Below are 56461 nucleotides of genomic sequence, written 5' to 3' on the forward strand. Positions count from 1 at the left end.
CGGCTTGCCCGCCGCCCAGAACGTGATGGAACGCTGGCAGGCCAAGGAGGTTTGGCGTCACAAGGACACCGGCGCCTTTGTCATTGCCGAAGAGATCGACCGCGACACCATCCGCATCTTTGACCCGTCCGACCGCTCCGAGATCGGTGAGGCCGAGGACAAGGCCTATAAACAGCTCAAACCCAACAGCGGTGTGCGCGGCATGATCGCCGCCGCCCTCGTGAAATTCCAACTGACCGACGCAGATGCTCGCGTCCGCGTGACGGCTCTCGACGCGATTTCCCGCGACCCCGAGGCCAGCCACCTTCCAGCACTCCGCGATGTCATCGCAACAGAATCCGACCCAGACATCGCTACGCGCATGACCCGTCTCGAACGCCTGCTGACAATCCAGTTCGGCGCCGACGACGCCGAACGGATCGCCGCCATCGCGCATTTTGAAGGTGACTTGGGCGTGGACGCCCGCGCGGCACTCAACCCCCTCGTCACCACGCGCGTGCAGGCGGCCCAAGAGCGCCCGGACACGCCCGACGTGCTGGGACCGATCACACCGGGGTCGGATGCCCTGTCCCGAATGGACGCCTACGCGCTTTTGGTCGCAGAAAACCTCGCACCCCCGCTCATTCCCCCCGGCGAAGTCCGCGCCGCCCTGATCCGCAACATCGACGGCGACACGGTGGCGGGTGTGCAGGTCGCAACCCTGTCCACCGACGCGGCCCGCAACAGCGCCTTTGCCACATTGGTAGAACAAGGCCTCGCCGAACCCGCCGCAACGGTTCAGGAAATCGACACAGCACTCGATGCCTTCCAGTTCTTCGAGGTCTACATCGGCGCCCCGCCCACAGTTGCGCGCGCCGCGCACGATGTTCTCCGCGGGATTGAGGCATCGGTGGCGCTCAACCAAACCGCCGACCTGGCGCTCGACGCCGTCTCGCTCGCGTCGATCTACTTCCTCGCCGCCATCGGCCTCGCCATCACCTTTGGCGTCATGGGTGTTATCAACATGGCCCACGGCGAGTTTATCATGATGGGGGCCTACACCGGCTACGTCGTGCAACTCTTTGTGCCCGACCACACCCTGTCGATCTTGCTGGCCATCCCGCTGGCCTTCATGGTCACCTTCGCGGCAGGTGTTGCGATGGAACGGCTGGTGATCCGCTGGCTCTACCACCGCCCGCTCGAAACCCTGCTGGCCACCTTTGGTGTGTCCATCGCCCTGCAACAATTGGCCAAGAACATCTTCGGCACCCAGGCCCGCCCCCTCACGGCACCGGGCTGGCTCGACGGGTCGATGGTGATCAACGATATCGTCTCGATCAGCTATATCCGCATCGCCATCTTCATCCTTGCGCTGGTGTTCCTCGCCCTGTTCCTGATTGTCATGAACCGCACACGCCTCGGCCTCGAAGTCCGCGCGGTGACGCAAAACCCCCGCATGGCCGCCTCCATGGGCATCAACCCCGACCGCATCAACATGCTCACCTTCGGCTTCGGCTCCGGCATCGCCGGCATCGCAGGCGTCGCCATCGGCCTCTACGCCAAGGTGACGTCGGAAATGGGCGCGGATTACATCGTGCAATCCTTCATGACCGTTGTGGTCGGCGGGGTGGGCAACATCTGGGGCACGCTGCTGGGGGCTACACTGGTCGGCACCATGCAAAAGGGGATCGAATGGTTGAACCCCTCCAACACCCTCGCCGCCCAGACCTACATGATCCTGTTCATCATCCTCTTCATCCAATTCAGGCCACGGGGCATCATCGCCCTCAAAGGCCGCGCAGCGGAGGCATAGACGATGACCGATACAACTTCATTGTTCCCCAAATATGCAAAATCCCGCCCCGTCATCACGCGCCACCCCTCGGTGCTGATCTTCATCGCCTGCCTCGCGCTCTTCACACTCGGCGTCACCATCCTGTCCGAAGGATTCGGCATCGGCGTGATCTCCACCTCCTTTGTCAAAACCCTGGGAAAGACTCTGTGCCTGTGCCTCGTGGCCCTCGCGATGGACCTAGTCTGGGGCTATTGCGGCATCCTCAGCCTCGGTCACATGGCGTTCTTTGGCATCGGCGGCTACGCAATCGGCATGTGGCTGATGTACGCCCGCACCGAAATCATCGTCGTCCAAAGCCTCGCCGCTGCCCCCCTGCCGCCCACACCCCAAGAGATTTCCGACGGCATCGCCACACAGATCTTTGGCGTGGTCGGCGCATCCGAATTTCCACCGATCTGGGCGTTGGCCCACTCCCTGCCGCTGCAACTGGCGGCGGTGGTGGTGGTGCCGGGCCTGCTGGCGCTGATCTTTGGCTGGCTCGCGTTCCGCAGCCGGGTCACGGGGGTCTACCTGTCGATCCTGACCCAGGCCATGACGCTCGCCCTTTCGCTCTACCTCTTCCAGAACGACAGCGGGTTGCGGGGCAACAACGGCCTGTCGGGCCTGCAAAACCTGCCAGGCCTCGACGCAGTGCCGCAATCCGTGGTCTCGATCTGGTTTCTCTGGGCCTCCGCGCTGGCGCTGGGTCTCGGGTATCTGCTGTGCGCCTGGGTCGTGTCCGGCAAATTCGGCTCCGTTATACGCGCTATACGCGATGACGAGGCGCGTGTGCGGTTCCTGGGTTACTCGGTCGAGGCCTACAAACTCACCGTCTTCACCCTTACCGCGGTGATCGCGGCGGTCGCCGGCGCGTTATACTACCCGCAGGCGGGCATCATTAACCCGGCCGAGATTGCACCCATCGCCTCGATCTACCTCGCCGTGTGGGTCGCCATTGGCGGACGCGGGCGTCTCTATGGCGCGGTGATCGGCGCGGCCTTCGTGTCGCTTGTGTCCACATGGTTCACCGGCGGGCAAGCGCCTGACGTCAATCTGGGCTTCTACACGATATCATGGGTCGACTGGTGGACCGTGCTGCTGGGCCTGTCCTTTGTCGCCGTCACGCTGTTTGCGCCCAAGGGCATCGGCGGCTTGATGGACCTTGTCCCCGCGGGTACACCCGACCGCCACGGCGCCGCTCTGGGTCCTGATGACAGCGCCCTACGCGAAAAGGAGGCCGACAAATGAACACGCTTTTGGAAGTGTCTGGCGTCTCCAAATCCTTTGACGGATTCAAGGCCATCAACAACCTGTCTTTTCAAATCGGCGAGCCCGAGATGCGCGCCGTGATCGGTCCGAATGGCGCGGGCAAGACGACGTTCATGGACATCATCACGGGCAAAACCCGGCCCGACGAAGGCCGCGCAATCTTTGGTGAGAAATCCATGTCGCTCCTGTCGATGACCGAAAGCCAGATCGCGCAGGCGGGCATTGGCCGCAAATTCCAGCGCCCCACCGTGTTCGAGGACCAGAGCGTCGCGGACAACCTGATGATGGCCCTCAAGAAAGACCGCAGCCCCTGGGCCGTCTTGCGCTTCCGCCCCGCCCGCGACGATCACGCCGCTGTGGCGCGCCTGGCGGACGAGATCGGGCTGACGGACCAGTTGGACCGCAAGTCGGGCGAGTTGAGCCATGGCCAGAAACAGTGGCTCGAGATCGGCATGTTGCTGGCGCAGGATCCCCGCCTCTTGCTGGTGGACGAACCGGCGGCGGGCATGACGCCTGCGGAACGCGAGCACACCACCGACATCCTCGTGCAGGCGGCCAAGACGCGCGCCGTCGTGGTGGTGGAACACGATATGGAATTTGTCCGGCGGCTGAATTGCAAAGTCACCGTACTGCATGAAGGGTCGGTGCTGGCCGAGGGTTCGCTCGACCACGTGACCGCAGATGAAAGGGTGATCGAGGTGTACCTTGGCCGATAGTGTTCTCGAAATCCGCGACCTGACGCTGCACTACGGCGGCAGCCAGATCCTCAACGGCGTGAACGTCTCTGCCCAGCGGGGCGAGGTCACCTGCGTCATGGGCACCAACGGCGTGGGCAAGACCAGCCTGCTCAAGGCCATTTCCGGCACGCACCCGCGCTCGGGCGGCAGCTATGTGCTGGACGGCACAGACATCGGGCGCGCCACGGCACATAGCCTTGCGCAAAAAGGCGTGGCCTATGTCCCGCAGGGGCGCGAGATCTTTCCTTTTCTCACGGTGCGCGAAAATCTGGAAATCGGTTTTGCCTGCCTGCCGCGCGGATCGCGCTCGGTGCCGGATGACATCTTTGACCTGTTTCCGATCCTCAAGGACTTTTTGCACCGGCGCGGCGGCGACCTGTCGGGTGGTCAGCAACAACAACTGGCGATTGCCCGCGCGCTGGTGACCCGTCCCAAACTGCTGTTGCTGGATGAACCGACCGAGGGCATCCAGCCGAACATCATCCAGCAGATCGGGCGCGTCATCGGCCAGCTGCGCGAACGCGGTGACATGGCGATTGTGTTGGTGGAACAGTATTTCGACTTTGCCAGATCGCTGGGGGATCAATTTCTCGTTCTGGAACGCGGCGCGGAAAAGCTGCGCGGCCGGGCCGACGAGATACCACGCGACACCTTGCTGGCGGCGGTCTCGGTCTAGCGCCGCTGGACCCGCTGCGCCGTTGGACCGGACAGACCCGCCGCTGTGCGTGCGCCCTCAGTAGGGGTCAGCAAGGCGGTGCGTTGGGCCGTACCATTGGGCAAGACCACCGCACGCTGCGCGCGGAACCGCCCGTCATAGGGGCCAAAATACACGGCCCGATGCGTGGCGAAGGGCGACAGCGCCAACCGCTGATCAAAACTGTGGCCCAGTCCCGACACGCGGAACCCTGGTGCGCTGTCGATGGGCTCCAGGAACCCTTCGACGGACAGTTGTCGCAATGTGCCGCCACCCTCGCGGAACCGACCCATTTGAACCGACGTGGTGACCAGTGTGGTGCCGTCAAACGTGCCTTGGGCCACAGCAAACTGGCCTGCCGTCAGGCGCGCAGCCGCGTCGGTGACAAGCGGCGTCTGACCGATGGACCAGCCGCTCGTGGCCGACCCGACCAAGACGCCCGCCACACGGTCCTGCGTGGTCTGTGTCGCGTGGGTGAGGTTGGATTGCACCGAACCATCCGGTCGCCAGATCCCGTGCACCGACACGCGCCGCCCCACAAGGGACGCAGCCGTGGCCAGATGCACCCGCGTGCCATTCACCGCAAAACCGCTCCCGTGACGCCGCAGATGACCGACCAGCGGCGTGTCCACATCGATCCGCACTGCCTCGAAACGATCCAGCCGGGTGCGCGCAACCATGCTCAGCCCCATGCCCGGCACCAGCCGCGTTGCACTGCCCTGAGCACCGTCGAAAAAGACGCGCACCTGATCGGGCAGTTCCACGCGCAATCCGTTGACCAGCACGCTGCCCGTGCCGGTCATCAGGCCAACGATGCCGGTGCCGCCAATGCCGCCCTCAAACGGGTCCTCGCCCAATTGCGCCAACGGGATCGCCGGGGCGCAGGCAGTGAGGGCGGTGGCCCCCAGCATTGCAAATGTCTGGCGTCTGTTCAGTCGTGTCACGGCGCGTCCTGTTCCTTGCCCTCGGGCTGCTCCGCCGCGTCTTCGCGGTAGAAATATACCCCAACGCGGTATCGTTGCCGCCCTGTATCGTCGTCTTTGCCCTCGCGGTGCAGCGCGCTGCTTTGCCGGTTCAGGTCTTCGAGCATACTCTGCGCCTGATCGCGGGCCGATGCCTCGATCACGTCGATCGCATCCGGGGTCATCTGGTTGTAGAACACCGAGCGCTCGAAAAATGGCGGCGCGTCCGACAACAGGTTTTCCGCCGCCGCCGCAATGTGATCACCGACATTCGCGCCAAAGAACACCTCTTTGTCCGACGCCTCAGAGGTGCCCACAACCGCCTGCGGCTTCAGACGCAACATGTCGCCCTCTTCGACGACAACCAGTCCTGCGTTTCGCAATTCGTCCAAAACGGTGCGCGGGCGGACATCCTTGCTGAGCGACTGCACAAGGGTCTCGAAATCAGGTGCGCTGTCGGACACGCGGGGCAGGGCGCGCGGTGCGTCGCCCTCGGTGTAATCGGGGTGCGACATCCATTGGCCCACAACCGTGGCCAGCAGGGCGCTCTTGCGGCGCGCATGGGCGGCACCATCGTCCTGCTGTGAGCGAAAGGTGCGGATGTCCTTGCGGTGAACACCGGTCAACATCGCCACCCGACTGTCGGTCAACGGCTTGCCATCCAGTTGAAAGGAATCCTCCGCCACTTCGACAAACACGCGTTTGAGCAATCCGTACACCACTGGGGCCGTCAGACCACGCGCAATCATCGTACGCACCAGCGGGCGCAGTAACCCTCTGAGAACGCGTAAGAAAGCGTCTGATGGCGTGTGGTTTCCCCCAATGTTCATGGTGCCAATCTAATGTTGTGTGGAAAAAAATTCCACGCCTATCCTTGATATTTTCGGGCCATGCGTCATTTCGCCGTTTGTGGGAAATATTCCCATTTATGAAAACCGAACCGTGGCCGTGCGCGCTTCCGGGACTGAAATAGGAGATCAACATGAAACGCCGTTCCTTTATGAAGATGACTGTCGTAGGCGCGACTTTTGCGGCACTGGGTGCTTGCGCCGAGATGACCAGCGAACCGGACATCGTGGACACCGCCGTCGCCGCCGGTTCGTTCAACACGCTGGTGGCCGCCGTGCAGGCGGCTGGTCTGGTCGACACCCTGAAATCGCCCGGCCCCTTCACGGTCTTTGCGCCAACCGACGCGGCCTTTGCCAAACTGCCCGCAGGCACGGTCGAGAACCTGCTCAAGCCCGAGAACAAGGACCAGCTCACCGCCATCCTGACCTATCACGTGGTGCCGGGTCAGACCCTGGCCGCTGACCTCGCGGGCAAGCGCCTGAGCGTCGCGACCGTAAATGGCGCAAACGTGCATATCGACGGGCGCAACGGCGTCAAAGTCGAGAAATCCAACGTGATACAGGCGGACATCCTGACCTCCAACGGCGTGATCCACGTGATTGACCGGGTGCTGCTGCCCTGATGCGCGGCGGGCGGGTGCCAATTTAACCCATCCGCCCTTTTGCTTTTGCATCCTTGCGCGGCACAGGCGACAGTTGGGCGAAAATCCCCTTCTTGCCCAACTGTCCGAGCCGCCCATGACCTTTACCACCCGCCCAGAACTGTCCGGCACCTTTGGCATGGTGACCTCAACGCATTGGCTGGCCTCAGCCGTGGGGCTCAAGCTGCTCGAGGCGGGCGGCACCGCCTTTGATGCCGCAGCCGGGGTCGGCTTTGTCCTGAATGTGGTCGAGCCGCATTTGAACGGCCTCTTGGGTGATATGCCCGCAATCCTGCGCGTGGCGGGCGAGGACCCGGTTGCCCTGTGCGGGCAGGGGGTCGCGCCCGCAGGGGCAACCATCGAACATTACCGCGATGCAGGGCTGGACCTGATCCCCGGCTCCGGCCTGCTGGCTACTGTGGTGCCGGGCGCCTTTGATGCGTGGATGCTGATGCTGCGCGATCACGGGCGTTTGCCTCTGCGCGATATCCTTGCACCCGCCATTCACTACGCACGCGCGGGCCATCCCGTTCTGCCGCGCGTTGCCAATACCATCGCGGGGCAGGCCGCGTTTTTCGCCGCCGAATGGCCCACCTCTGCCGAGGTCTGGACGCCAGGCGGCAAGGCACCTGCCGCTGGAACACTCTTTGCCAACCCGCAGCTTGCGGATGTCTGGGACCAACTGGCTCAAGAGGCGGATGCGGCGCCCAATCGCGTGGCAGGGATCGACGCGGCCCGGCGTGCCTTTGCCAGCGGGTTCGTGGCCGAACGGATCGACACCTATATGTCCGACGCCTGCGTTATGGATGGCACGGGCGAGCGTCGACGCGGTGTGCTGACGGGCGATGACATGGCGCAGTGGTCCGCCAGCTACGAGCCGACCGTATCCGTGGACCACCACGGTTGGCAGGTCCACAAATGCGGGCCGTGGACCCAGGGGCCGGTGCTGTTGCAATGCCTGCAAATGCTGCGCAACGACCCGCTGGCCGAGATGGACCCGAACGGGCCAGACTTTGTCCACCTTGTGACCGAGGCGCTGAAACGCGGCTTTGCGGATCGCGAGGTCTACTACGGCGACCCGGATCACGCCGATATCCCGCTTGCGGCGCTGCTGTCTGATGCCCACGCCGACGCGCACCGGGCCGACATCACGGATCAGGCGACCCATGATCACCGTCCGGGCGTCATCTCGGGCTATGAAATCCCGCTCGCGGCCTATCACACGCGCGCGGGCCGCGTGGTCCCGCAGGACACCGGAACCGGCGGGGGCGAGCCGACGATGGCGCACCTGACCAACCGCAAGGGCGACACGGTGCACATCGACGTGGTTGATCAATGGGGCAACATGGTTTCGGCCACGCCCTCGGGCGGGTGGCTGCAATCCAACCCGGTGGTGCCGGGCCTTGGCGTGCCGCTGAACTCCCGCGCCCAGATGTTCTGGCTGACGCCGGGCCTGCCCACGTCGCTGGCACCGGGCCGCAGGCCGCGCACCACCCTGTCACCGTCCATGGCACTGCACGCGGACGGGCGCGCGCTGGCCTTTGGCACGCCTGGCGGCGATCAGCAGGACCAATGGCAGCTCGCGTTTTTCCTGCGCCACGTCCACCACGGCATGAACCTGCAAGAGGCGATAGACGCGCCGCTGTTCCACACCGGACACCTACAGGCCAGCTTTTATCCCCGTGGCATGCGCGCCGGTCACCTGATGGCCGAACCGCACTTTGCCGAGGCGACACTGGACGCCCTGCGCGCCAAGGGCCACGCCCTCGAAGTGGCAGAGCCGTGGACCGTCGGGCGTCTGACCGCCGCGCAGCATGCGCCGGACGGTCTGGTCAAGGCGGCGGCCACGCCCCGCTTGATGCAGGCCTACGCGATGGGGCGCTGAGCGTCGCGCGGCAGGCGCATCGACGCGCTAAAGCCCGCCGTGACCGCATCCAGGGTTAATGCGCCGCCGTGCCGGTTGGCGACCACCTCTGCGATGGACAGGCCAAGGCCGCTGCCGTCGCTTGGGTCCGCCTGACCGAACCGCGCGAGGATCTTGGGAAAGTCGCCCGGCGGCACGCCCTGACCGTCATCCGCCACCGTGATCCGTACCTCGTGATCCGCCGCCAGCGTTACGTCAACCGCGCTCAGGCCCGGCCCGCCATGCAGCAAGGCATTGTCGATCAGGTTCTTGATCGCCTCCTGCACCATGGTGCTGTCCAACCGCACGACCATCTGGTCCTGAGCGCCGCGCAGCGTCAGGCGCACATGCATCCGGGCCGCGCGACCTTCGAAATCTGCGATGGTGCTGCGCAGCAACTGGGCCACGTCCACCGGGCGCGTGGCATCCACCTGTGCAGCACGTGCGCGCTCCAACGTCATCAGGTTCTCGGCCAGATCGCTGGCCCGCTCGGCCGCCGTCACCAGATCCCCCGCCCGCGCCTTGGCCGCATCCAGCGACCGCGCCGTCAGGATCGCCTCGCCCAGCGCACGAACACCCGCAATGGGATTGCGCAACTGATGCGATGCGTCCGAGATAAAGGCCGACTGCGCCTCCATGGATTGACTGACCTGCCCAAACAAACGGTTCAGACGTTCCACGATGCCGCGCGTCTCAATGGGCACACGGCGGCGAATGGGGCTCAGGTCTTCGGGGTTACGGCGTGAAATCGCATCCTCAAGGTCCAGCAGCGGTTTCAAGCCCACATTCACCCCAAACCACACCATCAGCGCCGCCGTCAGCACCAACACCGAAATCAGCGCCAGCGCCCGATAACCAAGTGCTGTGACAAAACCCTGCCGCACAGCCTGATCCTGCCACAGGGTCACGGTGAACGTGCCGGAAAACCCGTCAATCTGCGTGACGTATTTCAGGCGCAACACCCGCACATCCCGCCCCTTATAGACGGCGTCGTAAAACGCATAGGCCTCGTCCTGCACAGTGTCGGCCTCGGTCGGCACCGGCGGCACGGCATAGCCTGTCACGAACACACCGTCGGGCGCATAAACGTGGTAGCGCACCAATCCACCCGCAGTGTCGGCCAGCAACGCTTCGGTCTCGGGCGAAATCAGGTCCCCATCGGCCAACGCCACATCCCGCGACACCGCCAGACCTGTGATCAACAGCGAATTGTCATAGAGGTCCTGCGCCGTCTGTCGTGCCTCGTTCATGCGCCACACGCCCGCGATCACGGCAATGACCAACAGCGGGGCCAGAATGATCGTGAACAGTCGCAGGCGCAGCGAACGACCCATCACAATTCCTCCAGCCGGTAACCCAGACCCCGCTGCGCGCGAATGTCCACTTTGTGTGGCCGCAACCGTTTGCGCAGGCGTGACACATGCACTTCGATGGCGCTGTCTTCGACATCTGCGCCGGTGCCGTAGACGTGCTCGATCAGATCGGCCTTGGACACGACGCGGCCGCGTGCGGACATCATCGTTTCAACCACAGCCAGCTCGCGCCGGGGCAGGTCAAGTGCAGCACCCGCCGCCTGCAAGGTCCGGCTCTGGGTGTCGAATACCAGCGGCCCGAAACGGTGCCCGGTTTCGATCGGCTGAGCCCGCCTGCGCGACAGCGCGCGGATGCGCGCCTCCAGCTCATCCATGTCAAACGGCTTGGTCAAATAGTCGTCGGCCCCTGCATCCAGTCCCGCAACACGGGCCTCGATCTCGGCACGCGCGGTCAGCAACAGCACGGGCCGGACGTCGCCACGCGCGCGCAGATTGCGCAAAACCGTCAACCCGTCAATCTGGGGCAGGTTCACGTCCAGAACAATCAAATCATTGGAATCGCTTTGCAAAAACGTATCGGCATCCGCCCCGTCATGGATCAGGTCGGTCGCATGTCCCCGGTCTTCGAGACGGTAGGCGATGCCCTTGGCCACGCTCATATTGTCTTCGATGATGGCAATACGCATCAGAATTTTCCGGCCCGTTAGCTTCACGCAAGCTTCGACAGTTAACTCTGTCACATGCGGCGGGGCAATCCCGTCGATTCGTGACAGCGGCCCCGTGGAGGAGGTCGCGCACATTGGGAGGAAAACAATGACTTACACGAAAACGGCCCCCGCGGCCGTCATAGGCGCCGTGGCTGCCGCCACCTTTGGCCTTGCAACAAACGCCGTGGCCGGTGGGCATGGCATCGATCTGGCGGGCAAAACCGTCGAATGGGTGATCCCGTTCTCGGAAACCGGCGGTTCGGCGAAATGGGCGAACTTCTACGCGCCACTTCTGTCCGAGGCTCTGCCGGGCCAACCCACCGTCGTGGTCAAATTCATGCCGGGTGCAGGTTCGACCAAAGGCGCCAACTGGTTCCAGGAACAATCCTATGACGACAGCGAAGGCACGCTGATCTTCGGCTCGTCCGGCTCGACGCAATTCCCCTACCTGCTGGGTGATCCGCGCGTGCGCTATGAATACAACGACTGGAATGTCGTGCTGGCCTCCGGCACAGGCGGCGTCGCCTATCTGCCGCCCGAACTGGCGGCCAAGATGGACGGCATGGACGCCTCCGGCCTCAAGGAAGAAGACTTCATCTACGGCAGCCAGGGCGCCACGCGTCTCGACCTCGTGCCGCTGCTGGCATGGGAAATGCTGGGCCTGAACGTCGAGCCGGTGTTCGGCATCAAGGGCCGTGGCGATGGCCGTCTGATGTTTGAACGTGGCGAAGCCAACATCGACTACCAGACGTCCTCGTCCTACCTCAAAGGTGTGACACCGCTGGTCGAGGCAGGCACCGCCGTGCCGATGATGTCCTGGGGTGCGCTGGATGCGGACGGCAATGTCGTGCGCGATCCGACCTTCCCCGACATGCCAACCTTCAAAGAGGTGTGCGAGGCAACAGACGGTTGTGAGACCAGCGGCGAAAAGTGGGACGCCTGGAAAGCGTTCTTTATCGCGGGTTTCCCGGCGCAAAAGATGGTGTTCCTGCCCGCAGGCGCATCCAACGATGCGATTGTGACCTACACCGCAGCTTTTGAGGCGGTCAAAGCACGCGCTGACTTTGCCGAGATTTCGGGCGCACGTCTGGGCAAATACCCCCAGATGACAGGTGACGCCGCCACTGGCGCGCTGAACAGCGCCACGTCGGTGCCAGAGGCCGCCAAGACCTTTGTCACCACGTGGCTCAAAGACCGTTACGGCGTTTCGCTGAAGTGATCTGATACAGCCCCCCGCCCGTTCGGGCGGGGGGACCTGTCGCCCAATCGGGGATTTTTTGCCATGGATTTCATGACGGTTGCCATGCCCGCGCTGGGCGATGCGGCGAGCCTTATCTTTCAGCCCATCGTTCTGGGGTATCTCGTTCTGGGTGTTGTGATGGGGCTGTGCGTCGGCGTCTTTCCCGGTCTGGGGGGGATTGCGGGCCTGTCGCTCTTGCTGCCGTTCATGTTCGGGATGGACCCGGTGCTGGGCCTTGCCCTGATGATCGGCATGGTCGCCGTGGTGCCGACCTCTGACACCTTTGCCTCCGTCCTAATGGGGATACCCGGATCATCGGCCAGTCAGGCCACCGTGCTGGATGGTTTTCCCATGGCCAAAAAGGGCGAAGCGGCGCGCGCGCTGTCTGCGGCCTTTGCCTCGTCGCTCTTTGGCGGTCTTGTCGGGGCCGCTTTTCTCACTGTCTTTATCCTCGTGGCGCGCCCCATCGTGCTGGAATTCCGCACGCCCGAATTGCTGATGATCACCATCTTTGGCCTGTCCATGGTCGGCATCCTCGCAGGTCGTGTCGCGATCAAGGGCATCGCGGCCGCAGGCCTCGGCATGATGATCGGAACCATCGGCGAGGGCGACAGCGCAGGCGCGCTGCGTATGGCGACCTATGACATGCCCTACCTCGCGGACGGGTTCAAACTGGTGATCGTGGGCCTCGGCATCTTTGCCATCCCCGAAATCGTCGCACTCCTCCGGCAGGACCGCGCCATCTCCGACCGCTCCGCGCTGGGCGGTGGCTGGCTGGTGGGGGTCAAGGACTGGTTCGCCAACATCTGGCTGTCCGTGCGCTGTTCCATTATCGGTGTCATCGTCGGTGTGATCCCCGGCCTTGGCGGGTCGGTCGTGGACTGGATCGCCTATGGTCACGCCGTCCAGACGACCAAGGACAAGTCCAAGTTCGGCAGCGGCGAGGTGCGCGGCGTGATCGGCCCCGAAAGTTCCAACAACGCCAAGGAAGGCGGCGGCCTCGTGCCCACGCTGCTCTTTGGCATTCCCGGTTCCGGTTCCATGGCGATCTTTATCGGGGCCATCGCCCTGCTGGGCTCCGGCAATATCGAGGTCGGCCCCTCGATGCTGAAAAACAACCTCGACATCACCTATGCCATCGTCTGGCTGCTGGCACTGGCGAACGTGGTGGGCACGCTGATCTGTATCGCCGCATCAGGCGGGATTGCGCGTCTCACGACCGTGCCTTTCGGCCTGCTGGCACCGTTCCTCTTTATGATCATCAGCTTTGCCGCCTTCCAGTCGGGCCAGAACCTGATGGACCTCGTGGCGCTCTTTGGCATCGGCCTTCTGGGCATCATGATGCGCCGTTTTGACTGGTCACGCCCCGCCTTCCTTATCGGGTTCGTGCTGTCGAACCCCGCCGAAACCTACGCCAATCAGGCGGTGCAGATTGCCCAGTCGCGCTTTCGCAAGGGGTTCGAGGAGGGCATCGACTATATCTTCTCCCCCATCGTGATCGTGCTGATCATCATCACTGTGATCTCTGTGGTGCTGGGCCTGCGTCAGGCCAAATCGATCATGGCCGAAGGCGAAGTGCAGGCCGGGACCAAACGCGCGCCGCTGATCTTTCTGCTGGTGATCCTGGGCTATCTGCTGGTGGCCTTCACCAATGCCGCGATGATCCCTGACTATGCCTCTGCCGACCGCGTGTTCCCGACCTTTGTGGCCGGGGTGGCGATCGTGGGCTGTGTGATCCTGCTGGTGCAGATGATGCTGCGCCCCGAAACACATCCCCTCTTTGCCGACCGCGAGGTCACGGACGCCGAGGCAAACGCCCACGGCCTCTGGCCCACACTGGCGTGGTTCGCGGCGCTCCTGGCGCTGACTGCGCTGCTGGGCTTTATCCTCGCGCTGGCGATCTTCCTCTTCACGTTCATCCGGTTCCGCGCCGGGCGTAGCTGGGGCTTTGCCGCCGGATACACCGCGCTGGGCATCGCCTTCATGTGCGGCATGGCGGGTCTGTTGAACCGCGATTTCCCGCCGGGGCTTTTGCAGGAATATGTCGATCTGCCATGGCCGCTGACATGACCCAGACGGCGATCCCCTTCCTGTTCATGCGGGGCGGCACGTCGCGCGGGCCCTACTTCAACCGCGCCGACCTGCCCGACGACCGCGAAACGCTCGCAGAAGTCCTGTGCAGCGCCGTGGGCGCGGGCAACCCGCGCAACATCGACGGGCTGGGCGGCGGCAATGCAGTGACCACCAAGGTCGCGATGCTGTCCGTGTCCGAGGACCCGGCAGCGGACATCGACTACTTCTTTGCCCAGGTCGCGGTCGAGGATCGGCAGGTCGACTTTTCACCCACCTGCGGCAACATCCTCGTGGGCGTGGGCCCCGCAGCCATCGAAATGGGGCTGGTCCCGGTCACCGGCGACGTCACGCGGGTCCGCATCCGCGCCGTCAACACCGGCGCATTGGTCGAGGCCGAGGTGCAGACCCCCGGCGGCCACGTGGTCTATGACGGCGACACCGCGATTGACGGCGTGCCGGGGTCTGCCGCACCCATTCCGCTCAACTTCATGGAAGTGGTCGGGTCGCGCACGGGCAAGCTATTTCCCACCGGCCAGCCCATCGACGTCATTGACGGGATCGAGGTCAGCTGCGTGGACGTGGCCATGCCGATGATGATGGCCCGCGCCGCCGATCTGGGCATCACCGGCTACGAAAGCCAGACCGAACTGGACGAAAACACCGCGCTGTTCGCGCGGATCGAAGCCCTGCGCCTCGAGGCGGGCAAGCGCATGGGCTTTGGCGACGTGACCAAATCCGTGGTGCCCAAGGTCGGGCTGATCGCAGCTCCGGCACAGGGCGGTGACATGGCCGCGCGCTATTTCATGCCGTGGACAACCCACCCCACATTGGCCGTGACTGGCTCGCAATGTCTTGCGGCCTGTGCGCTGGCACCCGGCACAGTGGCTGAGGGCCTCATTGACCCGCCAACCGCGTCACCCGCGACCTTCCGCATCGAACACCCCATGGGCCTGATGGACGTCCGCGTCCAGTTTGAAAACGGACCGGAGGGGTTCGACTTTGTCTCCGCCGGTGTGACCCGCACCGCGCGCCTCCTGGCGCGGGGGGACGTGATGATCCCGCGCGCCATCTGGGCGGGCTGATCAGGCGACCTGCACGCCCCGGCTCCAGACCTGCCGGGCCACGGCCACCCCGTCCAGATCGGCAAAGCGCACAATATCCGCACGCAGCCCTGGCGCCAGACGCCCCCGATCCGTCAACCCCACATGCTGCGCCGGGTTCGCGGTCACGGTTGCAATGCCCCGCGCCATGTCCCCCCACAACAGGCCAAGCTGCACCCCCGACATCAGCAAAGCCGCAGGCACGTAATCCGACGACAGAATGTCCAAGAGGTCCCGTTCCGCCAAATCCCGCGCCGCGACATTGCCCGAATGCGACCCGCCGCGCACAAGGTTCGGCGCGCCCATGATGATGGCAATGCCACTGGCCCGGCAGGCCTCGGCCGCCTCGACCGTGGTGGGGAATTCGGCCACCGCCACACCGTGCCCGGCAGAGGTCGTCACCTGATCGGCGGTGGTGTCGTCATGGCTGGCCAGCACCGCACCCAACCGCCTGCACGCCGCCACACCTGCCGCCTCATGCGCAGCACCCAGCCGGGCCTGCACGCCACGCAGGCGCGCGACATGCTCTTCAAACTCGGCGTCGTTCAGGCTGTTCTTGCCCATGACATAGGCCTTCATCTTGTCCATGTCGCGGAACTGGCGCTGGCCGGGCGTGTGGTCCATCAGGCTGACAATGCCAACCCGGTCCTCGGGCGTGAATTCCGTCAACTCATCGGCCAGCGTCTCCGAACAGATTTCCGCCCGCAGGTGCAGGAAATGGCTGATCTTGAGCACATCGCGCGCCCGCAGATCCAACAGCTCGGTCGCCAACGCGCGCGCGTATTTCTTGTAGCGCGCCTTGCCCGACGGGATCGACCCGACCCGCAGCGCGTCGAACACCGTGGTGATGCCGCACCCGGCCAATTCGCGGTCATGGGCCAGGATCGCAGGGCCATGGGGCCACGGCACCTTGGGCCGGGGCGAGATATGACGCTCCAGGTTGTCGGTGTGCAATTCGATCAGGCCGGGGATCAGATAGTCGCCGCCGCAATCCAGCGCTCCGCGCGGCACGGCAGCCCCTGTGCCAATCTCGGCGATCTTGCCATCCCGCAGCACCAGGTGGCCGGTCACCACCTCGGTGCCCAGGACCAGTCGGGCGTTGGCGAGCGTTGTGTCTTGTGTCATGTGGCTGTCATCTCGAACTGCAAAAGGGTTGGGGTATGTTTACGCGCTATGCCATCTACTACACGCCCGCTTCGGGCACGCCGCTGGCCGACTTTGGGGCGCACTGGCTGGGCTGGGACAGTGCCGCCGGGGCCACGCGCCCGCACCCGGATGTAGACGGCATCGATGTGGCCGGGGTCACGGACACGCCGCGCAAATACGGTTTTCACGGCACAATCAAACCGCCCTTTCGGCTGGCCGAGGGGCATCATGCCGATGACCTGCAAGACGCGCTGGCGCGTCTGTGCGAGACGGCGCAGCCTGTGACGCTGGATGCGCTTGTGCTGGCACGACTGGGTCGGTTTCTGGCGCTGGTGCCGGCGGGTGACACCGCCGCTTTGGGTGCCTTGGCCGCCCGCGCGGTGCAAGAGCTGGACGCCTTCCGCGCCCCGCCAACGCAGGCCGAGTTGACCAAACGCCGCGCTGCCCGGCTGTCGCCCGCACAGGACGCCCACCTCGTGCGCTGGGGCTATCCTTACGTGCTGGACCAGTTCCGCTTTCACCTGACGCTGAGCGGCAAGTTGGACAAACCCACGGCCGCAGCGGCCGAAGCCGCACTGTCGGAGCATTTGGCCCCATTGGACCTGGCACCCTACGTGATCGACGGACTGACTCTGCTGGGCGAGGATGCCGAGGGCCGGTTTCACCAGATCCATCGCTACACCCTCACCGGATAGAGGGCGGCTTGCGCGGCCCTGATGGTTTGATCCAACGGGCCGGAATTGTCGATTGTGAGGGCGTCGATACCTTCGGGTATGCCCGCACCCGCACGTGCAAGGCGCGCGGCGATCTCGGCGGCATCCTCGCGCCCCCGCGCACCCAACCGTGCGGCCAGAACGTCGGGTGACGCCGTCAGTGACAGCACGATCAGCTTGTCAAACCGCGCCTGCGCTTGTGGCAGAACGGCCCGCGATAGGTTGACCAGCAGGTCCCGCCCGCCGCGCAATTCGACATCCACAGTGGCGGGAATACCGTATTGCAACCCATGCGCGGCCCAGGACAGGGCAAAATGCCCAGCCTGCTGCATCTCGGCAAATGCCGCTTGGGTCGCGCTGTCAAAATCTTCGCCACCCGCGTCGGCGGGCCGGGTGATCACGCGCCGCACCAGCCCCAATGCGGGCACGGCTGCGGCCAGCGCGGCCATCACCGTGTCCTTGCCAACGCCCGACGGCCCGACCACCGCAATCAGGCGGCCACTCACGACGCAGCCCGCGGCGTGAACGCGCTCACGTCAACTTCGCGGTCACAGACCCGCGCCCGCGCGGCATCGTCGTGGAAAATCCCCACAATCGCCGCACCGCGCGCCTTGGCCGCGTCAATTAGGTCCAGAACCACCGCACGGTTGGTCGCATCCAGGCTCGCCGTCGGCTCATCCAGCAACAACGCCGGGTAATCATGGGCAAACCCGCGCGCGATGTTCACCCGCTGCTGTTCGCCACCCGAAAAGGTCGTGGGGCTCAGCGCCCACAGCCGCTCGGGGATGTTCAACATGGTCAGCAGATCACGTGCGCGCGCCTCGGCCTGTGCCGCATCCACACCCAGCACACGCAGCGGCTCGGCCACCACGTCCAGCGTCGGCACCCGTGGCACAACCCGCAGAAACTGGCTGACATACCCCAACGTTTCGCGGCGCAGGGCCAGAATGTCACGCGGCGGCGCGCTGGCCACGTCCACGTCACCGATCATGATGCGCCCCGCCTGCGCCGTGTAATTGCCGTAGATCATCCGCATCAGCGTGGATTTCCCCGCCCCCGATGCGCCCACCAGCGCCACGCACTCACCGGGTGCCACGGCCAGCGACGCACCCGCCATAACCGGGATCACCGCAGCGTTCTGGTTGTGCAGCACAAAGCGTTTGTCGACGTCTTCCACTCGGATCATGGTCATGTTCTCGGGGTCCAGTACATTCGGGTTTCGGGCTCAGACCTGCAGCACGCTCGACACGAGCAGCTGCGAATAGGCGTGTTGCGGATCGTCCAGCACCTGATCGGTGAGGCCGGTTTCAACAACATGCCCGTCCTTCATCACCATCAGCCGGTCGGCCAACAGACGCACAACGGCCAGGTCATGGGTGACGATGATGGCACTCAGCCCCATCTCGCGGACCAGCCCGCGCAACAGGTCCAACAGACGCGCCTGCACCGACACATCCAGCCCCCCCGTCGGCTCATCCATGAACACCAGCCGAGGGCCTGTGACGAGGTTGCGCGCAATCTGCAAACGCTGCTGCATGCCACCCGAAAACTGGCGCGGGCGGTCGTCCACACGGTCCTCGGCAATCTCGACCCGGCCCAGCCAGTCGATCGCAGTGCTGCGAATGCCTCCGTAGTGGCGCGCGCCCACCGCCATCAGCCGCTCGCCCACATTGCCGCCCGCACTGACGTTCATACGCAACCCGTCCCGCGCGTGCTGGTGGACAAACGCCCAATCGGTACGCCCCAGCATCCTGCGCTCCGGCTCCGACATCGTGACCGTGTCGCGCAACCCCTCCGCGCGCGTGTCGAACATCACGCGCCCCGTGTCGGATGGCATGTGCCCCGCCATACAGTTCAGCAACGTGGACTTGCCCGACCCGCTTTCGCCAACAATGCCCATCACTTCGCCCGGATAAAGGTCAAAGCTGACATCGGCACAGCCGACACGCGCACCGTAGAATTTGGACAGGCCCGCAACCTGCAACAAAGGATCAACGTGGGTCATAGGAAAACTCCAACCGCGTGCCGCCGGGCTCACGGATCATGAAATGCACCTTGGGGCCCTTGCCGGACGGCTCGGGCGCAAACTCGACCGCGACACCGGGCCAGTCACGCACCTGCGCAAACAGCTGATCCAGCGTGGCGCGGTCCGCAACCTTCAGTGCCGTATGGTGCAGGCCAACCGCCTCGTGCCGGTCAAACCCCGTGGCACCGCGTTGCTGCCATAGCGTCAGTTTTGCGTGCCCGTCCGTGACATAGGCCGACGGATAGTCCGGGTTGCCCCCAAACTCCGTCCACCCCAGACAGTCGACGAAAAAGGCGCGCGATCCGGCCAGATCCGACACCGTCAGCCCTAGGTGATCAATGCCCAACGTGCTCATGCTGCGTCCTCCGCCAATGCTCCGACATGCCCCGCCGCGCGGCGGGCCTGGCAGTAATCGGTGTCCGAACACATGAACATCCGCCCCCCCGCATCATCCACGATCAACTCGTCCAGATAGCTGTCCGTCGCCCCGCACAGACCACAGGGATGATCGGCCTTGGACGGCTCAAACGGATGGTCCTCAAAATCCAGACTGACCACCTGCGTATAGGGCGGCAGCGCATAGATACGCTGCTCACGACCTGCGCCAAAAAGTTGAATGGCGGCCATGCCCAGCTTGGGATTGTCAAACTTCGGAATGGGCGAGGGGTCCATCACATACCGCCCCTCGACCTGCACCGGATAGGCATAAGAGGTGGCAATCGCCCCATGCGCGCTGATGTCCTCGTACAGCTTCACATGCATCAAGCCGTAGTCCTCAAGCGCGTGCATCTTGCGCGTCTCCACCTCCGACGGCTCCAAAAACCGCAACGGCTCCGGGATCGGCACCTGATAGACGAGGATCTGATCCTCGCTCAAAGGCACTTCGGGGATGCGGTGGCGGGTCTGGATCACCGTGGCCGCTTCGGTCGCCTCCGTGGTGGCGACCCCCGCCGTGCGCTCGAAAAACCGGCGGATCGACACCGCGTTGGTCGTGTCATCCGCACCCTGATCAATCACCTTCAGCACGTCCGCCTGCGTCATCACCGCCGCCGACACCTGCACCCCGCCCGTGCCCCACCCATAGGGCATCGGCATCTCGCGGCTGGCAAAGGGCACCTGATAGCCCGGAATGGCCAACCCCTTGAGGATCGCGCGCCGGATCATCCGCTTGGTCTGCTCGTCCAGATAGGCAAAGTTGTACTCGCTCATGCCCGCACCTTCATTGTTCCAAAAATATGCAAAGACCAACGGCAGATCATTCCGCAGCCTCCCTGTGGGCATCGCGCGCCTCGGCGTCGCGGCGCAGCTTGCGGATCAACTCCAGTTCGGACTGGAAATCGACGTAATGCGGCAGCTTGATATGCTCCAGAAACCCCGTCGCCTGAATGTTGTCCGCGTGGTACAGCACAAATTCCTCGTCCTGTGCGGGCGCGCCCAGATTGTCTTCGCCCAACTCTTCCCAGCGCAGCGCCCGGTCGACCAATGCCATGGAAATCGCCTTGCGCTCGGACATGCCGAACACCAGACCATAGCCGCGGGTGAACTGCGGCGGCTCGGTCTTGGAGCCTTGAAACTGGTTCACCGTCTCGCATTCCGTCACCTCGACCTCGCCGATCTCGATGGCAAAGCCCAACTCCGGGATCTCCATCTCGACCGCACAGGTCCCAATCCGCAGCTCGGCCACAAAGGCGTGGTTGCGCGCGTATCCACGCTGCGTCGAATAGGCCATGCCAAGGATGAACCCCTCGTCGCCCCGCGTCAGCGATTGCAGGCGCAGCGCCCGCGTCGCGGGCAATTCCAGCGGCGCGCGGGTCAGGTCGGGCGGCACCTCCGGGCCTTCGGGCTCCTTCTGCACCAGGTCCTCGCGGTCGAGAAAAGACATGATATGCGGCTTGGTCACCCCGTCTGATGTGCCTTCGGGTGCATCGGGCACCTCGCCATCCGCGGCCAGTTTGAAATCCAGCAGCCGGTGCGTGTAGTCGAATGTCGGCCCCAGAACCTGCCCACCGGGCGCGTCCTTGAACGTCGCCGACACGCGCCGGTCGCAGGCCATCTCGCCGGTGTCCACCGGCACCGATCCGCCAAAACGGGGCAGGGTGGTCCGGTAGGCCCGGATCAGGAACACCGCCTCGATGAGGTCACCACGCGCCTGCTTGATCGCCAGCGCCGCAAGGTCAGGATCATATAATGACCCCTCGGCCATCACCCGGTTCACGGCCAGCTTCAACTGCCCCTTGATCTGCGCCACCGACAGCTCGGCCACGTCCGTGGGGCCACGGCGTTCCTCGGCCAGCCACGCATGCGCCGCGTCAATCGCCTTCTCGCCACCTTTTACCGCTACATACATGAGCTCACCTCTGGTTCGACGTACATTGGCTCACCTTTGTGCTGCGGGGCAGGGCGGCAATCTGCGCCCCGCTTGTGAACATGAAATCCACCCCCAGCGGGAACAGCGCTGCATTGCGCTGAAACACGCCCACATCGCCGGGCAGGCCAAGCGTCGCGCGGTCCCGGATACCCGGTCCGGTCAGGATCGCACCCTCTGGCGACAAGGCAGGCAATTCCACAATGACGGTCGCGGACCGGTCCGGATACTCTGCGGTGCCAATGGCCAGTTGCGTCAGGTCAATGTCCGCCCACGCGCCCAAAACGAACTGCGCCGCCGGTGCAGCTACAAGGGGCGCGCCGGTCTGGAACGTGATCCAGTCGCGCACCGCCTGGGTGTCAAAGGCCCCGGCCAGATGCACGCCGGTGTCCGGGTCGGCCAGCGTCAGCAACACACTGCTTGCCGCTCCAGAGAGGGGCGCAGGTGCGGCCCCGCCGGTGATGGTCTCGATCCGACCGGGGCGCGCCATGACCTGCATGATCGCGCGAAAGGCGGTGGAGCTTTGATGGGGCGGGTCGGCGAAGCCGCCCGCAAGGCTGGCCTGCTGCATCAATCCTCTCCTCTGGCGATGGTGAAAAAATCTACTTTGGTGGCGGCGGCCTTGGCCGCGCGGGTGCTGCGCTCTGCGTGGGCCTGCTGCGCCAAAGGCGCGATGATCCGTGTCGTAACATCCTCTGCTGCATCCGGGGACTGCATCAGCGCATCGGTCAAGGCGGCCTGCAGGGCATGGCCCTTGCCGCGCCCCTGCACATAGCCGTGGCCCACCTCGCCGGTGACCAGTCGCACGGAACAGCGCGTGACGGTCATTTCGCCCAGATTGAACGCCGCCCCCGCGGCCCCTGCACGACCGCGCACCATCACGGCACCGATCTCCGGCGCGCGGAGCACTTCGTATTCGGGCGCATATCCCGCACCCTGCCACAGCCGCGCCATCTCCGCCGCCGGCGCCTTGGCCAACGTGCCCAGCCAAGCCTTGCGGGCGCTCTGCGTTGTGTCTGTCATGGCCATCTATACACCTTGCGAAGTTGTCGAGATTCCTATACAACTAGACAAATCATAGGCGATCCGGACGGTTTCGTCCATCGCCTGATGCGTGAAACTTTCGTGACAGTGGACAGCCATGGCCAGAACACCGATCTGGAAATCCATCGCGGCAACGCTCTCGGGCGAAATTGCCGACGGCCGCTACCAGCCGGGGGACAAACTCCCGACCGAGGCGCAACTGGCCGCGCGCTTTGGCGTGAACCGCCACACCGTGCGCCACGCGCTGTCCGCACTGGTCACCGACGGTACGGTCCACACCCGGCGCGGCGCGGGTGCCTTTGTGGCGCAAACACCCACCGACTACCCCATCGGCAAACGCGTGCGGTTTCACCAGAATGTCGCCGCCGCAGGCCGCCGCCCGACCAAGGACGTGCGCGCCATCGAAACACGACAATCCAACGCTGCCGAAGCCGAGGCACTGGGCCTGCAGGCACACACGCTGGTGCATGTCTGTGACGGGCTCAGCCTCGCCGACGGGCAACCCATTGCGATCTTTCAGTCGATCTTTCCGGCGCAACAGTTCCCCGATCTGCCCGCCGCCCTCACCGCTTCGGGGTCGGTCACGCAGGCGCTGGCTGTCTCGGGGGTGCCCGACTACACCCGCGCCTGGACCCGCCTGACGGCCAAGGCCGCCACCGCAACCCAAGCCCTGCACCTGCGCATCCCCGAGGGCGCGCCGATCCTGCGCAGCGTCGGCGTCAACGTCGATCCCTCCGGCACACCGGTGGAATATGGCCGCACATGGTTTGCGGGCGACCGGGTGACGCTGACCCTGGGCGACGGCATCCCGGAATAGAGCGGACCGGGGGCGTCACTGTCACGTCACCGACATATCCACAGGCTAAGGCTGGCGCAGTTTCAACACCCGTGTCCCGCCCTTTACCTCCGAGCATCACCATGCCCCAGCACCTTCCCGCCCTGCGCCTGACCGGTGCCACCGTCCTGACAGACCGCTCAATGGTTGACCAACCGCTCGCCGTCGAAAACGGCCAGATCGTCGACCACGCAGTCCCCGAACTGGATCTGACCGGCTATCTGGTGATGCCGGGCATCATCGACCTGCACGGCGACGCCTTTGAACACCACATGGCCCCGCGGCCAACCGCACCGTTCCCCCTGCGCACTGGGCTGGTCGGCACGGACCGCGATGCGGCGGCCAACGGCGTGACAACCGCATGGATGGCCCAAAGCTGGAGCTGGGAAGGCGGGCACCGTGGCCCCGACTATGCCGAGGCTTTCATGGCCGCACACGCGGCCTATGCGCCTTTCATGCAGACGGACCTGCGCATCCAGATCCGCTGCGAAACGCACACCATGGACACGCAGGACCGACTGCTGGCCGCGATCGAGACCTATGGCATCGACTACGTGATCTTTAACAATCACCTCGACGAGGCGCTGGCTCTGTCCAAGGCCAAACCCGAAGACATCATGCTGTGGGCCAAAAAGGCAGGTCGCACGCCCGAGGAACATATGGCGCTGGTCCACGCGGCCAAGGCACGGGATGCCGATGTTCCACGCTATCTGTGCAACCTCGCGCACGCCTTTGACAGCGCCGGTGTGACCTATGGAAGTCACGATGACCCCGACGGGGCGACCCGCGAACGCTTTTCCATGATCGGTGCGCATGTGTGCGAGTTTCCAACCGGCATGGGTGCCGCGGTCGTGGCGCGGACTTGGAATGACCCGGTGCTGATGGGGGCACCCAACGTGGTGCGCGGCGGCAGCCAATCCGGCAACATCGCCGCCACTGACCTGATCGCCCAGGACGCCTGCGACGCGCTGGTGTCGGACTATTACTACCCCGCCTTGGCACAGGCGGCCTTTGCCCTGTCCGACAGCGGATTGCGCAGCCTGCCTGATGCCTGGGCAATGATCTCGTCCGAACCTGCACGGGTTGCGGGCCTGTCGGATCGTGGCAGCCTGACGCCGGGCCAACGTGCCGACCTGACCGTGATCCACGCAGACACCCGCCAGATCGAAGCAACAATGGCAGGCGGACGCTGGACCCACCTGTGCGGTGAGGTCGCCAACCGCGTGATGCGCATGCCGCGCGGCTTCTCCGTCGCCGCCGAGTAGGCGCTCGCAAACTGTTTCCAGCGCATTGCTTCGCAATGCGCGTCGCCCCGGCAGAGTATCCGCGTCAGCGGATGCGCGAGAGGGGCCAGCGGCAATCTAGTGCGGAACAGGAAGGTCTGGTGCTGTGAGAGAGGATTGAACTCTCGCACGCAGCGTATCCTGCAAGGATGCGCGTACGTCGAGACCGACCAGATCGACTTGGCCCAACATTGCTGCGGGTAGAGAGACGGCTGGTGCTGTGAGAGAGGATTGAACTCTCGACCTCACCCTTACCAAGGGTGTGCTCTACCACTGAGCTACCACAGCGCCGTGGCCGGGTGATTAGACGTAATCGCCCCCCCACGCAACCCCATTCTGGACGCCCAATCGCCCCTGCGATAGAGAAGGCGCATGGCAGATAAATCCGCACCCAAACCCAAGGCCAATTCTGACCGCGACGCACGCCTCAAGGCGGCGCTCAAGGCGAACATGGCCAAGCGTAAGGCACAGGCCCGCGCACGGTCGGAAACGGGCACGGCAAGCGGGACACCCAAGGAGCAGAACGATGGATAGTATTTTGGTGCGTGGCGGCAACGCTCTGAACGGGCAGATCCCGATTGCGGGGGCCAAAAACGCGTGCCTGACGCTGATGCCCGCGACCCTGCTCAGCGACGAGCCGCTGACGCTGACCAACGCGCCACGCCTTTCTGACATCCGCACCATGACGCAACTGCTGCAATCGCTGGGCGCCGAGGTCACGTCGATGCAGGACGGTCAGGTGCTGGCCATGTCCTGCCACGGCGACATTAACACCCGCGCCGAATATGACATCGTGCGCAAGATGCGCGCCTCCAACCTCGTGCTGGGGCCTTTGTTGGCGCGCGAAGGCCGGGCCGAGGTGTCGCTGCCCGGTGGCTGCGCCATTGGCGCGCGGCCCATGGACATCCACACCGATGGCCTCGCCAAAATGGGTGCAGAGATCGACCTGCGCGACGGCTACCTGCATGCCAAGGCGGACGGCGGCAAACTCAAGGGCGCGGTGATCGACTTCCCCTTTGCCTCTGTTGGAGCCACTGAAAACATCCTGATGGCGGCGACGCTGGCCAAGGGCACCACCGTCATCAACAACGCAGCCCGCGAGCCTGAGATCGTGGACCTCGCCAACTGCCTGCGCGCAATGGGCGCACAGATCGACGGCGACGGCACGTCCTCGATCACCATCCAGGGCGTCGACCGCCTGCACGGGGCCACACACCGCGTCGTCACCGACCGGATCGAACTGGGCACCTACATGCTGGCCCCCGCCATCTGCGGCGGTGAGGTCGAGCTGCTGGGCGGGCGCATCGACCTGGTCGGCGCGTTCTGCGAGAAACTGGACGCGGCCGGCATCTCGGTCGAGGAAACGGACAAAGGCCTCAAGGTCGCGCGCAAGAACGGGCGCATCCAGGCCGTGGACGTGACCACCGAACCCTTCCCCGGCTTTCCCACGGACCTACAGGCACAGATGATGGCGCTCCTGTGCACCGCCGAAGGCACCTCCGTGCTCGAAGAGAAGATCTTTGAAAACCGCTTCATGCATGCGCCCGAACTGGTGCGCATGGGCGCGGATATTGACGTGCATGGCGGCACCGCCACGGTCAAGGGCGTCGAACGGCTCAAGGGCGCGCCGGTCATGGCGACCGACCTGCGCGCCAGCGTCAGCCTGATCCTCGCCGGTCTCGCAGCCGAGGGCGAAACGCGGGTCGCCCGCGTCTACCACCTCGACCGCGGCTATGAACACGTGGTGCGCAAATTCTCCGGCGTGGGTGCGCATATCGAACGGGTGGCAGGCGAATGACAGACGACGCACGGTTCGAAGACGGACGCGAATCCCCCCTCAACCTCGGCGCGCTGGACGTCGAAGACCTCAAGGTCCTGTCGTCGCTGGCACAGGACGCGGTGTTTCCGATCACCGAAATGCAATGGGACAGCAAGGCCCGCCGCTTTGGCCTGCTGCTCAACCGCTTCCGCTGGGAGGATGCGGGCAAGGCGCGCCACGCGCCCGAACGGGTACAATCCGTGCTGGCCTTTGACCACGTGTTGCGCGTGGCGAGCCAAGGCATCGACCGCAGCGACACCGACATGATCCTGTCGCTCTTGACCGTCGAATTCGAACCGGGTGCGGACGGCGCGGGCGACATCCTGCTGACACTGGCAGGCGACGGGGCGATCCGCCTGTCCGTCGAGACCATCGAGGCCACGCTCAAGGACGTCACGCGCCCCTATATCGCGCCGTCGAAATCCGTCCCCAAACACGATGACTGACACCACCATCCGCGCCGCCACCGAACGTGATGTCGACGCATGGCGCGCCCTGCGCATGGATGGGATCATTCGCCACCCCCAGGCCTTCATCGTCTCCGCCGAAGAGGCGGCAGCCGTCCCGGTGGAGGAAGACGCCGCAAGGCTCCGCTCCGGCGGGCGTTTCATGGCGTTCATGGATGACACCGCCGTGGGCCTCATCGGTCTCAACCGCAACACCATGCCGCGCAGCCGCCACCGCGGCGAAATCGGCCCGCTCTATGTTGCACCGCAGGCGCGCGGGCAGGGGGTGGCCGACGCACTGCTGACCGCTGCCATGGAGGCTGGCCGCGCCATAGGCGTCTGGCAGATTGAACTGTCGGTCTATGTCAAAAACCGCCGCGCCATCGCGCTCTACGAACGCCACGGCTTTGCCCTGACCGGCAAAATCCCCAATGCCCTGCTGGGCGCAGAGGGTTTCGAGGACGATCTGCTGATGATCCGCATCTTTGATCGCACCTGAACCCGCACCTTGAGACTGCCCCACCGGCCCGCTATGTCCCGCCGGGAACGGAGAAATGCCCATGCCCCAGTTTCTTGACCACAGCGACCCGGATTTCGAGACGCAGTTCACCACCCTGCTGAACGCCAAGCGCGAGGACAGCCCGGACGTGGACGCCATCGTGGCCGAGATCATCGGTGATGTGCGCAACCGCGGCGACGCCGCCGTGATCGCGCTGACCGAACGGTTTGACCGCATCGCGCTGACACCCGACACCCTGCGCATCAGCGCGGACGAGGTGGCGCAGGCCGTGGCCCAAGTGGACGCCGCCGACCGGTCCGCGCTTGAGCTTGCCGCAGAACGCATCCGCGCCTACCACGCCCGCCAGATGCCCGACGATGCGCAATGGACGGACGACGCGGGCGCCACGCTGGGCTGGCGCTGGACGCCGGTCTCGGCGGCGGGGCTCTATGTGCCGGGGGGGCTGGCGAGCTACCCGTCCTCGGTGCTGATGAACGCGATCCCGGCCAAAGTTGCAGGGGTGGGGCGGCTCGCCATCACCGTGCCGACGCCCGACGGGGTGATCAACCCGCTGGTCCTGCTGGCCGCGCAGATCGCAGGCGTGGACGAAATCTACCGCATCGGCGGGGCGCAAGCGATTGCGGCGCTGGCTTACGGCACCGACACAATTGCGCCGGTGGACAAGATCACCGGCCCTGGCAACGCCTTTGTCGCCGCCGCCAAGCGGCGTGTGTTCGGCAAGGTCGGCATCGACATGATCGCAGGGCCTTCGGAAATCCTCGTGATCGCCGATGGCGACAACGACCCCGACTGGATCGCCCTCGACCTGCTCAGCCAGGCGGAACACGATGAAAGCGCGCAATCGCTGCTGATCACCACGGATGCAGGCTTTGGCCGCGCGGTGGCGGATGCGGTGAACGCCCGGCTCGAAACGCTGGAACGGCGCGCGATTGCCGGGGCCAGCTGGCGCGACTATGGCGCGATCATCACCGTGCCGGACCTTGCCACCGCCGCCACGCTGTCCGACCGCATCGCCCCCGAACACCTCGAGCTGTGCGTGGCCGACCCCGCGGCCCTGTCCGACCAGATCACACACGCAGGTGCGATTTTCCTGGGCCAATGGACGCCCGAAGCCATCGGCGACTATATCGGCGGGCCGAACCACGTGCTGCCCACGGCGCGGTCGGCGCGGTTCTCTTCGGGCCTGTCGGTGATGGATTTTGTCAAACGCACGACGCTGGCCCAGATGACGCCTGATGCCCTGCGCGCCATTGGTCCGGGGGCCGAACGTCTCGCTGCCTCCGAGAGCCTCGAGGCGCACGGCCTGTCTGTCACCGCCCGCCTGCGCAAACTCAACGACCGTTGACGCGCGGGCATTGGGCGGCCTGCCATTGTGTTGCCCGCTCCGAGACCCTAATCATGGGTCAACCGAGACCGTTTGCCGAAAGCCCGCGTGACCATGACCCGTATTGCCCGCATCACGCTGGATGATGCCAACCTGCCGCCCCCCACGCCAGAGATCGAACAAGAGCGCAAAGTCGCCATGTTCGACCTGCTGGAGGACAACACATTCGTGCTGCCCACCCGCGACGCACGCCCCGTGCCTGCGGGGCCCTATCACGTGGGCCTGTCGATCCGCGACAAACGGCTGGTGTTCGACGTGCAGACCGAGGCCGAGGAAAAGGCCGCCGAATTCCACCTGTCGCTTGGTCCCTTCCGGCAGGTGGTCAAGGACTACTTCCAGATCTGCGAAAGCTATTTCGAGGCGGTCAAGAAACTGCCCCCCAGCCAGATCGAAACCATCGACATGGCCCGCCGCGGCATCCACAACGAAGGCAGCCGCGTGCTGCAAGAGCGTCTCGAAGGCAAGGCCGAGGTCGACACCGATACCGCCCGGCGGCTCTTTACCCTGATCTGTGTCCTGCATTTTGGCGGATAAATGACGCTCCCCCTGCCGCAATCCGTGCTCTTTTGTTGCGACCACAATGCGGTCCGGTCCCCCATGGCCGAAGGGATCATGAAGAAATTCTACGGCACCGGCACATACGTCCAATCGGTGGGCGTCAAGAACGACATGGAAATCGACGGCTTCTCCATCGCGGTGTGCCAGGAGATGGACGTGGAACTGTCGCGCCACCGCTCGCGCAGCTTTGACGAAATGGAGGACTGGGGCGACGACCTCAGCTCTTTCGACCTCGTGGTCGCCCTCAGCCCCGCCAGCCAGCGCCGTGCACTGGAACTGACGCGGTTCTACCACCTCGAAGTAGAATACTGGCCCATCCTCGACCCCACCGGCCTCGGTGAAACGCGCGAGGCCAAACTGGAAAGCTACCGCGCCGCCCGCGACCAGATCATCGCCCGCCTGACAGACCGCTGGGGCCCGGCCCAAGGAACCACATGATGCACATCATTCAGCAGTATTTCGACGCGTTCAACGCCGGCGACACCGCCGCCATGCTGGACTGCCTGACCGACGATGTGGCCCATCACGTGAACGAGGGGCAGATCCGCACCGGCAAGACGGCGTTCGAGGCGTTCTGCGCCCACATGACCCGCTGCTACAGCGAAACCCTGACCGACATGGTGATCCTGTCCCACCCGGACGGCGCCCGCGCCGCCGCCGAATACATGGTCAACGGCACCTACCTCGCCACCGATGACGGCCTGCCAGAGGCGCGGGGCCAGACCTACCGCCTGCCCGCAGGGTCGTTCTTTGATCTGTCGGGCGGCAAAATTGCCCGCGTCACCACCTACTACAACCTCGCCGACTGGGTGCGGCAAGTCTCTGCATGAAGATCGAACCGCTGACCGGTGCCCGCCTCGGGGACTTGCTGGATGACGTGGCCCAACTGCGCATCGCCATCTTCCGCGACTGGCCCTACCTCTACGACGGTGACGTGGCCTACGAACGGCGCTACCTTCAGGTCTACGAGGACAGCCCCCGCGCCATCGTCCTCGGTGCCTTCGACGGCGACTGGCTGGTGGGCGCCGCAACAGGCACACCCATGTCCGAACATGCCGACGACTTTGCCGACGCCTTTGCGCAAAGCGACATGGACATCGCCAACACGTTCTACTGCGGAGAAAGCGTGCTGCTGCCCCGTTACCGTGGCCGCGGGATCGGTCACCGCTTCTTTGATGGCCGAGAGGCGTTTGCGCGCATGGGCGGGTTCAGCCACATCTGCTTTGCCTCCGTGGTCCGGCCCCAGGATCACCCCCTGCGCCCCAAGGACTACCGCCCGCTCGACGGGTTCTGGGAACGGCGCGGATACGAACGGATGCCCGGCGTCATAGCGCGTTTTCCGTGGAAAGACGTTGATCAACCGGGCGAAACCGTCAAACCGCTACAGTTCTGGTCCCGCGCCCTCTGACACTTTGGCACAACCACCCGAAACGCTCAGGCTCATTGCGCGCGTCAGGCATTGTTCTGCCCTAAGTGCACAACCGCGCGGCGCGGTCGCTGTAATCACGCCACTTGCGCCAAAACCGCTCATCCGTGCTGCGATCCGACTGACGTACGACCTGCGCCTGATGCGGGTCGGAAAAGAACCGCGCCCCGCGCCGCTGATCGTCCGCACTCAGCGACTGGTTGGCGACCGCCTGCACACAGCCACACCGCTCGCGGCTGGCCTGTTTGCGCCCCGCCGAACGGCAGGCCGAGAAAATCGGCCCCGTCGAAAACAGAACGGCGGGTGAGCGCACTGCGTTTGCGCTCGAATACCGTGTGCCACCGCTCGAACAGGCGGCAAGGGTCAGGGCGGCAACGCCCGCAATAAGGATGGTCGTCGGTTTCATGACGTGGTGCCTGTGTCTGCTCCGGCGGGTTGGCCCGCTCTGGCGCAACTATGCCGGATTTCCGAGGCAAGGGCAATTCACACCTCTGTGCCGTGTGCGCGCAGCGCGGTGTTGACGGCATCGGAGAGCGGTATTTGACCACCCCGGGTCCAAAGGCTAAGGATTTCGAAACAACACCCGAGGTCCCATGTCCCGCACCGTCCTGTTCTTACTTGCGCTAAGCGCCGTCGTGACACTCTCCGCCTGCGAAACCGCCAAAGGCGTGGGTCGGGACATCACAAGAGCCGCAGAAGCGGTCGACCGAGCGATTTAAACTTCAGCCGTACAAAGACACGTCAGGCCAGGCGTCCAGCCCGCCGCCGTAGGAGTGCAACCCAAGCAAAAGCAAGGCTTTTGCCGCGCCCGACCCTCCCCCCGGGAGGGCGCAAGACGCCCACCCAGGGTCGGGCGCTTTGAGGGATGCAAAGCTAGCATTTCAATTCACAAATGGCAGCCAAGCTTTCCCCGCTTCGATAATTCTTTGCAGCTGCGCCGGGTTTGCCAGAAGATACGCGCCGCCCATCGGGACACCCCACCGGATAGCCTGATCAATCGTAAGATCGGCTTTCCTGCCGAAATACCTCAGCACATCGCTTACCCAATTTGCAATCGCATCGATTGAACGGCGGACAATCCACCTGTCTGGGCTGTCACGTTCAACTTCTTGCTCCAGAGCGTCGATAGCAGCCCAAACGATCTCACGCCGCCCGACATGATCCGGTTCGTCGATCAATTCTGGCGGGTTGTTATGCCCACGGTGGACAAGCACTTCTTCTTTGACGACCGTTTTAGTCGAGTCGCGAAATTTCGAGATAGCAGACTTCAGCGCCAACCGAGCCTCGATCCCCCGGATCGCCTTGGCCACTTTGGCCAGCGCATCCTCGCCTTCCCAAACGACGTCCGGGATCAACGCTACCTCAATCGCCAGATCCCAATTGGTGAATTCCCCATGCCACATTTCGCTGTACCAACGCCGCCAAAAGGCCCAATCATCGTTTGCTGCCAGATAGGCTAGGAAAGTCTCGTGGTTTTCGGCAATATTCTTTGGCACGGAAACGCTGCCCCAAAGTGTCCGGTGCAATAGCTGCGAGATTGAGTGTTTCGTGTCTTCAGAAAGCGCTCTTTCTAGCGCTGTAACGTAAAGCCGGGAGTCTGAGGCTTTTTCAATAGAGCGGCTTGTCGATAGCACGGCAGCTTTTGCATTTAAGGCGGAGTCTGGTGAATAGGCGGCCGCGCGTGCCGCCGCAAAGGCAACGGTCGATGATGACCGAGTGTTTACATTCATACTGGCTTTGTCGGCTGCGAGGACAGCTGCGCGAGCTGCCCGTTGCAGTGTTTGTCTTTCCGAATTGCCTGGTGGTCCAAAAACCATGGACACGAGCAAACATCTGAAACTCGTAAGGGCCAAAAGCTCGACAAGTTCGCTCGACTCGGTGCCTACGTTCGCCAAAATGCGAAGGGCTGCCCGACCTGCAATAGGACCACGCACTCTGGGGTTTTGCGTTTCAAACCAAGCCGCCGTGGCCTCGACGTTGGAAAAATCAACCTCAGCCACACCCGCACCCCACCTGCGACACCAACCCCATTGACCACCCCCGAAATCCCCTACATATCCCAACCATGACACCGCTTTCACATATCCGCAATTTCTCCATCGTCGCCCATATCGACCACGGGAAATCGACCCTCGCTGACCGGCTGATCCAGTCCACCAACACCGTGGCAGACCGGGACATGAAGGAACAGCTGCTCGACAGCATGGATATCGAACGCGAGCGTGGCATCACCATCAAGGCCAACACCGTCCGCATCGACTACACCGCCCAGAACGGTGAGCAGTACGTGCTCAACCTGATCGACACCCCCGGCCACGTGGACTTTGCCTACGAAGTGTCCCGCTCCATGCGCGCCGTCGAAGGGTCGCTGCTGGTTGTGGACAGCACCCAAGGGGTCGAGGCGCAGACGCTGGCCAATGTCTATCAGGCCATCGACGCGGATCATGAGATCGTGCCGGTCTTCAACAAGATCGACCTGCCCGCATCGGATATCGACCGCGTCGCCGAACAGGTCGAGGACGTGATCGGCATCGACGCCTCGGGTGCCATCGCGGTGTCGGCCAAAACCGGCGAGGGCATCATGGAAACGCTCGAGGCCATCGTCACCGAACTCCCCGCGCCCACAGGCAACCCCGACGCCGATCTCAAGGCCATGCTGGTCGACAGCTGGTACGACAGCTACCTCGGCGTCATCGTCCTGATCCGCGTCATCGACGGCCGCCTGAAAAAGGGCGAAAAGATCAAGTTCCTGTCCAACAACACCATCCACCACGTGGACCGCGTCGGCGTCTTCCGTCCGCAAATGGAAATGGTGGACAGCCTCGGCCCCGGCGAAATCGGCTTCCTGACGGCAAGCATCAAACAGGTCCGCGACACCCGCGTCGGCGACACGATCACCCACGAACGCAAAGAGGTCGAGGCACTCCCCGGCTTCAAGCCTGCGCAACCGGTGGTCTTCTGCGGCCTCTTCCCCGTGGACAGCGCCGAGTTCGAAGACCTCCGCGACGCCATCGACAAACTCGCCCTCAACGATGCCTCCTTCAGCTTCGAAATGGAAACCTCCGCCGCGCTCGGCTTTGGCTTCCGCTGCGGCTTCCTCGGGCTCCTGCACCTCGAAGTGATCCGCGACCGGATCGAGCGGGAATACAACATCGAACTGATCACCACCGCACCCTCGGTCATCTACCACGTCTACATGCGCGATGGCTCGATGATCGAGCTGCACAATCCCGCCGACATGCCCGACCTCACCCATGTCGACCACCTCGAAGAGCCGCGGATCAAGGCCACGATCCTGGTCCCCGACGAATACCTCGGCGACGTGCTGAAACTCTGCCAGGACCGGCGGGGGATCCAGGAAGACCTCACCTACGCCGGCACCCGCGCCATGGTCGTCTACGACCTGCCCCTGAACGAAGTGGTGTTCGATTTCTACGACCGCCTGAAATCGGTGACCAAGGGCTATGCGTCCTTTGACTACCAACTGACGGGCTACCGCACGGACAACCTTGTGAAAATGTCGATCCTGGTAAACGACGAACCCGTGGACGCCCTGTCGATCATGGTCCACCGAGACCGCGCCGAAATGCGTGGCCGCGCGATGGTGGAAAAACTCAAAGACCTGATCCCCCGCCACATGTTCAAAATCCCGATCCAGGCGGCCATCGGCGGCAAGGTCATCGCCCGCGAAACGCTGTCGGCCATGCGCAAGGACGTGACGGCGAAATGCTACGGGGGCGACGCGACTCGGAAGCGGAAGCTGCTGGACAAGCAGAAGGCGGGTAAGAAGAAGATGCGCCAGTTCGGGAAGGTGGATATCCCGCAGGAGGCATTCATCAGCGCACTCAAAATGGACGGCTAAGCCGTCCGTTTTGGGCGCTGAGGAATGCCAGTGCGCGAAAGTCGTATCGCGCAGCGATGCGCGTAGCGGCACCCGGTTGCTTTGTTGTATGCGAAAAAAGGGCCGCGTTTCGCGGCCCTTTTCCTATTTCTCTTTGCGAACACCTTTGAACGGTTTTTTGTCGGAAGTTTTAACATCCATGAACCGCCCAGAGTCGGCGTCCCGTTTCACATAGTGTCCAGAGGGTGTCTTGGTCTGAGACCGTTTCCGAACCATTCCCTTGCGATGGCCATCGCCGGTAGGTGGGTTTGTAGCCATGATGTAGTCCTTTATTGCGTATGACAATTGGGTGAGCAGTAGTAGCACCCGTTCACTTGGCTATAGTGTTTCTTCGCTTGCTGGACGGCAGGGCCACAACTTCCAAAATCCCCAAGGTTAATCCGGTTGTGAGTTTCCGGAAGCCTCGTACAGCTCTCCTTGTGAACCTCATGGTCCCCGTTGGACTGAGCGTTCTTGTTTACATAGTATATTGCCATAATTGGCCTCGCAAAATTGTGCGACAATTGTCGCATGTGGGCGAGGACGCTTGACTCACTCGATCCGAGTTGATTCACTCAGTTTGCACACCGAACTACCGCTGCGGCCTCATTGGGTTGCGGTTCCGGAGTGAGACGCCGCATTGGTCTGACCACCTTTGCGGCGTCACCGATTCTCCAGATGTCAAAACGATAATGGTGGACATAGGGCGACGCTGTCAAGCGTCAGGGGCACATTTCGTGATGGGAAGCCCTACGCAGTGTAGAAAACTACTATATGCAGTATTTGTCAATAGTATGTGGTTACATTTCTGTAGATAACTATATCGTCCACTTGCTTCTATATGCTGTGGATATTCATTTACTTATAGATATTTTTCTTGAAACCCCGCCCTACGCCACCAAACCCATCCCGACCCGAAACCGCACATCCCAATGAACACTCGAATCCACCCACTCCCCAGCCCGCTCCACAAACCTGTACCCAGCCTCAACCCCCTTCAAAACACCACCCCACTCACCAACCCCACATTCGCGTAAGGCGTGCCTTCCCCCGTGCGCACCACCGCGACGGCCCCGACAGTACGCTCTTTGAACACCTCGTGGCTCACCAGATCGCACTGCACCCGCGCGTCGATCTCGCCGCCCACGGCGCTAGCCTCCTCCGCGCGGAACGCCGTCTCCACGCACATCTCGCTCAGCACCGTGTCCAGCACCTCCAGCATCGCGGGCACGCCCAGCGTCACCGCCAGATCCACGCAAGGCACCCCTGCGGGTACGGGCAATCCCGCGTCCGCGATCACCAGCAGGTCGCCGTGTCCCAGCGCCGCCACGATGCGCGACAGCTCTGCGTTCAAAATTCCGGATTTCTTCATGACGCCACCTCCGCGTCCGATCCTAGCCGACCGCGCCGCGCCGGGCTACCGTCGCGCGGCCTTCCACGCCGCATACTCCGCGTCGTCCATCCCCATCGGTGGGTAGCCGCCCGACAGCGGCAGCACCGGTTCGGACCGCCAGCGCGCCGTGTCCTCGATCGCCGCCACCCGGCGGGCGTGGTCCACGCAGGCGCGGTGCAGCGCCTCTTCGGGGTTCAGGCCGATGGCGCGGTGGAGCACCATTTCGTCACGCATCGGGATCACCACGCACATCGGTTTGCGGTGGTGATGCAGCCACAGGTGCCCCATCTCCTCGTGCACGAACTTCAGCTCTCGGCTGGCGTGTTTGCGGAATTCCGTGAAAGAAATCTTGCGAATTTCGGTGGGCATGGTGACGCACCCCTTGGGCCAGTGGACAAAACGTACACTTTGCTGCCGAAACCGTGCATTTCATCAAAAACGGCCCCAAATCGTGTGATCGGGGCCGTCGATGACTGTGCAGATCGGGGCCGAAACTGTACGTTTGCGACCCTAGCGTGGTGCCCTCAGCTCGCGGTTAAGCCACCGTGCGCTGCGGACACCAAACCGTCACTTATGTCCGAACGCCGCGTTGGGCATCCAGTCGGGCGACCCTTTGCCCGCGCGCATGTGCAGGCACGCGGTGCCCGTGCGCTGGAAATACGTGATGTCGACCGGATACCATCCGGCCTGCGGCACCTCGACCTGTACGGCGCGCGTTTCAAAGCACTTTTGCCGCCCGTCGAAATACCCGACGGTCTGCCCGCCGACCTTGGCGTCGAGGCCGTCATTGGTCAGGAAGTCGATGTTGTACGTGCCGGGCGCGTCGAACTTGACGTAGCCCGAAATGCCCGCCGCCACGTAGTGCGCGCGCTTGGATGTCAGGGTGGCGTCGCCGTCGCGCGTGTCGCGGTAATCAAGGCCTTTGAGCGCCGGTCCGGCCTTGGCTTTCTTGAGCGCGCGATTGGCCTGGTTGATGCTCTTGACGTCTGGCGGATAGGCGTATTTCACAGCCAGACCCGGCTTGAGCCCCGAAGGCTGCGGGTTGGCGGGTTTCAGTTTCAGCGGCGCGGCATAGGTTGCAGTGGCCAGCAAAACAGCTGTGGCGGCCATGGCGGCCGTCTTCAAAATCGTCATCATTCACTCCCCTTGGACTGGCCGCTTGGTGCGGCCTTGAATCACGGGAAGTCTAAGAGGCGCTACGGTCTGCTGACAACAGTTGACGCATCAATCGTGATCAAACCTTCACATACCTACCCGGCACGGTAGAAAAGATAGCGTTCCGGATCGACCGTGTCCGGCCCTTTGATCTGTTCCAGCCCAACGAGCGGCTGTTGCGACAGCACCAACCCACCCGGCACCATCAGCGCGGCGATCAGCGGGCTGAGGCGTCCGCCTTCCTCGACGTCTTTTTCCTTGACCCCATAGCCAAAGTCGTAGTGCGCCAGAGCCATCCGCCGGCCGTCACCAGCGAGCTGCTTCAGCATGTCCTCCGCCTCGCCCAGAAGAAAGTCCTGCTCGGGCGGAATGCAGCTGGGATGCGGCTTGAGCACGCGGTCAATGACCCAGATGCGACGGTTGGGGATCTCCTGACGCAGATGGTCATAGGTGCGCCCGTTTCCGAGTCCCATTTCCAGAACGTCGCCCTGCAGCGGGGCGATTAGATCAGCCGCCCAGTTGATGCCGTCGATTTGTGCGGTCAAACGGCGCCGCATGGATTCCAGTCTGCTCATTCTTCGTTCTCCAGTGCCCATGGCGTTGCGCCACCCAGCATCATTTCGTGCGTAAAACCTTCGACAAAAGACCAGATCGCGGGGGTGTGAACGAGGTGGTGCGTCAACAGCCCCAGCGGTTCCGCCGCGTCTTCGTCGCCACGGCATCGCGCGTTCAGATGCGCCGCGGTTTGCAGGATCAGGTGATCGGGATCCACCAGATCACGTGTGCCTTTCCAAAAGATCGGGTCGATATGGGTGTTGATCTGACGCACACCTTCGGTCGCAAGCTGCGCCGTGCGTGGGCCAAAGGTCGACAAGGTGGTGTAGCCCGCCCCGGCCAGCGCCTCGGTCACGGTTTCATTGATCCGGTTCCAGGGCGGGACAAACATGGGCCGGGCGCGGCCACCAAAGAGCGCGGTCATGCGGTCCAGACCCTGCGCCGCCTCTGCAACTGCGGATGGTCGCGGGGTTTGGAACTCGTTCTTTTTGCCCACACCCCCGCTGTGATCCGTATGGGACCAGCCGTGGACCACAGGTACAAAACACTTGGGCAAAGTGTCGGCCAGGGTCCGTGTCGCGGGTTCGGGAATGACGGCGAGGTGAACCAAAACCCCAACCGTTTCCGACAGTTGCGCCAATTGGTCGAGCTGCGGTGTCGGCTCAATCGCATCATCATCGCGCCACCACACCGGCACGGGTAAATCAGCGCGTCTACAGGCGCTCAGCGCTTCGCGCAGGGGGTGCCAATCAATTGTCATCTGTTGTGCCCTTGCAAGAGACGGTCAACGATTTCGACGGTTTGGGTCGCGCCATCCATGCCATCCGTGCGCGGTGGTCGCGCAGGCTGCGTGATCACGGTGCTCAGGGCTGTGATCAAGCCCTCCGCTGTCAGATCGCTTTGCGGTACAACGCCAATCGCGGGCAGGGCGGCCAGTGCTGCGGCGCGCAGGCCCTGTTCGACCTCTCCGCCATCGTCGAAAGGGATGAACACAGCCGGGACGCCCGTTTGCAGGATGTCCATCGCGGTGTTGTAGCCGCACATCGAGACAGAGGCCGAAGCCCCCTGCATCAGCACGCGAAAGTCGGGCCGTGGCGCTTCGACCGCCATGTTGTCGGGCGCTGTTGCAGCAACCTGTGCAACCCTGTCCTGACCGCCGCCCACGATGCACCGCCAGCGCCAATGCGGCGTCTGCCGCGCCGCCGTCAGCGCGGTTTCAAACACAGCGTCGCCCACATTTCCGCCACCTGCGCTGACCAGTATTTCACCATGTGTCTTGGCGTCCTGACCGGGGGGCGGGGGGGCGACAAACCCGGTGTAGTGCAGAACGGATGCCATCCGCTCGGTTACGGGCCAGCTGCGGTCAAGCGGGACCAGATCGGCATCGGAATGCACCAGTACCCCGTCGTAGAAATCCGCAACCAAAGTGTCCGCAAATGCGGCCTTGGACGGTTTGCTGGGCGGGGCGAGGATGTCCCGCACAGAGGCGAGAACCAGAGGGCGCGGATGCATGGTGTGGGCCTGCGCCAAAAGCTGTTGAAATTCGTCCCTTAAGATGCGGCGACCAAAGGGGAACAGTTCTGTGATCAGCACGTCCGGGGCGGCAGTGGTCAGCGCGCCCGTCAGAGCGGCCAGTCGCGTGTCCATATGTGCGGTGTCTACCAGCGCGCCGTTTTCATCCAGCAGCTTGGTAAAATCGATGCCATTGGACCGGACCGGCGGCAATTGGATCACCTCAAGTCCCGTCGTGTCAAAATGCGGCACCGGGGTGCCGCCGCTGACAATGGTGACGCTGTGACCTCGGCCCGCAAACGCGCGGCCCAGCGTCAGCGCACGAGCAAGGTGCCCTGTGCCCAACAGATGTGTCACGACGATCATCACGTTCATCAGACACGGTCCTCCAACGGTACGGGCTGCGGTTCTGCGCGCAGGTCCTGACCTGTGACATGCAGGACGAACAACCTGTTCCGCTTGATCCGAAACGGCGCGGGGCCGTCAAAGTTCCAACCGCTGGCCATCGCCATCAGAACGCGCATGATCCCGATATGGCACACCGCAACGGTGTCCCCCTGCAACGTGGCGAGCCATGGCAACAGGCGGGCGCGCACGTCATCCGGGCTTTCCCCATCTGGCGGGCGGTAGTGCCATCCCCAGTGTTCGATGTCGCGAAATCCGGCATTCGGGTCGGCGCGCAAATCAGCGCCGTGTTGACCCTCCCACTGGCCCCAATCCATCTCGATCAGTGCAGGCTCTGGCTGTGCCGCCCGTCCGGCCACCAATGCCGCTGTCTCCAACGCGCGCGATAGCGGGCTGGCGACAACGGTGGCGTCTTGCCAGCCTGCGGGCAGGCATTTGGCACCCAGATCCGCGCGGGCGGCATCATCCAACGGAATATCCGTGCGCCCCTGAATACGACCCCCCCGGTTCCAGGGCGTATGCCCGTGGCGCAGCAATGCAATCCGGGTCATGTCAGGCCTCTGAGTTCAGTGTCGATTGTGCGGGCGGCGTGGCCCAACAGGTGCCGCGCGCCGACGGTGTCGCGTGCAGCTTTGCCTGCCGCCCGTCGTGCGCCTTGGTCGCCCAGCAGGTTTGCCAGATGATCCGCCATGGCCTGTGCGCCCGCGTTGACGTCAGATTGGGGGCCAACCACCACGTCACAAACGCCGGGCCGGTTTTGGGCGACCACCGGGACGCCTGCGGCCTGCGCTTCGAGGTAGGTCAGGCCAAAGGCTTCGTTCACGCCGGGCCAGAACAGGATCGACGCTTGTTTGTAGAGGTCTGCCAACGCGGCGCTATTCAACTGCCCCAGCAGGCGCACCCGGTTGCCAAAGGGTGCCATCAGCGCCTCAACCTCATGGCGCGCCGTGCCGTCACCCGCAATGTCCAGCCGCCAATCCATCCCAGCGGGCAAAGTGCGGAGCGTCTCGGCAATCAGGCGGTAAGAGGCCAGCTTGTCCCCCTCGCGCATCATGCCGACACTCAACATGGGGCCGTCCAGCGTGCTGGCCTCCGGCAGCGCATCCTGTTGTAAAAATGGTGGCAAATGCCTGAGAACCTGTGCGGCAGGGGCATCCCGGCGCAAGGTCTCTGCGTCCCGGTGGGTCAGGTAGAATATCAGGGCGGCCGCGTCGCTTGCGTCCTCTGCGGCCTGCGCAAACTGCGCCCATGGGCCTTGCAGACGCTTGCGCGCGCGCGTGCTTTCGATCTGCACATAGGGCAGGGCCAGCGCGTCGCACACCGCAGGCCCGATCAGGTCCGGTGCCTTGTAGTAGTTGTGGTAGGTGACCCACACCCGCCAGGTCCGCGCCTGTGGTGTGGCCAGCAAGCGTGCCGTTTCCGCACGCGCCGCAGCCAATAGGGCATCCTGCGTTTCGGGCAGCCCAACACCGTCATACAACCGCAGTTCAGACGCCAGATCGACGGCGCGTCCCGTGGCCTGCATGGCAGCCATCAACGCCCGTGCCATAGTACGGTCACCAGACGGAACAGTATGGTTGGGGGCCTTGAGCGGCGCGTAGAACGCGACCGTCATGCGTTTGGCCCCTTGTGTAAAAGCGGTTTCAGCAACCCGTTCAACTGGTTGATGCCGGGCTGCATCTGAAACCCGTCCCGCAGTCGAGCAAGGGCGGCGTCTGCCATGTCGGGGCCTTTGGCCGGTGTCAGAGCAAAATCCGCCATGTGGCGGGCGAGCGTGGCGGGGTCATCCGCGCTCAGAACACCGTGGACACCGGTGTCGATGAATTCCGGGATGGCAGAGACGGGCGTGGACAGGATTGGCAGCTTTTGACTGGCGGCCTCCATCAGAACATTCGGCAGCCCGTCCCGATCCCCATCCTGCGCAATCCGGCTGGGCAGAACAAACAGGTCCGCTGCGCGCATCGCGGCGATGACCTCGGGTTGGTCACAAGCACCACGCCAGGTGATGCGGTCACCAATGCCCAGATCGACCGCCTGCTGTTTCAGCGTATCGCCCAAAGCGCCGCCACCAATATGGGTCCAGTGCCAGTTGATGTCCGGCGGCAGCAGCGCAAGTGCCGCGACCAGATTGTCAAAGCCCTTCTTTTCCACCAGACGCCCCACCGACACCATGGCAAAGGGGTCATCAGCGGCGCGCATGGGCCGTTCGGGCGGGGCCGGGAAACGGTTCAGGTCAAGCCCGTGATAGATCAACTCCACCGGCGTTCCGGCAGACAACCCCTTGAGATGATCCGCCCCAAAGGCGGTGCAGGTGGCACCAAACGCGGCACCCACCTGGGCCGGGTCCAGCTTTTCCCGCAACTCCCATTCGGGCGACGTCCAGATATCCTTGGCATGGGCGGAAAAGGACCAGGGCATGCTGCGCAGCATAGCGGTGTAGCGCGCAACAGACGCTGGCGTATGTAGGAAATGCGCATAGAGCGCTTGCGTGTCCGAGGGCAATTCGCGGGCCATCACACAGGCTTGGCCAAACCGGCGGATGCGGTTCCTGTTTCGGTCGCGCATCAGATCGCGCAGGAAATGCCGTGCGGCTGTCCAGAACCCGCGCCGCGTCATGGCGGCGGCAATGCTGCGCAGCACGCGCACAGGTTCGTCGTGCAGGTATTCGGGCAAATAGTGGACCTGCGCGCCCAACTGGTCATGCAGGGGATGTGTCTTTTTGTCGGTCGGATGGCGCAGCGACCAGATGGCGAAATCAAGTCCGGCGCGTTCCAGCGCCACAAGTTCCTGGGCGATAAAGGTCTCTGACAGGCGCGGCCAGCCTTTGACCACGACCGCGAGGCGGGGTGCTTGTGCTGTCATTCGGCGGCGTTGCTCAGGCTCTGATCCATCAGCAGGCGCGCGCGTTGGTTCACCACGTCCAAACCGTCCAGTAGACCGTTTGCACCCGCCTCGGACGGGCGTTTCTGATGTGGCAGTCCACGGATGGCTGCGATCATCGCCTCGGGTGTCAGCCCGTCGCGGAACTGATCGAGGTTGCGCACCAGACCCAGCTCTTCGGCACGGTTGGCACGGATCCATTGCTCAAGCCGCGGCTTGGTCCGTGGCACGATCACTGCGCGCTGGTCAAAAGACAGCAACTCGCAAAAGGTGTTGTAGCCCCCCATACAGATCACGCCCTGCGCCCCGGCAAAAAGCGACTCGATCCGGCTGTCGAACCCTGTGGCCGTGACGCGGCCGTTCAACGACGCCACGCGGGCCTCAAAGGCGTCGCGCGTGTCACCGGACAGGAATGGGCCATAGACCAGCACCGCATGCGGCGCGAGGTCGGGGTCGGTTTCGTAGGCTTTGAGCACCAGATCGACCATCGCCTCGCCATCGCCGCCGCCACCGGGGGTTACAAGGATGTATGGCGTGTCTGGCACGTCTGCCGGGTCGATGATGCTGCGCCGCAAATAGCCGGTCCAGACGGTACGCCCGCGCGCCGACGGCGACAGCGGTAGCCCTTCGGTCGGGTCATAGACGGACCGCATGCCATAGACCCAAAGTTCGTCGTAAAATGCTTCGGTCGCCTCAATCGCGCCTTTGCGTGCCCACTCGGTCGCCAGCACTTCGGCCTCGTCCAGCACGTCACGCAGACCCAGCACGATGCGCGTGTGGCCCTTGCGGCTGAGCTGTTCCAGGGTCGGCAACAGCTCTCCGCGAAAGCCGGTGGGTTCCTTGTCGACGATCAGCAGGTCGGGTTCGTATTGCGTGACAGTCGATTCAATCAGCCCCGCACGCAGGGCGGTTGTCGCCTCTATGTCCATGCCGGAGTTCTGGCTGACATAGCTGCCATCGGCCAGTTTCTTGACGCCGGGCAAACGCACGTGATCGACCGTATCGGGAAAGGTGAACCGCCCCGCCACCGGGCTGCCGGTCAGGATGATCGCCGACCCGACCGTGCGCGACTCTGTCAGCGCAGAGGCCAGCGCCCGGCTGCGGCGCAGGTGGCCCAGGCCAAATGTATCGTGGCTGTACAGGACAACGCGGCGGGGGCGTGTTCCGGCACAATCCGGTGTCCCAGTTACGGAGTGGCCCATCGTCGTCGTCTTTTCCCGCTATTCACCAGTGCCCTGCAATCAGGGCGCCCAGCACTCTTGTACCATCGTATACCATAATCGCGCCCCTTCCCAAGACCAACGCGTTCTGGCGGTCACCCGTGTGGCCGCTGTGTTTCGATCACAACACCACCGGACCAACGGCGATATGCCATGGAATGCAGCACGATGCAAAACACGTGTTTGCACGGAGGCGATATTTGAAATCACAATTTGCGCCGCGGGAATTGTCATCGCACCTGCCGTCGCGTAGCGTTTTCGTGATGCGGGGATGGGTGTACAAGCCGTGAAAAGACATTGGGTGTCCGGGCTTTGGGCCCTCATTTTGACCTGTATGCTGCTGGTGGCGGGTCCTCTGGCGGCCCAAGGGCTGACCAGCCTGTTGCCCGCACCCACGCAAAGCACACCCGAAACCGACGTCTCTGACCTGATGCGCTCGGCTGCGGAAAATGGTGTCAGCGTCATCGTGATCGACAGCGATGGCCGGGTCCTGACCCAGGTAGGCGATACATCAGCGTCAACACCATCCACTGATCCGGGGTCGGGTTCGACCCTCATGGCGATCCAGGATGATGCCGTGGCGTTTCGGTCCGCATTGGTGGACAGGTTCCTGAACCTGCCCGTGGCCTTCAACGAGGTGCTGTATATCCTGCGCGCGACCAGCCCGGATGGCACCATCTTTGCCTTTGTCGAAGTGCTGATCTACAGCTTGTTGCTCTTTGCCGCCGGGATGCTGTTCGAGGCACAGGTGTTTGGCAAACGCATGGTCAAAAACTTTGTCGTGGCCCGCATCCGTGAAACGCCCGAAGGGTATGGGCAAAAGATGCCATTTCTCGTCTTTCGCTTTGTTATGGGGGTGGTCGGCATCGTCGTGTCCATGGCGGTGGCCTATGTGCTGGGCTTTATCATCTTTGGCCCGCTCGAGGACCCGGCACTGCAATTCACCGCATCGCTGATCAACGCCGGCTATTTCATGGTCCGCGCAACCTCAAGCGTATGGCGCATGATCCTGTCGCCCTACCTGTCGCAATACCGCATCCCCATGTTCTCGGATCAGGACGCCCGCCGGCTGCACCTGTGGCTCAGCGGCGTAGCGGCCATGGGGTTCTTTGCCATCCTGTTCGGCGTGTGGATCGAGGAACTTGGCCTCAATCACGAAGTCTATGTGTTCCTCTTTTCGCTGCTCAGCTTTGGCGTGATGACCATCAACATCGCGCTTGTCTGGGCCAACAACGCGGCCATCACCAATGCCATTCTGAACGGCAAACGGGCGCGGGATGCCACGTGGATCCTGCGGACGCTGTCGCGGATCTGGGCGCCGATCGCCGTCGCGTATTTCCTGTTCGCCTGGGGGGAACAAAGCTATCATCTGGTGCTGGGTGATCCGCTTGGTGTGCCGCTGTTGGCGGCCGCCTGGGCGATCCTGACAGTGATCATTGTTGTCTACGGCGTGATCAACTTTTTCATCGAACGCAGTTTTGAGCGCGCGCGTTACCTGCGCGAGCGCAATGAACTGTCCGGCATGGCCCCGAATGCCACGGCGCGATCCGCCGACATGACCACCGGCCCGCGCATCATGACCTTCGAGGGTCTGGCGCAGCGCATCGCGGGCATCCTCGCCTTTGTGGCTGGCACCTATGCCTTTGTCGCAATCTGGCGGCCCGACACCAACATGATGGGCGAAACCTGGACCGACCGCGCGCTGGACGTGATTGTCATCCTGTTCATCGGCTATATCGCCTACAACGCCTTCCGTATCTGGATCGACAACAAGATCCTCGAAGAACAAGGCGATGTGGTCGAAGCGGAACTGGGCGATGAAGGCGGCGGATCATCCGCGTCGCGTCTGGCTACGCTGCTGCCGCTGTTCCGCAACTTTGTCCTGCTGGTCATTATCCTGACGATCCTGCTGATCGTGCTGATGGAACTGGGCATCAACGTGGGCCCGCTTTTTGCCGGTGCGGGCATCGTCGGTGTCGCGGTTGGTTTCGGCAGTCAAAGCCTCGTGCGGGATATCTTTTCCGGTGCGTTCTTCCTCTTCGACGATGCGTTCCGTAAGGGTGAGTATATCGACGTCGGCGGGGTCAAGGGCACGGTCGAAAACATCAGCGTGCGGTCGTTTCAACTGCGCCACCACCTTGGCGCGCTGCACACCATCCCCTTTGGCGAAATCCAAGTGCTGACCAACTATTCCCGCGACTGGGTGATCATGAAACTGCCCCTGCGCGTGACCTATGACACCGACGTGGAAAAGGTGCGCAAGCTGATCAAGAACCTCGGTGTTGCCCTGCTCGACGATCCGGTGATCGGCGACAACTTTATCCAGCCGCTGAAATCGCAGGGCGTGATCGAAATGCAGGACAGCGCCATGATCATCCGGGTCAAATTCATGACCAAACCGGGCGACCAATGGCTGGTGCGCAAAAAGGTCTACGAGGAAATCCGCGCGCTGTTCGAACGCGAGGGGATCAAGTTCGCGCACCGCGAGGTGACCGTGCGTCTGGCCGATGGGCAAAAACCCGACGAACTCACGGACGAGGACCGCAAGGCCATCACCGCCGCCGCACAGGCCTCAATCGAGGAAGAATTGCTGGAAGATGCCGCCGATTTCGGCGACGACCGCTGATCCCCCTCGACATGGCCGCAGAAAGGGCATAGGCGCGCATGCTTTGGGGCTGCTGCCCCGTCTGACAGGACCGTTCCCTTGATCGCACCGCTTCAATCCGCGCTGACCGCCCGTGGCTATACCGACCTGACCCCCGTGCAAACGGCTGTGACCGACCCCGATCTGATCGGGTCCGACCTGCTGGTCTCGGCCCAGACCGGGTCCGGCAAGACGGTGGGCTTTGGCCTGGCCCTCGGCCCCACACTGCTGGGCGACGAAGAGCTGTTCGAGCTGGCCGACGCCCCGCTGGCACTGGTGATTGCACCGACACGCGAACTGGCGATGCAGGTCAAGCGCGAGCTGGGCTGGCTTTATGGCGAAACGGGTGTGGTCATGGCCTCTTGCGTGGGGGGCATGGACATGCGCGACGAACGCCGCGCGCTGGCCCGTGGCGCGCATATCGTGGTGGCCACGCCGGGCCGCCTGCGCGATCACATCATGCGCGGATCCATCGACCTCACTGCCATTCGCGGCGTGGTGCTGGACGAGGCGGACGAGATGCTCGATCTGGGCTTTCGCGAGGACCTCGAGTTTATCTTGGGCGAATGCCCCGACACCCGCCGCACGCTGATGTTCTCGGCCACCGTGCCTGCGCAAATTGCCAAACTGGCCAAAACCTACCAAAAGGACGCGGTGCGCGTCGCCACCACGACGGGTGAAAAGCAGCACGCGGACATCACCTATCAGGCGATGATGGTGGCCAACCACGACGCCGAAAACGCGATCATCAACATCCTGCGCTATCACGAGGCGCCCAATGCCATCGTGTTCTGCAACACCCGCGCCATGGTCAACCGTGTCACCACGCGGCTGTCGAACCGGGGCTTCCCCGTGGTGGCGTTGTCGGGCGAGTTGACGCAATCCGAACGCACCAACGCGTTGCAAGCGATGCGCGATGGGCGCGCGCGGGTCTGTGTGGCGACGGATGTGGCCGCGCGGGGCATCGACCTGCCCAACCTCGATCTGGTGGTGCACGCCGAACTGCCGTCGAACCACGAAACCCTGTTGCACCGTTCGGGCCGCACGGGCCGCGCGGGCCGCAAGGGCACCAGCGCGCTGATCGTCACGGCCAAGGTCCGGTCCAAGGCGATGCGCATCCTCAAATCCGCCAAGCTGGACGCCGACTGGGTCGACGCCCCTTCGGCCGAAGCAGTGCGCGCACAGGACGAGGCGCGCCTGCTGCAGGACCCGATGTGGACCGACCCCATCACCGATGGCGAGGCGGACATGGTCGCCAAGCTAGCGAGCCAGTTCAGCACCGAACAACTGGCCGCCGCCCTTCTGCGCATCCACGGCCACCGCCACTCGGCCCCCGAACACCTCTCTGCCGTGAACGAAAAGGCGCCTAAGGCGCGTACGCCCTTTGGGCCCAGCACGTGGTTCTCCGTCACCGGTGGCCGCGATCAGGGTGTCGAAGTACGCCGCCTGCTGCCCATCATCTGCAACGCGGGCGACATCACCAAGGACGACATCGGCGCGATCCGCATCCAGAACGACATGTCCTATGTGGAACTGAAATCAGAGGCCGTCGCAGGCTTTGTCGCCGCACTTGGTGCGTCCATGCAGGTCGAGGGTGGGGCCAAGGTCACCAAGCTGGACCAGGTGCCCGACGCCGCGTCGCAGCCGAAACCACGGTTCGAGGGCAAGCCCAAGCGCGACTATGGCGACGCGCCCAAACCGCGCGCCAAGCGGGACTATGACAGCCCGAAGAAACCCTATGAACCAAAGGCCAAGCGCGGGTTCCCCGATGCGCCGAAACCCTCCCCGCGCCGGGTCTGGGACAGTGATGCGGCACCCGCGCCCAAGCCCAAGCCGCGCAATGACGCAGCCCCCATCGATTGGAACGACACCTCGACGCCGAAACCGCGCAAACCAAAGCCCGGCGCCAAACCGGCTGCAAAATCCCGCTATACAAAGGCGCCGACGACCCTTGAAAAAGCGGTCAAGGATGGCAGCGTAACAACGCCCAAGAAACCGCGCCACAAGACCGCACAAAAGGGCAAACCTACAACCGGCGGTGCGCCCAAGACGGCGAAATTCAATTCGAAAAAGAACAAGGCCCGCCGCGCGGCGTCCCAAGGTGGGGCGCAACCACCGCGCCGCAAGGGGTAAGCCCTATGGTCAGGTGACCGCGTGATGCGCCACCTTGTCCGGGTCCCAGACAATGCCAAGGCCTGGACCGCGCGCGGTGACGCGGCCTTGGTCCAGCGCCAACGGCGCGGCCATCAACCCGCCCGCAACATCCAGCCACTCAAGGTATTGTGCGCCGCGCGTGGCGGCCAGCGCGTGGGCGGAGGCTTCGATGAACAGATGGCTCGAGACGGGCACGGCTGCGGCGTCGGCCATGGCCGCTGCCTGCACCCAGCCCGTTATGCCGCCGATCTTGATCATGTCGGGCATTGCGTAATCGGTTGTGCCGGCGGCCAGCGCACGGGCTGCATCCGCCGCGTGCCACCAGTTTTCCCCCGATTGCAGCGGTGTGGACACCGCCGCCCGCACGCTCTGGTAGGCGGCGACATTCTCCGCCGCTACGGGTTCCTCAACCCAGAGCAGGTTAAGGCCCGCATCCTCAATGGCGCGGATTCGGCGGATCGCCTCCGGTGCGTCAAAGGCCTGATTGTAATCCAGCATCAGATCGCGGTCCGGCCCTATCATGTCGCGCACCACGCGCAGGGCGGCGACATCCTCCTGCACTGAAGGAAAGCCCAGCTTGACCTTGATCGCCTCGAAACCCCGGTCCAGCGATGCCGCAATCAGCTGCTCGTCGCGGCCCGGCACGAATACGCCTTGGCTGTCATAACAGGGCAGGGCACGCGGGCTGGCCCCCAACAGCGCGCAGACGGGTTGACCCAACGCCTTGCCTTGAGCGTCCCACAGCGCCAGATCGATCCCCGCCAGTGCCATGCCGACCAATCCCTGCCGACCCAAAAGGCGAAACTGCGTCTCTGTTTGGCGCGCAAAGTCGAGCGGTAGCGCAGATGCGCCTTTCAGCGTCTCACCCAACCCATCCAGAAACGTCACCAGCGGCGCCAGCATCAGCGGCGTGTAGGCAAAGATATACCCCGTTCCGGTCACGCCCGCGTCAGTCTCTAAATCCACCAGCACCAAGGGGGCCGCTGGGATCACGGCCTGCGCCGTGCTGATCGGTTGGGCCAGCGGCGCCATCACGGCGCGCGCCTTGAGGCCTGCGATCCGCATCAGCCTTTGTAGGGGTCAAGGCTGTCGCGCAGCCCGTCGCCGAGGAAGTTGAATGCCAGCACCACGATGATGATCGGCAGCATCGGGATCGCCGTCCACGGATAGATCTCGATGCTCGCCAGGTTCTGCGCGTCGTTCAGCATCACGCCCCAGGACACCGCAGGCGCGCGCAGGCCAAGGCCAAGGAAGGACAGCGCCGTCTCGCCCAGGATCATCGCCGGGATCGACAGGGTGGCCGATGCGATCAGGTGCGACATGAAGTTGGGCAGCAGGTGCCGCCGGATCACCCGCCCCGGTTTGGCCCCCATCATCTCTGCCGCGCGCACATATTCCTCCTCTCTTAACGAGAGGAACTTACTTCGGACCGCACGGGCGAGGCCGGGCCAATCCAAGAGCCCGAGGATGATACTGATTATGAAAAACACCGACACCGGCCCCCAATTCGACGGCACCGCCGCCGACAGGGCCAGCCACAGTGGCAGCTCGGGCAAGGACCGCAAGATTTCGATTGCGCGGTTCACGACCCAGTCGACCCAACCGCCGAAATAGCCCGCGATGGCGCCGAAGCCGATGCCCAGGATGAACGACACGGTGATCCCGATCAGACCCACGGTCAGCGACAGCTGCGCCCCGTAGGAAATCCGCGAAAACACGTCTCGGCCCAGACGGTCAGACCCAAAGATAAAGATCGTCGCCCCTTCGGGTGCACAAAACAGGTGCCGTTCGGTCGGGATAAAGCCAAACAGGTGGTACTGCGTCCGCTTGCAAAAGAACTGCAGCGGCATCGGACGGGTCTCATCGGTGGTATAGGTCCACCGGTAATTCTCAAGGTCGGCCACCGCCTCGGTTGGATAGACAAAGGGGCCGATGTAGTCGCCTTCGTGCCAGAAATGGATCGCTTGCGGCGGGTGGTACAGGTAATCCGCGCTGCGCTCATTCGGCGTGTAGGGCGAAAAGAACCCGGCAAAGGGGATCGCCATGTAAGCCAGGAACAGGAAGATCCCCGACAACAGTCCCAACCGGTGGCGTCGGAACTTGCGCCAGACCAACAGCCAGTTGGGGGCGTCCATGTCCGAACGGTCCAGCGCGGACAGATCGACATTGGGATCATAGGGGGCGTCATCAATGTAACGGCCGTCGGGCAGGGTGCTCATATCGTTATCCTTCCCGCGCGCCATAGCGGATGCGCGGATCAAGCAGCACCAGCAAGAGGTCTGAAATCATTGTCCCAATCAACGTCAACAGCGCCACGAACATCAGCACGAAGGCGGCCAGGAACTGATCCTGCGACTTGAGCGCCGTCAACAGCGCCGGCCCGATGGTCTGAAGGCCCAGCACGACCGACACCAGAACCGATCCCGACACCATCGCGGGCAGCAAGTTGCCGATGTCCGCGACAAAGGGGTTGAACGCCATGCGCAACGGATACTTGGTCAACAGCCGCGAAGGTGCGAGACCCTTGGCCATCGCCGTCTCCACGTAGGGTTTGCTGAGCTCGTCCAGCATGTTGGCGCGCAGACGTTGCATCATGCCTGCAGCCCCGGATGTCCCGATCACAAAGGTCGGCACGATCAGGTGCACAAGGATCGACTGCACCTTGCCCAGCGACATCGGCTCGCCCTCGTATTCCGGGGCCATCAGGCCACCAATCGGCAGGCCAAGGTATTTGTGCCCGTAGTAGAACAGGATCAGCGCAAGCAGAAAGTTCGGCGTGGCGAGACCGAGATAGCCAATAAAGGCAGTGGTGTAGTCGACCCACGTGGCCGACCGCGCCGCGGCAAGCACACCGAGGGGCAGCGCCACGAGATAGACAAACAGAACCGCCGCCAGGTTGACCAGCACCGTCAGCCACAGCGCGTCGCCCACGATCTCGGCCACGGGCGCATCAAATTCGAATGACCAACCGAAATCGCCCTGCAACAGACCCGAAAACCCCTGCGGGCCGGGGATCACACCGACCCAGATCAGGTATTGCTGATAGAGCGGGCGGTCGAGTGCGTATTCCTTGCGCAGGAACTCAGCCTTGGCGACACCTTCAGCCTGACCGGTGGCGCGCAATTCGGCAATCTGGTTGGACAGGTAATCGCCGGGCGGCAGGTTGATGATGACAAAGATCAGCATCGACACCACGATCAGCGTCAGGACCATCGTCAGCAGACGATAGGCCGCATAGCGAATGAACATCATTCCGTCACCTGCGCCAATTCTTCATCGGCAAAATAGAATTCATCCACCCGGTGTACGCCGAAATGCGCGCCGGGATCCCAGGCCCATTTGCCGAACTCCGGCACGTTGCGCAAACGGTCTGACACAACGACGGGCTGCGGGGCCTCGGATAGGATGCCAATGCCGAATTGCTGATCGGCATGTATTGCCAACATTTCGCGCCACACCCGCGCCCGGTCATAGGGGTCTGGCTTGGCCTCCCACTCGGCGGCCAGTGCGAGCAGGCGCTGGGCGTCGGGCATGTCCACAGGCTCACCTGCCTGTCCATGGGTCTGATAATATTGCCCCCACTTGGGCCAGGCGAAAAACACCTGATCCGTCGGCGCGAGGTAGTTGGGGGGCGTGTAGGGCTGCGGGATACCGTTGTCCCAGCCGAACCAGACCGCGGCCATGGTCACACCGGAAAACACACGGTTGCGCAGGATGTCGCGATCCAGAGGGCGCATGATGAGCTTGATGCCGAGATCGCGCCACGTGTCGGTGATAATGGCCAGCGCGTTTTCGACCTCTTGCCGTTCGCCGGCCGTCTCGATCACAAATTCCATCGGTCGCCCGTCCGGCAACAGCCGGATGCCAGAGCCATCACGCGTGGTCAGGCCCATCTCGTCCAGCATCAGGTTGGCTGTGTCCAGATCATAGAGCGCCCATTTGGTCAGGTTCTCGGATTCAAAGAACGGACTGGCCGCAAGGGCGGTCATGTTCCCTTCCTTGCCCAGCCCGAAATACAGCGCGCGGTTGATCATACGCCGGTCGATGCCCATCGACAGCGCCCGCCGGAACCGCGGATCGCGGATCACCGCACGCCAGGTCGGGTCGGCAAAGTTCAGGTTGGGGTAAATGGCAATCTGGCTCGCCGCACTGTTGGCCCACAGGTAGGTGCGGTAGGGCGCGCCGTCCGCTTCGCCCTTTTTCAGGATCGACACATCGCGAAAATCGAGGCCACGCGCCTGCAAATCCGCCTCACCCGCGTTTGCCTTGGCCGCGACGAGGCCCGAGCCCACGATGTGCATTTCGACCACGTCGATATAGGGCAAATGCGTGCCGCGCGCATCGACACGGTGGAAGTAGGGGTTGCGCACAAAGAGCTGGCGCGACTGACCGCCCGTGCTGGCAGGCATCCATGGCTGCAAGGTCGGCAACTCGTGGTTGTCGAACTTGTACATGTTGTCGAGCTTGTTGTGCAGCGGCGCCCAACCCCGCACCCGCTTGCTGTCGATCATCTCTTCCATTTCTTCCATCGTGTTAAAATCCACGTGGAATTGGCGGAGGTAGTGGGCGGGCCGGTAGATGAACGGCGGGCTGGCCTGTGCAAGTGACTGCAGGAACATCGGGTTCTGGCGTGGGAACTCGACCACAACCGTGTGTGCGTCGGGGAACGTCATGGTGCCGATTTCGTCACCCGCGCGCATGATCTCGGGCGGGCCGTTGGGGCTTAGCTCGCTGTTTTGGGCGACATGTTCCCACCAATAGCGGAAATCCTCAGAGGTAAAGGGCGCGCCATCCGACCAGCGGTGACCGGGTCGCAGGTGCAGTGTGAATTTGCGCCCGTCCTCAACGTCGTAGTCGCGCAAAATGTCGGCACGCAGCTGGTAGTTTTCGTCGTAGCCCACCAGCCGGGCATAACCGTAAACCACCATCTGCCGCACGTCCTTGGACCGTGTGACCATCGTGCGCAGCGTGCCGCCCTGTTTGCCAAACGTCCGCCCCTTGGCCTCGAGATCGACGATCAGCGGGGTGTCGGGGATACGGTCGGGGGCCGGGTCCATCTGTTTCTTGGCAACCTCAGCCGCCCAGAAACCGCTTTCTTCTACTACGATTTCGGCACTGGCGGGCAGGGCGATCAGCCCGGCGGCCAGGCACGTTGCAAACATACGGGTCAGTCGGTCAAACATGGCAGCGCACCTTGTGTCCGGGTTCAATCTGGATGAGGTCGGGCGCGTTCAACCCGTCAAATCGGAACATGTCAGGCCAATCGCTGGGCGATCCGGCCCCACGCGCGACCTGCGCGAGGTCGATGGGCCGTGTGACATCCGGTTCGGGTTGCGCGGCGATCAGCGCCTTGGTGTAGGGATGGCGCGGATTGTAAAACAGGGTCTCTGGCGGCGCCTGTTCCACCACGACGCCCTGCCGCATCACGGCCACCTCGTCGGCGATCCGTGCGACCACGGCAAGGTCGTGGCTGATGAACAGATAGGACAGGCCCATGCCCTCCTGGATGCGTTCCAAAAGGATCAGGATCTGTTCCTGAACCGAAACATCCAGCGCCGAGGTCGGCTCGTCACAGACCAACAGCACCGGGTCCAACGTCAAGGCGCGTGCAATCGACAGGCGCTGACGTTGACCGCCGGAAAACGCATGCGGATAGCGTTTCAGCATATCAGGGTTCAGGCCCACCCAACGCAACATTTCCGCCGCCTTGTCGCGCCGGGCAATGCGGTCGCCAATCCGGTGAATTTCCATGGGCTCGGTCAACGCTTCCTGAACGCGCATGCGCGGGCTCAACGACGAATAGGGGTCCTGAAACACCATCTGTGCCTGTTTTTGAAAGGCGACCTTTTGTGCGCGCGACAGTTGGTTGATGCACACAGGCTCAGCACCCGGTGTCGGGCGAAACAGAACCTCGGAACCCTCGTCCGGGTTTTCAGCCCCCAGTGCGATGCGGGCGCAGGTGGTCTTGCCCGACCCGCTTTCTCCCACCACGGCCAGTGTCTTGCCGCGTGGCAATTTCAGGGACACGTCGCGGCAGGCATGCACCTGCTTGGTCGCGCGCCACCCTCCGGCCCGGACGGTGTAGGTCTTGCACACTTTGTTCAGCTCGAGGATCAGGTCATCCTGTTCCACTGGGGCGGCGGGCGTCGCCACGTCCGGGATCATCGGTGCGGCGGCAAACAGTTTCTTGGTGTACCCATGACCGGGCGCGCCCAAAACCGCGGCTGCGGGGCCGCTTTCCATCACGTGGCCCTTGTTCATCACGACAACGCTGTCCGCCATATTGGCCACGACACCCAGATCATGGGTCACGAGGATCATCGCCATGCCGGTGTCGCGCTGCAGGTCCTTCATCAGGCCCAGAACCTGCGCCTGCGTGGTCACGTCCAGCGCGGTGGTCGGCTCGTCCGCGATCAACAGATCGGGTTTCGCAACCATCGCCATCGCAATCATCGCGCGTTGACGCATGCCGCCCGACATCTCGAACGGATAGGCACGAAAGGCGCGCTCGGCATCGGCAAAGCCCACACGCTCAAAGGTGGCAAGGACGTCTTTCTTGGCCTCTGCCGCACTCATGTTGCGATGGAGCGTCAGAACCTCAGCGACTTGATTGCCGATCCGGTGCAGCGGCGACAGCGACCGCATCGGTTCCTGAAAGATCATGGAAATCCGGTCGCCCCGAATGTCGCGAATATCCCGGTTGGACAGCTTGAGAAGATCGGTGCGCGATGCGCCTGTGCCAAATTCAATCACGCCACGACGCAATTGCGCTGTACCGGGCAAAATCCGCAGGATCGAACGGCACGTCAGCGTTTTGCCGGATCCGCTTTCGCCGACGAGGGCCAGCGTTTCGCCGGCACTCACAGAGAAATTGACCCCTGCGACAACAGGTGGCGCAGTGCCAAACCCGATGGAAAGGTCTCTTACGTCGAGCAGGGGGGCCATTCTTGGTCCTTCAATTGCATTTTTTCATGCCGATCTTCAGTCAACCCGATTCCAGTCCATAGGTCCATACACGGGATCCTGAAGGTTTCGTGCTACACTTTTCGCATTTTCTGCCCCATCTAAGGGTCAAAGCCAAAGGAATGATCAATGACACAGAGCCGCCTTGACCTTTTTGTTGACCGTATGGTGTCGCAACGCGCCTGCCTGGACCATGCGGCGCAGGCGATTTCGCAACTGGCGGGGCCGGTGTTTGAGCTGGGCCTGGGCAACGGCCGGACGTATCATCACATGCGCCACGTGATGCCCGACCGCGACATCTATGTATTTGAACGGGCCATCGCATCGCATCCCGACAGCACACCAGATGACGACATGGTCCTGTTGGGGGACGTTTTTGACACGCTGCCCGAGGCGCTGGCGCGTTTTGGCGCGTCGGCGGCGCTCATCCACGCTGACCTTGGTGGGCACAACCGCGCCAAGAACGATCTTTTTGCGCAAAAGGTATCGCCGGTGATTGAGCCACTGCTGGCCGTTGGTGGTTTGATGGTCTCGTCAGACAAAATGTATTTTGACGGCCTGGTGGAACAGCCCTTGCCCCAGGGTGCGGTACCGGGGCGGTGCTTTATCTACCGCCGGGACGCGTGATCCAAACCGTCGTCCGGTCGGAGAGCGGCCCTTCGGGGAGAGTTTATCTGGCAAGATGACGGGGCAGCATTACGCCTAAATGACGTGGCGGCGCATGTCGAAACGCTTGCCCTTTTTGTGTGCACGCCTAGGCTGAACCCTGCGCCGGACGGTGATCCGTTGCGCAACCAATGTCAGCGGAGGGACCATGAGCGACAAGATTGCCTAT

General features: G+C 63.5%; 56 protein-coding genes and 1 tRNA gene (2 of these 57 cut by a window edge). 26 read left to right on the forward strand and 31 right to left on the reverse strand.

Annotation, left to right across the window (positions count from 1 at the left end):
- The 4 genes in view from urtB to urtE are tightly spaced (at most 3 nt apart) and all read left to right on the forward strand, a layout consistent with a single transcriptional unit that may run on beyond the window.
- Positions 1-1792 carry the 3' portion of an urea ABC transporter permease subunit UrtB gene (urtB, locus tag Q0936_RS12580; protein WP_299293670.1) on the forward strand. It extends 179 nt beyond the left edge of the window, so only the last 1792 of its 1971 coding nucleotides appear in the window; its start codon lies beyond the left edge, outside the window; its stop codon occupies positions 1790-1792.
- 3 nt (positions 1793-1795) lie between these two features.
- Complete coding sequence (urtC, locus tag Q0936_RS12585; protein ID WP_299293667.1) at positions 1796-3061, forward strand: urea ABC transporter permease subunit UrtC; 1266 nt, start codon at positions 1796-1798, stop codon at positions 3059-3061.
- The gene (urtD, locus tag Q0936_RS12590) at positions 3058-3798 is read left to right on the forward strand and encodes an urea ABC transporter ATP-binding protein UrtD (RefSeq protein WP_299293664.1); all 741 of its coding nucleotides are present in this window, start codon (positions 3058-3060) and stop codon (positions 3796-3798) included. The genes urtC and urtD overlap by 4 nt, the downstream gene beginning before the upstream one ends.
- Positions 3788-4495 carry an urea ABC transporter ATP-binding subunit UrtE gene (urtE, locus tag Q0936_RS12595; RefSeq protein WP_299142963.1) on the forward strand — a complete coding sequence of 236 codons (708 nt, stop codon included), beginning with the start codon at positions 3788-3790 and terminating at the stop codon, positions 4493-4495. Before urtD ends, urtE begins: the two co-directional genes overlap by 11 nt.
- Here the strand turns inward: urtE and Q0936_RS12600 are convergent.
- Entirely contained in the window at positions 4492-5457 is a 966-nt protein-coding gene (locus tag Q0936_RS12600; protein WP_299293661.1) for a hypothetical protein, read from the reverse strand. The genes urtE and Q0936_RS12600 overlap by 4 nt on opposite strands.
- Entirely contained in the window at positions 5454-6305 is an 852-nt protein-coding gene (locus tag Q0936_RS12605; protein WP_299293658.1) for a DUF6502 family protein, read from the reverse strand. The genes Q0936_RS12600 and Q0936_RS12605 overlap by 4 nt, the downstream gene beginning before the upstream one ends.
- A 224-nt stretch (positions 6306-6529) precedes the next feature.
- Here Q0936_RS12605 and Q0936_RS12610 point away from each other — a divergent pair, with 224 nt between their 5' ends.
- Both Q0936_RS12610 and Q0936_RS12615 read left to right on the forward strand, forming a co-directional pair.
- The gene (locus Q0936_RS12610; RefSeq protein WP_299143134.1) at positions 6530-6946 is read left to right on the forward strand and encodes a fasciclin domain-containing protein; all 417 of its coding nucleotides are present in this window, start codon (positions 6530-6532) and stop codon (positions 6944-6946) included.
- 115 nt (positions 6947-7061) lie between these two features.
- On the forward strand, positions 7062-8849 hold the full coding sequence (locus tag Q0936_RS12615; protein WP_299293655.1) for a gamma-glutamyltransferase family protein: 1788 nt from the start codon (positions 7062-7064) through the stop codon (positions 8847-8849).
- Here the strand turns inward: Q0936_RS12615 and Q0936_RS12620 are convergent.
- Both Q0936_RS12620 and Q0936_RS12625 read right to left on the reverse strand, forming a co-directional pair.
- Positions 8831-10201: a sensor histidine kinase gene (locus tag Q0936_RS12620; RefSeq protein ID WP_299293652.1), complete on the reverse strand. Its 1371-nt coding sequence runs from the start codon at positions 10199-10201 to the stop codon at positions 8831-8833. The genes Q0936_RS12615 and Q0936_RS12620 overlap by 19 nt on opposite strands.
- Positions 10201-10866, reverse strand: a complete 666-nt coding sequence (locus Q0936_RS12625) for a response regulator transcription factor (protein ID WP_299142948.1) — start codon at positions 10864-10866, stop codon at positions 10201-10203. Before Q0936_RS12625 ends, Q0936_RS12620 begins: the two co-directional genes overlap by 1 nt.
- A 127-nt stretch (positions 10867-10993) precedes the next feature.
- Here Q0936_RS12625 and Q0936_RS12630 point away from each other — a divergent pair, with 127 nt between their 5' ends.
- The 3 genes from Q0936_RS12630 (at position 10994) to Q0936_RS12640 (ending at position 15282) form a co-directional block, all read left to right on the forward strand.
- Positions 10994-12106, forward strand: a complete 1113-nt coding sequence (locus tag Q0936_RS12630; protein WP_299142945.1) for a tricarboxylate transporter — start codon at positions 10994-10996, stop codon at positions 12104-12106.
- A 63-nt stretch (positions 12107-12169) separates the two neighbouring features.
- Complete coding sequence (locus tag Q0936_RS12635; protein ID WP_299293649.1) at positions 12170-14197, forward strand: tripartite tricarboxylate transporter permease; 2028 nt, start codon at positions 12170-12172, stop codon at positions 14195-14197.
- Positions 14194-15282: a 4-oxalomesaconate tautomerase gene (locus tag Q0936_RS12640; protein WP_299293646.1), complete on the forward strand. Its 1089-nt coding sequence runs from the start codon at positions 14194-14196 to the stop codon at positions 15280-15282. The genes Q0936_RS12635 and Q0936_RS12640 overlap by 4 nt, the downstream gene beginning before the upstream one ends.
- Here the strand turns inward: Q0936_RS12640 and Q0936_RS12645 are convergent, their stop codons facing one another.
- Positions 15283-16425 (reverse strand): alpha-D-ribose 1-methylphosphonate 5-triphosphate diphosphatase, encoded by a 1143-nt coding sequence (locus Q0936_RS12645; protein ID WP_299142936.1) that lies wholly within the window; start codon positions 16423-16425, stop codon positions 15283-15285.
- Positions 16426-16460: 35 nt separating this feature from the next.
- Here Q0936_RS12645 and Q0936_RS12650 point away from each other — a divergent pair, with 35 nt between their 5' ends.
- A complete protein-coding gene (locus Q0936_RS12650; RefSeq protein ID WP_299293643.1) occupies positions 16461-17141 on the forward strand; it encodes a DUF1045 domain-containing protein in 681 nt (226 codons plus the stop codon).
- On the opposite strand, the gene phnN is transcribed toward Q0936_RS12650, so the two are convergent.
- Genes phnN through phnG form a run of 8 tightly spaced genes read right to left on the reverse strand, consistent with a single transcriptional unit; the run spans position 17123 to position 22573 of the window.
- Positions 17123-17665, reverse strand: a complete 543-nt coding sequence (phnN, locus tag Q0936_RS12655) for a phosphonate metabolism protein/1,5-bisphosphokinase (PRPP-forming) PhnN (RefSeq protein ID WP_299293640.1) — start codon at positions 17663-17665, stop codon at positions 17123-17125. The genes Q0936_RS12650 and phnN overlap by 19 nt on opposite strands.
- Positions 17662-18345: a phosphonate C-P lyase system protein PhnL gene (gene phnL / locus Q0936_RS12660; RefSeq protein WP_299293803.1), complete on the reverse strand. Its 684-nt coding sequence runs from the start codon at positions 18343-18345 to the stop codon at positions 17662-17664. Before phnL ends, phnN begins: the two co-directional genes overlap by 4 nt.
- A 39-nt stretch (positions 18346-18384) precedes the next feature.
- On the reverse strand, positions 18385-19164 hold the full coding sequence (phnK, locus tag Q0936_RS12665; protein WP_299293637.1) for a phosphonate C-P lyase system protein PhnK: 780 nt from the start codon (positions 19162-19164) through the stop codon (positions 18385-18387).
- Positions 19151-19540 (reverse strand): VOC family protein, encoded by a 390-nt coding sequence (locus Q0936_RS12670; protein ID WP_299142924.1) that lies wholly within the window; start codon positions 19538-19540, stop codon positions 19151-19153. Before Q0936_RS12670 ends, phnK begins: the two co-directional genes overlap by 14 nt.
- Entirely contained in the window at positions 19537-20394 is an 858-nt protein-coding gene (locus tag Q0936_RS12675) for an alpha-D-ribose 1-methylphosphonate 5-phosphate C-P-lyase PhnJ (RefSeq protein WP_299142921.1), read from the reverse strand. Before Q0936_RS12675 ends, Q0936_RS12670 begins: the two co-directional genes overlap by 4 nt.
- A gap of 46 nt (positions 20395-20440) precedes the next feature.
- Positions 20441-21532: a carbon-phosphorus lyase complex subunit PhnI gene (locus Q0936_RS12680; RefSeq protein WP_299293634.1), complete on the reverse strand. Its 1092-nt coding sequence runs from the start codon at positions 21530-21532 to the stop codon at positions 20441-20443.
- A gap of 4 nt (positions 21533-21536) precedes the next feature.
- A complete protein-coding gene (phnH, locus tag Q0936_RS12685; RefSeq protein ID WP_299293631.1) occupies positions 21537-22121 on the reverse strand; it encodes a phosphonate C-P lyase system protein PhnH in 585 nt (194 codons plus the stop codon).
- A complete protein-coding gene (gene phnG, locus Q0936_RS12690; RefSeq protein ID WP_299293629.1) occupies positions 22121-22573 on the reverse strand; it encodes a phosphonate C-P lyase system protein PhnG in 453 nt (150 codons plus the stop codon). The genes phnH and phnG overlap by 1 nt, the downstream gene beginning before the upstream one ends.
- A gap of 118 nt (positions 22574-22691) precedes the next feature.
- On the opposite strand from phnG, the gene phnF reads away from it, so the two are divergent.
- Entirely contained in the window at positions 22692-23411 is a 720-nt protein-coding gene (gene phnF, locus Q0936_RS12695; RefSeq protein WP_299142903.1) for a phosphonate metabolism transcriptional regulator PhnF, read from the forward strand.
- Positions 23412-23512: 101 nt separating this feature from the next.
- Positions 23513-24694, forward strand: a complete 1182-nt coding sequence (locus Q0936_RS12700) for an alpha-D-ribose 1-methylphosphonate 5-triphosphate diphosphatase (protein WP_299293627.1) — start codon at positions 23513-23515, stop codon at positions 24692-24694.
- Positions 24695-24925: 231 nt separating this feature from the next.
- On the opposite strand, the gene Q0936_RS12705 is transcribed toward Q0936_RS12700, so the two are convergent.
- Positions 24926-25000, reverse strand: a tRNA-Thr gene (locus Q0936_RS12705).
- An 84-nt stretch (positions 25001-25084) separates the two neighbouring features.
- On the opposite strand from Q0936_RS12705, the gene Q0936_RS12710 reads away from it, so the two are divergent.
- From Q0936_RS12710 to Q0936_RS12750, 9 genes are all read left to right on the forward strand, one after another.
- Entirely contained in the window at positions 25085-25246 is a 162-nt protein-coding gene (locus tag Q0936_RS12710) for a hypothetical protein (protein ID WP_299142894.1), read from the forward strand.
- A complete protein-coding gene (gene murA, locus Q0936_RS12715; RefSeq protein ID WP_299293624.1) occupies positions 25239-26510 on the forward strand; it encodes a UDP-N-acetylglucosamine 1-carboxyvinyltransferase in 1272 nt (423 codons plus the stop codon). The genes Q0936_RS12710 and murA overlap by 8 nt, the downstream gene beginning before the upstream one ends.
- Positions 26507-26977 (forward strand): DUF2948 family protein, encoded by a 471-nt coding sequence (locus Q0936_RS12720; protein WP_299293621.1) that lies wholly within the window; start codon positions 26507-26509, stop codon positions 26975-26977. Before murA ends, Q0936_RS12720 begins: the two co-directional genes overlap by 4 nt.
- Positions 26970-27476 (forward strand): GNAT family N-acetyltransferase, encoded by a 507-nt coding sequence (locus tag Q0936_RS12725; RefSeq protein WP_299293618.1) that lies wholly within the window; start codon positions 26970-26972, stop codon positions 27474-27476. The genes Q0936_RS12720 and Q0936_RS12725 overlap by 8 nt, the downstream gene beginning before the upstream one ends.
- Before the next feature lie 61 nt (positions 27477-27537).
- The gene (gene hisD, locus Q0936_RS12730) at positions 27538-28842 is read left to right on the forward strand and encodes a histidinol dehydrogenase (protein WP_299293615.1); all 1305 of its coding nucleotides are present in this window, start codon (positions 27538-27540) and stop codon (positions 28840-28842) included.
- 93 nt (positions 28843-28935) lie between these two features.
- Positions 28936-29415, forward strand: coding sequence for a UPF0262 family protein (locus Q0936_RS12735; protein ID WP_299293612.1), 480 nt, complete (start codon positions 28936-28938; stop codon positions 29413-29415).
- Positions 29416-29877, forward strand: coding sequence for a low molecular weight phosphatase family protein (locus tag Q0936_RS12740; protein WP_299293608.1), 462 nt, complete (start codon positions 29416-29418; stop codon positions 29875-29877).
- Positions 29874-30269 (forward strand): ketosteroid isomerase-related protein, encoded by a 396-nt coding sequence (locus tag Q0936_RS12745; protein WP_299143129.1) that lies wholly within the window; start codon positions 29874-29876, stop codon positions 30267-30269. Before Q0936_RS12740 ends, Q0936_RS12745 begins: the two co-directional genes overlap by 4 nt.
- Positions 30266-30847, forward strand: a complete 582-nt coding sequence (locus tag Q0936_RS12750; RefSeq protein ID WP_299142856.1) for a GNAT family N-acetyltransferase — start codon at positions 30266-30268, stop codon at positions 30845-30847. The genes Q0936_RS12745 and Q0936_RS12750 overlap by 4 nt, the downstream gene beginning before the upstream one ends.
- A 61-nt stretch (positions 30848-30908) precedes the next feature.
- Here Q0936_RS12750 and Q0936_RS12755 read toward each other — a convergent pair whose 3' ends face one another.
- Together Q0936_RS12755 and Q0936_RS12765 are read right to left on the reverse strand one after the other, a co-directional pair.
- On the reverse strand, positions 30909-31271 hold the full coding sequence (locus Q0936_RS12755; RefSeq protein ID WP_299293605.1) for a hypothetical protein: 363 nt from the start codon (positions 31269-31271) through the stop codon (positions 30909-30911).
- Between the two features lie 475 nt (positions 31272-31746).
- Positions 31747-32865, reverse strand: a complete 1119-nt coding sequence (locus tag Q0936_RS12765) for a hypothetical protein (protein ID WP_299378169.1) — start codon at positions 32863-32865, stop codon at positions 31747-31749.
- Between the two features lie 65 nt (positions 32866-32930).
- Here Q0936_RS12765 and lepA point away from each other — a divergent pair, with 65 nt between their 5' ends.
- The gene (lepA, locus tag Q0936_RS12770; protein ID WP_299293599.1) at positions 32931-34727 is read left to right on the forward strand and encodes a translation elongation factor 4; all 1797 of its coding nucleotides are present in this window, start codon (positions 32931-32933) and stop codon (positions 34725-34727) included.
- Positions 34728-35742: 1015 nt separating this feature from the next.
- Here the strand turns inward: lepA and rbsD are convergent.
- The 10 genes from rbsD to Q0936_RS12820 all read right to left on the reverse strand — a co-directional run bounded on the left by rbsD (position 35743) and on the right by Q0936_RS12820 (position 43847).
- On the reverse strand, positions 35743-36117 hold the full coding sequence (rbsD, locus tag Q0936_RS12775) for a D-ribose pyranase (protein ID WP_299293595.1): 375 nt from the start codon (positions 36115-36117) through the stop codon (positions 35743-35745).
- Positions 36118-36162: 45 nt separating this feature from the next.
- Positions 36163-36507, reverse strand: a complete 345-nt coding sequence (locus Q0936_RS12780; protein ID WP_299293592.1) for a hypothetical protein — start codon at positions 36505-36507, stop codon at positions 36163-36165.
- 198 nt (positions 36508-36705) lie between these two features.
- Positions 36706-37272, reverse strand: a complete 567-nt coding sequence (locus Q0936_RS12785) for a PA14 domain-containing protein (RefSeq protein ID WP_299143126.1) — start codon at positions 37270-37272, stop codon at positions 36706-36708.
- Positions 37273-37388: 116 nt separating this feature from the next.
- Complete coding sequence (locus tag Q0936_RS12790) at positions 37389-37868, reverse strand: class I SAM-dependent methyltransferase (protein WP_299142830.1); 480 nt, start codon at positions 37866-37868, stop codon at positions 37389-37391.
- The gene (locus Q0936_RS12795) at positions 37865-38608 is read right to left on the reverse strand and encodes a polysaccharide deacetylase (protein WP_299293589.1); all 744 of its coding nucleotides are present in this window, start codon (positions 38606-38608) and stop codon (positions 37865-37867) included. Before Q0936_RS12795 ends, Q0936_RS12790 begins: the two co-directional genes overlap by 4 nt.
- The gene (locus Q0936_RS12800) at positions 38605-39735 is read right to left on the reverse strand and encodes a glycosyltransferase (protein WP_299293586.1); all 1131 of its coding nucleotides are present in this window, start codon (positions 39733-39735) and stop codon (positions 38605-38607) included. Before Q0936_RS12800 ends, Q0936_RS12795 begins: the two co-directional genes overlap by 4 nt.
- The gene (locus Q0936_RS12805) at positions 39735-40316 is read right to left on the reverse strand and encodes a histidine phosphatase family protein (RefSeq protein WP_299293583.1); all 582 of its coding nucleotides are present in this window, start codon (positions 40314-40316) and stop codon (positions 39735-39737) included. The genes Q0936_RS12800 and Q0936_RS12805 overlap by 1 nt, the downstream gene beginning before the upstream one ends.
- Complete coding sequence (locus Q0936_RS12810; RefSeq protein ID WP_299293580.1) at positions 40313-41380, reverse strand: glycosyltransferase; 1068 nt, start codon at positions 41378-41380, stop codon at positions 40313-40315. The genes Q0936_RS12805 and Q0936_RS12810 overlap by 4 nt, the downstream gene beginning before the upstream one ends.
- Positions 41377-42627 (reverse strand): glycosyltransferase, encoded by a 1251-nt coding sequence (locus Q0936_RS12815; RefSeq protein WP_299293577.1) that lies wholly within the window; start codon positions 42625-42627, stop codon positions 41377-41379. The genes Q0936_RS12810 and Q0936_RS12815 overlap by 4 nt, the downstream gene beginning before the upstream one ends.
- Positions 42624-43847 (reverse strand): glycosyltransferase, encoded by a 1224-nt coding sequence (locus Q0936_RS12820; protein WP_299378172.1) that lies wholly within the window; start codon positions 43845-43847, stop codon positions 42624-42626. The genes Q0936_RS12815 and Q0936_RS12820 overlap by 4 nt, the downstream gene beginning before the upstream one ends.
- Positions 43848-44166: 319 nt before the next feature.
- Between Q0936_RS12820 and Q0936_RS12825 the strand changes: the two genes are divergently transcribed.
- Together Q0936_RS12825 and Q0936_RS12830 are read left to right on the forward strand one after the other, a co-directional pair.
- Positions 44167-46491, forward strand: coding sequence for a mechanosensitive ion channel domain-containing protein (locus Q0936_RS12825; protein WP_366864955.1), 2325 nt, complete (start codon positions 44167-44169; stop codon positions 46489-46491).
- Positions 46492-46569: 78 nt separating this feature from the next.
- Complete coding sequence (locus Q0936_RS12830; protein ID WP_299295765.1) at positions 46570-48642, forward strand: DEAD/DEAH box helicase; 2073 nt, start codon at positions 46570-46572, stop codon at positions 48640-48642.
- A gap of 9 nt (positions 48643-48651) precedes the next feature.
- Here the strand turns inward: Q0936_RS12830 and Q0936_RS12835 are convergent, their stop codons facing one another.
- The 5 genes from Q0936_RS12835 to Q0936_RS12855 are packed head-to-tail and all read right to left on the reverse strand — an operon-like array spanning position 48652 to position 55608.
- Positions 48652-49728 carry an enolase C-terminal domain-like protein gene (locus Q0936_RS12835; RefSeq protein ID WP_299295763.1) on the reverse strand — a complete coding sequence of 359 codons (1077 nt, stop codon included), beginning with the start codon at positions 49726-49728 and terminating at the stop codon, positions 48652-48654.
- Positions 49728-50882 (reverse strand): ABC transporter permease, encoded by a 1155-nt coding sequence (locus tag Q0936_RS12840; protein WP_299295761.1) that lies wholly within the window; start codon positions 50880-50882, stop codon positions 49728-49730. The genes Q0936_RS12835 and Q0936_RS12840 overlap by 1 nt, the downstream gene beginning before the upstream one ends.
- 4 nt (positions 50883-50886) lie before the next feature.
- Positions 50887-51915, reverse strand: a complete 1029-nt coding sequence (locus Q0936_RS12845) for an ABC transporter permease (protein WP_299142796.1) — start codon at positions 51913-51915, stop codon at positions 50887-50889.
- Positions 51912-53825, reverse strand: a complete 1914-nt coding sequence (locus Q0936_RS12850; RefSeq protein WP_299295772.1) for an ABC transporter substrate-binding protein — start codon at positions 53823-53825, stop codon at positions 51912-51914. The genes Q0936_RS12845 and Q0936_RS12850 overlap by 4 nt, the downstream gene beginning before the upstream one ends.
- 13 nt (positions 53826-53838) lie before the next feature.
- Complete coding sequence (locus tag Q0936_RS12855) at positions 53839-55608, reverse strand: ABC transporter ATP-binding protein (protein ID WP_299378175.1); 1770 nt, start codon at positions 55606-55608, stop codon at positions 53839-53841.
- A gap of 147 nt (positions 55609-55755) precedes the next feature.
- On the opposite strand from Q0936_RS12855, the gene Q0936_RS12860 reads away from it, so the two are divergent.
- Both Q0936_RS12860 and Q0936_RS12865 read left to right on the forward strand, forming a co-directional pair.
- On the forward strand, positions 55756-56253 hold the full coding sequence (locus Q0936_RS12860) for a class I SAM-dependent methyltransferase (protein WP_299295107.1): 498 nt from the start codon (positions 55756-55758) through the stop codon (positions 56251-56253).
- 187 nt (positions 56254-56440) lie between these two features.
- Positions 56441-56461, forward strand: partial view of a 3-hydroxyacyl-CoA dehydrogenase NAD-binding domain-containing protein gene (locus Q0936_RS12865; RefSeq protein ID WP_299295105.1) — the start only. The gene runs 2070 nt beyond the window's last position; only the first 21 of its 2091 coding nucleotides appear in the window; the start codon lies at positions 56441-56443; the stop codon falls past the right edge of the window.

Origin of the sequence: uncultured Tateyamaria sp. (genome assembly GCF_947488715.1) — a bacterium.
Lineage (GTDB): Bacteria > Pseudomonadota > Alphaproteobacteria > Rhodobacterales > Rhodobacteraceae > Tateyamaria.

Excerpts from the sequence above, each read along its gene's own strand:
- urtC (WP_299293667.1), top strand. The coding sequence starts at position 1,796 with ATGACCGATACAACTTCATTGTTCCCCAAATATGCAAAATCCCGCCCC.
- urtD (WP_299293664.1), top strand. The coding sequence starts at position 3,058 with ATGAACACGCTTTTGGAAGTGTCTGGCGTCTCCAAATCCTTTGACGGA.
- Q0936_RS12605 (WP_299293658.1), bottom strand. The coding sequence starts at position 6,305 with ATGAACATTGGGGGAAACCACACGCCATCAGACGCTTTCTTACGCGTT.
- Q0936_RS12610 (WP_299143134.1), top strand. The coding sequence starts at position 6,530 with ATGACCAGCGAACCGGACATCGTGGACACCGCCGTCGCCGCCGGTTCG.
- Q0936_RS12615 (WP_299293655.1), top strand. The coding sequence starts at position 7,062 with ATGACCTTTACCACCCGCCCAGAACTGTCCGGCACCTTTGGCATGGTG.
- Q0936_RS12620 (WP_299293652.1), bottom strand. The coding sequence starts at position 10,201 with ATGGGTCGTTCGCTGCGCCTGCGACTGTTCACGATCATTCTGGCCCCG.
- Q0936_RS12625 (WP_299142948.1), bottom strand. The coding sequence starts at position 10,866 with ATGCGTATTGCCATCATCGAAGACAATATGAGCGTGGCCAAGGGCATC.
- Q0936_RS12630 (WP_299142945.1), top strand. The coding sequence starts at position 10,994 with ATGACTTACACGAAAACGGCCCCCGCGGCCGTCATAGGCGCCGTGGCT.
- Q0936_RS12635 (WP_299293649.1), top strand. The coding sequence starts at position 12,170 with ATGGATTTCATGACGGTTGCCATGCCCGCGCTGGGCGATGCGGCGAGC.
- Q0936_RS12640 (WP_299293646.1), top strand. The coding sequence starts at position 14,194 with ATGACCCAGACGGCGATCCCCTTCCTGTTCATGCGGGGCGGCACGTCG.
- Q0936_RS12645 (WP_299142936.1), bottom strand. The coding sequence starts at position 16,425 with ATGACACAAGACACAACGCTCGCCAACGCCCGACTGGTCCTGGGCACC.
- Q0936_RS12650 (WP_299293643.1), top strand. The coding sequence starts at position 16,461 with ATGTTTACGCGCTATGCCATCTACTACACGCCCGCTTCGGGCACGCCG.
- phnL (WP_299293803.1), bottom strand. The coding sequence starts at position 18,345 with ATGATCCGAGTGGAAGACGTCGACAAACGCTTTGTGCTGCACAACCAG.
- phnK (WP_299293637.1), bottom strand. The coding sequence starts at position 19,164 with ATGACCCACGTTGATCCTTTGTTGCAGGTTGCGGGCCTGTCCAAATTC.
- Q0936_RS12670 (WP_299142924.1), bottom strand. The coding sequence starts at position 19,540 with ATGAGCACGTTGGGCATTGATCACCTAGGGCTGACGGTGTCGGATCTG.
- Q0936_RS12675 (WP_299142921.1), bottom strand. The coding sequence starts at position 20,394 with ATGAGCGAGTACAACTTTGCCTATCTGGACGAGCAGACCAAGCGGATG.
- Q0936_RS12680 (WP_299293634.1), bottom strand. The coding sequence starts at position 21,532 with ATGTATGTAGCGGTAAAAGGTGGCGAGAAGGCGATTGACGCGGCGCAT.
- phnH (WP_299293631.1), bottom strand. The coding sequence starts at position 22,121 with ATGCAGCAGGCCAGCCTTGCGGGCGGCTTCGCCGACCCGCCCCATCAA.
- phnG (WP_299293629.1), bottom strand. The coding sequence starts at position 22,573 with ATGACAGACACAACGCAGAGCGCCCGCAAGGCTTGGCTGGGCACGTTG.
- phnF (WP_299142903.1), top strand. The coding sequence starts at position 22,692 with ATGGCCAGAACACCGATCTGGAAATCCATCGCGGCAACGCTCTCGGGC.
- Q0936_RS12700 (WP_299293627.1), top strand. The coding sequence starts at position 23,513 with ATGCCCCAGCACCTTCCCGCCCTGCGCCTGACCGGTGCCACCGTCCTG.
- Q0936_RS12710 (WP_299142894.1), top strand. The coding sequence starts at position 25,085 with ATGGCAGATAAATCCGCACCCAAACCCAAGGCCAATTCTGACCGCGAC.
- murA (WP_299293624.1), top strand. The coding sequence starts at position 25,239 with ATGGATAGTATTTTGGTGCGTGGCGGCAACGCTCTGAACGGGCAGATC.
- Q0936_RS12720 (WP_299293621.1), top strand. The coding sequence starts at position 26,507 with ATGACAGACGACGCACGGTTCGAAGACGGACGCGAATCCCCCCTCAAC.
- Q0936_RS12725 (WP_299293618.1), top strand. The coding sequence starts at position 26,970 with ATGACTGACACCACCATCCGCGCCGCCACCGAACGTGATGTCGACGCA.
- hisD (WP_299293615.1), top strand. The coding sequence starts at position 27,538 with ATGCCCCAGTTTCTTGACCACAGCGACCCGGATTTCGAGACGCAGTTC.
- Q0936_RS12735 (WP_299293612.1), top strand. The coding sequence starts at position 28,936 with ATGACCCGTATTGCCCGCATCACGCTGGATGATGCCAACCTGCCGCCC.
- Q0936_RS12740 (WP_299293608.1), top strand. The coding sequence starts at position 29,416 with ATGACGCTCCCCCTGCCGCAATCCGTGCTCTTTTGTTGCGACCACAAT.
- Q0936_RS12745 (WP_299143129.1), top strand. The coding sequence starts at position 29,874 with ATGATGCACATCATTCAGCAGTATTTCGACGCGTTCAACGCCGGCGAC.
- Q0936_RS12750 (WP_299142856.1), top strand. The coding sequence starts at position 30,266 with ATGAAGATCGAACCGCTGACCGGTGCCCGCCTCGGGGACTTGCTGGAT.
- Q0936_RS12755 (WP_299293605.1), bottom strand. The coding sequence starts at position 31,271 with ATGAAACCGACGACCATCCTTATTGCGGGCGTTGCCGCCCTGACCCTT.
- lepA (WP_299293599.1), top strand. The coding sequence starts at position 32,931 with ATGACACCGCTTTCACATATCCGCAATTTCTCCATCGTCGCCCATATC.
- rbsD (WP_299293595.1), bottom strand. The coding sequence starts at position 36,117 with ATGAAGAAATCCGGAATTTTGAACGCAGAGCTGTCGCGCATCGTGGCG.
- Q0936_RS12780 (WP_299293592.1), bottom strand. The coding sequence starts at position 36,507 with ATGCCCACCGAAATTCGCAAGATTTCTTTCACGGAATTCCGCAAACAC.
- Q0936_RS12785 (WP_299143126.1), bottom strand. The coding sequence starts at position 37,272 with ATGACGATTTTGAAGACGGCCGCCATGGCCGCCACAGCTGTTTTGCTG.
- Q0936_RS12790 (WP_299142830.1), bottom strand. The coding sequence starts at position 37,868 with ATGAGCAGACTGGAATCCATGCGGCGCCGTTTGACCGCACAAATCGAC.
- Q0936_RS12795 (WP_299293589.1), bottom strand. The coding sequence starts at position 38,608 with ATGACAATTGATTGGCACCCCCTGCGCGAAGCGCTGAGCGCCTGTAGA.
- Q0936_RS12800 (WP_299293586.1), bottom strand. The coding sequence starts at position 39,735 with ATGAACGTGATGATCGTCGTGACACATCTGTTGGGCACAGGGCACCTT.
- Q0936_RS12805 (WP_299293583.1), bottom strand. The coding sequence starts at position 40,316 with ATGACCCGGATTGCATTGCTGCGCCACGGGCATACGCCCTGGAACCGG.
- Q0936_RS12810 (WP_299293580.1), bottom strand. The coding sequence starts at position 41,380 with ATGACGGTCGCGTTCTACGCGCCGCTCAAGGCCCCCAACCATACTGTT.
- Q0936_RS12815 (WP_299293577.1), bottom strand. The coding sequence starts at position 42,627 with ATGACAGCACAAGCACCCCGCCTCGCGGTCGTGGTCAAAGGCTGGCCG.
- Q0936_RS12820 (WP_299378172.1), bottom strand. The coding sequence starts at position 43,847 with ATGGGCCACTCCGTAACTGGGACACCGGATTGTGCCGGAACACGCCCC.
- Q0936_RS12835 (WP_299295763.1), bottom strand. The coding sequence starts at position 49,728 with ATGCGGATCGCAGGCCTCAAGGCGCGCGCCGTGATGGCGCCGCTGGCC.
- Q0936_RS12840 (WP_299295761.1), bottom strand. The coding sequence starts at position 50,882 with ATGAGCACCCTGCCCGACGGCCGTTACATTGATGACGCCCCCTATGAT.
- Q0936_RS12845 (WP_299142796.1), bottom strand. The coding sequence starts at position 51,915 with ATGATGTTCATTCGCTATGCGGCCTATCGTCTGCTGACGATGGTCCTG.
- Q0936_RS12850 (WP_299295772.1), bottom strand. The coding sequence starts at position 53,825 with ATGTTTGCAACGTGCCTGGCCGCCGGGCTGATCGCCCTGCCCGCCAGT.
- Q0936_RS12855 (WP_299378175.1), bottom strand. The coding sequence starts at position 55,608 with ATGGCCCCCCTGCTCGACGTAAGAGACCTTTCCATCGGGTTTGGCACT.
- Q0936_RS12860 (WP_299295107.1), top strand. The coding sequence starts at position 55,756 with ATGACACAGAGCCGCCTTGACCTTTTTGTTGACCGTATGGTGTCGCAA.